This is a genomic window from Flavobacterium sp. RSP49, from assembly GCF_003968735.1.
In the GTDB taxonomy this organism is placed as follows: Bacteria; Bacteroidota; Bacteroidia; order Flavobacteriales; family Flavobacteriaceae; genus Flavobacterium.
In genome coordinates this window covers 1-57,671 of sequence record NZ_RYDN01000004.1, presented here as the reverse complement: position 1 = coordinate 57,671, position 57,671 = coordinate 1, and the positions used below count along the sequence as shown (strand labels likewise).

General features: G+C 36.2%; 42 protein-coding genes, 1 tRNA gene and 1 pseudogene (1 of these 44 running past the window's edge). 28 read left to right on the top strand and 16 right to left on the bottom strand.

Annotated elements, in window-relative coordinates:
* The 4 genes from EKM02_RS03480 to rseP all read right to left on the bottom strand — a co-directional run.
* Window positions 1–1,103: the beginning of a WD40/YVTN/BNR-like repeat-containing protein gene (locus EKM02_RS03480; protein WP_126452121.1), read on the bottom strand. Its footprint begins 2,119 nt before the window's first position; only the first 1,103 of its 3,222 coding nucleotides appear in the window; the start codon lies at window positions 1,101–1,103; its stop codon lies off the left edge, out of view.
* A 514-nt stretch (window positions 1,104–1,617) separates the two neighbouring features.
* Window positions 1,618–3,261, bottom strand: a complete 1,644-nt coding sequence (locus EKM02_RS03475; protein ID WP_126452119.1) for an amidase family protein — start codon at window positions 3,259–3,261, stop codon at window positions 1,618–1,620.
* 563 nt (window positions 3,262–3,824) lie between these two features.
* Window positions 3,825–3,898, bottom strand: a tRNA-Asn gene (locus EKM02_RS03470).
* Between the two features lie 138 nt (window positions 3,899–4,036).
* The gene (rseP, locus tag EKM02_RS03465) at window positions 4,037–5,380 is read right to left on the bottom strand and encodes an RIP metalloprotease RseP (protein ID WP_126452117.1); all 1,344 of its coding nucleotides are present in this window, start codon (window positions 5,378–5,380) and stop codon (window positions 4,037–4,039) included.
* 235 nt (window positions 5,381–5,615) lie between these two features.
* Between rseP and EKM02_RS03460 the strand changes: the two genes are divergently transcribed.
* The 3 genes from EKM02_RS03460 to EKM02_RS03450 all read left to right on the top strand — a co-directional run bounded on the left by EKM02_RS03460 (window position 5,616) and on the right by EKM02_RS03450 (window position 9,343).
* Entirely contained in the window at window positions 5,616–6,683 is a 1,068-nt protein-coding gene (locus EKM02_RS03460; protein ID WP_126452115.1) for an NADH:flavin oxidoreductase/NADH oxidase, read from the top strand.
* Window positions 6,684–6,919: 236 nt separating this feature from the next.
* A complete protein-coding gene (locus EKM02_RS03455; protein ID WP_126452113.1) occupies window positions 6,920–7,960 on the top strand; it encodes a Gfo/Idh/MocA family oxidoreductase in 1,041 nt (346 codons plus the stop codon).
* 171 nt (window positions 7,961–8,131) lie between these two features.
* Window positions 8,132–9,343, top strand: a complete 1,212-nt coding sequence (locus tag EKM02_RS03450; protein WP_126452111.1) for an MFS transporter — start codon at window positions 8,132–8,134, stop codon at window positions 9,341–9,343.
* A gap of 165 nt (window positions 9,344–9,508) precedes the next feature.
* On the opposite strand, the gene EKM02_RS03445 is transcribed toward EKM02_RS03450, so the two are convergent.
* Window positions 9,509–9,835, bottom strand: coding sequence for a hypothetical protein (locus EKM02_RS03445; RefSeq protein ID WP_126452110.1), 327 nt, complete (start codon window positions 9,833–9,835; stop codon window positions 9,509–9,511).
* 189 nt (window positions 9,836–10,024) lie between these two features.
* Here EKM02_RS03445 and EKM02_RS03440 point away from each other — a divergent pair, with 189 nt between their 5' ends.
* The gene (locus tag EKM02_RS03440; protein ID WP_126452108.1) at window positions 10,025–11,170 is read left to right on the top strand and encodes a cystathionine gamma-synthase; all 1,146 of its coding nucleotides are present in this window, start codon (window positions 10,025–10,027) and stop codon (window positions 11,168–11,170) included.
* Between the two features lie 76 nt (window positions 11,171–11,246).
* On the opposite strand, the gene EKM02_RS03435 is transcribed toward EKM02_RS03440, so the two are convergent.
* Window positions 11,247–12,053 (bottom strand): THC0290_0291 family protein, encoded by an 807-nt coding sequence (locus tag EKM02_RS03435; RefSeq protein WP_126452106.1) that lies wholly within the window; start codon window positions 12,051–12,053, stop codon window positions 11,247–11,249.
* 273 nt (window positions 12,054–12,326) lie between these two features.
* On the opposite strand from EKM02_RS03435, the gene gdhA reads away from it, so the two are divergent.
* From gdhA to EKM02_RS03405, 6 genes are all read left to right on the top strand, one after another.
* Window positions 12,327–13,670 (top strand): NADP-specific glutamate dehydrogenase, encoded by a 1,344-nt coding sequence (gdhA, locus tag EKM02_RS03430; RefSeq protein ID WP_126452104.1) that lies wholly within the window; start codon window positions 12,327–12,329, stop codon window positions 13,668–13,670.
* Between the two features lie 125 nt (window positions 13,671–13,795).
* Window positions 13,796–16,084, top strand: a complete 2,289-nt coding sequence (locus tag EKM02_RS03425; RefSeq protein WP_126452102.1) for a T9SS type A sorting domain-containing protein — start codon at window positions 13,796–13,798, stop codon at window positions 16,082–16,084.
* A 53-nt stretch (window positions 16,085–16,137) separates the two neighbouring features.
* Window positions 16,138–16,851, top strand: a complete 714-nt coding sequence (recO, locus tag EKM02_RS03420) for a DNA repair protein RecO (protein WP_126452100.1) — start codon at window positions 16,138–16,140, stop codon at window positions 16,849–16,851.
* 174 nt (window positions 16,852–17,025) lie between these two features.
* Entirely contained in the window at window positions 17,026–20,478 is a 3,453-nt protein-coding gene (gene ileS / locus EKM02_RS03415) for an isoleucine--tRNA ligase (RefSeq protein ID WP_126452098.1), read from the top strand.
* A 6-nt stretch (window positions 20,479–20,484) separates the two neighbouring features.
* Window positions 20,485–20,865: a TraR/DksA family transcriptional regulator gene (locus tag EKM02_RS03410; RefSeq protein WP_126452096.1), complete on the top strand. Its 381-nt coding sequence runs from the start codon at window positions 20,485–20,487 to the stop codon at window positions 20,863–20,865.
* A gap of 85 nt (window positions 20,866–20,950) precedes the next feature.
* Entirely contained in the window at window positions 20,951–21,550 is a 600-nt protein-coding gene (locus tag EKM02_RS03405) for a lipoprotein signal peptidase (protein ID WP_126452094.1), read from the top strand.
* Between the two features lie 66 nt (window positions 21,551–21,616).
* On the opposite strand, the gene EKM02_RS03400 is transcribed toward EKM02_RS03405, so the two are convergent.
* The 3 genes from EKM02_RS03400 to EKM02_RS03390 are packed head-to-tail and all read right to left on the bottom strand — an operon-like array spanning window position 21,617 to window position 23,426.
* Window positions 21,617–21,814 carry a hypothetical protein gene (locus EKM02_RS03400; protein WP_126452092.1) on the bottom strand — a complete coding sequence of 66 codons (198 nt, stop codon included), beginning with the start codon at window positions 21,812–21,814 and terminating at the stop codon, window positions 21,617–21,619.
* A gap of 36 nt (window positions 21,815–21,850) precedes the next feature.
* Entirely contained in the window at window positions 21,851–22,414 is a 564-nt protein-coding gene (locus tag EKM02_RS03395) for a 5-formyltetrahydrofolate cyclo-ligase (protein WP_126452090.1), read from the bottom strand.
* A gap of 49 nt (window positions 22,415–22,463) precedes the next feature.
* Complete coding sequence (locus EKM02_RS03390) at window positions 22,464–23,426, bottom strand: succinylglutamate desuccinylase/aspartoacylase family protein (RefSeq protein WP_233588534.1); 963 nt, start codon at window positions 23,424–23,426, stop codon at window positions 22,464–22,466.
* A gap of 127 nt (window positions 23,427–23,553) precedes the next feature.
* Here EKM02_RS03390 and uvrC point away from each other — a divergent pair, with 127 nt between their 5' ends.
* From uvrC to EKM02_RS03335, 11 genes are all read left to right on the top strand, one after another.
* Window positions 23,554–25,353: an excinuclease ABC subunit UvrC gene (uvrC, locus tag EKM02_RS03385; RefSeq protein WP_126452088.1), complete on the top strand. Its 1,800-nt coding sequence runs from the start codon at window positions 23,554–23,556 to the stop codon at window positions 25,351–25,353.
* A gap of 74 nt (window positions 25,354–25,427) precedes the next feature.
* Window positions 25,428–27,626 carry a patatin-like phospholipase family protein gene (locus tag EKM02_RS03380; RefSeq protein WP_126452086.1) on the top strand — a complete coding sequence of 733 codons (2,199 nt, stop codon included), beginning with the start codon at window positions 25,428–25,430 and terminating at the stop codon, window positions 27,624–27,626.
* Window positions 27,627–27,808: 182 nt separating this feature from the next.
* Window positions 27,809–28,966 (top strand): homogentisate 1,2-dioxygenase, encoded by a 1,158-nt coding sequence (locus tag EKM02_RS03375; RefSeq protein WP_126452084.1) that lies wholly within the window; start codon window positions 27,809–27,811, stop codon window positions 28,964–28,966.
* 248 nt (window positions 28,967–29,214) lie between these two features.
* Window positions 29,215–30,375 (top strand): 4-hydroxyphenylpyruvate dioxygenase, encoded by a 1,161-nt coding sequence (gene hppD / locus EKM02_RS03370; RefSeq protein WP_126452082.1) that lies wholly within the window; start codon window positions 29,215–29,217, stop codon window positions 30,373–30,375.
* A 292-nt stretch (window positions 30,376–30,667) separates the two neighbouring features.
* Window positions 30,668–31,438, top strand: a complete 771-nt coding sequence (locus tag EKM02_RS03365) for a DUF3108 domain-containing protein (RefSeq protein WP_126452080.1) — start codon at window positions 30,668–30,670, stop codon at window positions 31,436–31,438.
* The gene (locus tag EKM02_RS03360; RefSeq protein WP_126452078.1) at window positions 31,438–32,373 is read left to right on the top strand and encodes a tryptophan 2,3-dioxygenase family protein; all 936 of its coding nucleotides are present in this window, start codon (window positions 31,438–31,440) and stop codon (window positions 32,371–32,373) included. The genes EKM02_RS03365 and EKM02_RS03360 overlap by 1 nt, the downstream gene beginning before the upstream one ends.
* Window positions 32,374–32,394: 21 nt before the next feature.
* The gene (locus tag EKM02_RS03355) at window positions 32,395–33,615 is read left to right on the top strand and encodes a peptidoglycan DD-metalloendopeptidase family protein (RefSeq protein WP_126452076.1); all 1,221 of its coding nucleotides are present in this window, start codon (window positions 32,395–32,397) and stop codon (window positions 33,613–33,615) included.
* A gap of 178 nt (window positions 33,616–33,793) precedes the next feature.
* Complete coding sequence (pgi, locus tag EKM02_RS03350) at window positions 33,794–35,443, top strand: glucose-6-phosphate isomerase (protein ID WP_126452074.1); 1,650 nt, start codon at window positions 33,794–33,796, stop codon at window positions 35,441–35,443.
* Window positions 35,444–35,822: 379 nt separating this feature from the next.
* On the top strand, window positions 35,823–39,116 hold the full coding sequence (locus EKM02_RS03345) for a TonB-dependent receptor (protein WP_126452072.1): 3,294 nt from the start codon (window positions 35,823–35,825) through the stop codon (window positions 39,114–39,116).
* A gap of 96 nt (window positions 39,117–39,212) precedes the next feature.
* Window positions 39,213–39,647, top strand: a complete 435-nt coding sequence (locus EKM02_RS03340; RefSeq protein ID WP_126452071.1) for a hypothetical protein — start codon at window positions 39,213–39,215, stop codon at window positions 39,645–39,647.
* A gap of 84 nt (window positions 39,648–39,731) precedes the next feature.
* A complete protein-coding gene (locus tag EKM02_RS03335) occupies window positions 39,732–40,214 on the top strand; it encodes a septal ring lytic transglycosylase RlpA family protein (RefSeq protein WP_126452069.1) in 483 nt (160 codons plus the stop codon).
* 1 nt (window position 40,215) lies between these two features.
* Here EKM02_RS03335 and EKM02_RS03330 read toward each other — a convergent pair whose 3' ends face one another.
* A complete protein-coding gene (locus tag EKM02_RS03330; RefSeq protein ID WP_126452067.1) occupies window positions 40,216–40,683 on the bottom strand; it encodes a CYTH domain-containing protein in 468 nt (155 codons plus the stop codon).
* Between the two features lie 387 nt (window positions 40,684–41,070).
* Between EKM02_RS03330 and EKM02_RS03325 the strand changes: the two genes are divergently transcribed.
* From EKM02_RS03325 to EKM02_RS03315, 3 genes are all read left to right on the top strand, one after another.
* The gene (locus EKM02_RS03325) at window positions 41,071–43,155 is read left to right on the top strand and encodes a site-specific recombinase (RefSeq protein ID WP_234423147.1); all 2,085 of its coding nucleotides are present in this window, start codon (window positions 41,071–41,073) and stop codon (window positions 43,153–43,155) included.
* 60 nt (window positions 43,156–43,215) lie between these two features.
* Window positions 43,216–44,295 (top strand): DNA polymerase IV, encoded by a 1,080-nt coding sequence (gene dinB, locus EKM02_RS03320; RefSeq protein ID WP_126452065.1) that lies wholly within the window; start codon window positions 43,216–43,218, stop codon window positions 44,293–44,295.
* A gap of 94 nt (window positions 44,296–44,389) precedes the next feature.
* On the top strand, window positions 44,390–44,905 hold the full coding sequence (locus EKM02_RS03315) for a PAS domain-containing protein (RefSeq protein ID WP_126452064.1): 516 nt from the start codon (window positions 44,390–44,392) through the stop codon (window positions 44,903–44,905).
* Window positions 44,906–44,964: 59 nt separating this feature from the next.
* On the opposite strand, the gene EKM02_RS03310 is transcribed toward EKM02_RS03315, so the two are convergent.
* Together EKM02_RS03310 and lepA are read right to left on the bottom strand one after the other, a co-directional pair.
* Entirely contained in the window at window positions 44,965–45,735 is a 771-nt protein-coding gene (locus EKM02_RS03310) for a Bax inhibitor-1/YccA family protein (protein WP_126452062.1), read from the bottom strand.
* Between the two features lie 181 nt (window positions 45,736–45,916).
* Window positions 45,917–47,713, bottom strand: a complete 1,797-nt coding sequence (gene lepA, locus EKM02_RS03305; RefSeq protein ID WP_126452060.1) for a translation elongation factor 4 — start codon at window positions 47,711–47,713, stop codon at window positions 45,917–45,919.
* Between the two features lie 356 nt (window positions 47,714–48,069).
* Between lepA and EKM02_RS03300 the strand changes: the two genes are divergently transcribed.
* A complete protein-coding gene (locus tag EKM02_RS03300; RefSeq protein WP_126452058.1) occupies window positions 48,070–48,708 on the top strand; it encodes a pyridoxamine 5'-phosphate oxidase family protein in 639 nt (212 codons plus the stop codon).
* 31 nt (window positions 48,709–48,739) lie between these two features.
* On the opposite strand, the pseudogene EKM02_RS03295 reads toward EKM02_RS03300, so the two are convergent.
* A pseudogene (locus EKM02_RS03295) lies at window positions 48,740–48,997 on the bottom strand (DoxX family protein); the annotation flags it as partial.
* 676 nt (window positions 48,998–49,673) lie between these two features.
* On the opposite strand from EKM02_RS03295, the gene EKM02_RS03290 reads away from it, so the two are divergent.
* The 3 genes from EKM02_RS03290 to dusB all read left to right on the top strand — a co-directional run bounded on the left by EKM02_RS03290 (window position 49,674) and on the right by dusB (window position 54,836).
* Window positions 49,674–52,703 (top strand): Eco57I restriction-modification methylase domain-containing protein, encoded by a 3,030-nt coding sequence (locus EKM02_RS03290; RefSeq protein WP_126452054.1) that lies wholly within the window; start codon window positions 49,674–49,676, stop codon window positions 52,701–52,703.
* 708 nt (window positions 52,704–53,411) lie between these two features.
* The gene (locus EKM02_RS03285; RefSeq protein WP_126452052.1) at window positions 53,412–53,717 is read left to right on the top strand and encodes a GIY-YIG nuclease family protein; all 306 of its coding nucleotides are present in this window, start codon (window positions 53,412–53,414) and stop codon (window positions 53,715–53,717) included.
* A 126-nt stretch (window positions 53,718–53,843) separates the two neighbouring features.
* Window positions 53,844–54,836 carry a tRNA dihydrouridine synthase DusB gene (gene dusB / locus EKM02_RS03280; RefSeq protein ID WP_126452050.1) on the top strand — a complete coding sequence of 331 codons (993 nt, stop codon included), beginning with the start codon at window positions 53,844–53,846 and terminating at the stop codon, window positions 54,834–54,836.
* Between the two features lie 122 nt (window positions 54,837–54,958).
* Here the strand turns inward: dusB and EKM02_RS03275 are convergent, their stop codons facing one another.
* From EKM02_RS03275 to EKM02_RS03265, 3 genes are all read right to left on the bottom strand, one after another.
* Entirely contained in the window at window positions 54,959–56,158 is a 1,200-nt protein-coding gene (locus EKM02_RS03275) for an ABC transporter permease (RefSeq protein ID WP_126452048.1), read from the bottom strand.
* A 3-nt stretch (window positions 56,159–56,161) separates the two neighbouring features.
* On the bottom strand, window positions 56,162–56,554 hold the full coding sequence (gene rbfA, locus EKM02_RS03270) for a 30S ribosome-binding factor RbfA (protein ID WP_126452046.1): 393 nt from the start codon (window positions 56,552–56,554) through the stop codon (window positions 56,162–56,164).
* Between the two features lie 682 nt (window positions 56,555–57,236).
* Window positions 57,237–57,671, bottom strand: a 435-nt coding sequence (locus EKM02_RS03265; protein ID WP_199878457.1) for a transposase, incomplete at its 5' end; no start/stop codon positions are given.

The window sequence follows — 57,671 nt, the reverse complement described above, 5'->3', positions numbered from 1 at the left end:
ACATCATGTGTATCTCCGTGTCGGACATTTATTTTTTTAAAGCTTTTACCGCCATCACTGGTTTTCCAAGCGTCTACATTTAATACAATTAATCCATTTTCGTTTTTAGGATCGGTTTGTAAATTCATGTAATACCATGGTCTTTGCCAAAGATTTTTATCTTCATTAATCAATTCCCAGTGCTCGCCTGCATCGTTAGATCGATACAGTCCGCCTTTTGTGTTTTCGATTAAAGCATACAAGCGATTCGAATTTACAGGAGACACAGCGATTCCCATTTTTCCGAGAATTCCAACTGGCATTCCTGGTTTTTCGTTAAGCGATTTCCAAGTATCACCGCCATCAATAGATTTGTACATTCCAGATCCTTTTCCTCCTGATGACATAGAATGACCGTTACGATACCCTTCCCAAAGCGTTGCGTAAACAATTCTAGGATTGGTAGGATCGATACGAACACACATGGCGCCCGTTTTTTCATCTTTAGAAAGAACTAATTGCCATGTTTTTCCACCATCTTGTGAGCGGTAAACACCGCGTTCTGGATTAGATTTAAAAGGATTTCCCATTGCTGCAACAAAAACGATGTTAGCATCAGAAGGGTGTACTTCAATATTAGCGATTGCATCCGCTTTATCGAGGCCAGATTTTGACCAAGTTTTTCCGCCGTTTACAGATTTGTACATTCCGTCACCAAAAGAGATATTGGATCTCATATCCGCTTCGCCCATTCCTACATATACCACATTTGCATCAGATGGAGCAACTGTAATGGCGCCTACAGCAGATGATTTAAAAATACTATCAGAAATAGGAAACCATTCATTTCCTCCATCAATTGTTTTCCAAACGCCACCTCCTGTTGAACCAAAATAATACGTCAAAGGATGGTTGGCATGTCCTGCTACCGCAAGTGATCTTCCCGATCGGAAAGGTCCGATATTTCTCCATTTAAGCGCATTAAATATGCTATCTGAGACAAAATTTGAAGTTGTTTTGTTTTTTACATTCTTTTTTTGAGCATAACCTAAGCTAGTGGAAAGTGTTATAAAAAAGACAAGAACAATACTCAACTGAATTCTTTTAAAATAAGTTTGGTTCATAGGTTTTAATAGATTGGTTAGTGGTTATTAAATTTTAAACTTCAATAAGGATTTGCCATTTTTAGTTTTAAACACTGCATATTGGAAAAACACATCCCTAGTTATTTATCAAATATAAGAATTAATTTAGTAGTAATTGTAGTTGTTAAACGGCGTTGCATGGAAGCACAGATTTGTAACCAAGTTAAAATGGTTATCGACAAATTTTCCTATTTCTATCTTTGAACTAGGTGAGGTCTTAATTGCATTTTGAATTTAAAACAAAAGAAGACCTTACATTGCTGTAAAGTCTTTTTTAAAAAGGTTCTACCGATAGCTATTGAGGCTAGTTCGGGTGATTTATTCGATGATTAACTTTTTATAGGTTTTCAAGTAATCTCATTGAAATTTCAGGTTTCTGTATTAGGTTTTCAATATCAATTTTGCTTTGCATCTTCTTGCTTTAAATTAAAGTTGTAACTAACGTACAAGTGATTTAATAGATGCGGGTATTTTTAATTTTAATCTTTTAAAACTATTTATAGTCTTGCGGTAATTTTCGAATTTTTGTTGCTTTTTCAAAGGCAAATCCCATTTTTAAAAGGCTGTCTTCTTGATACGGTCTGGCTATAAATGTAAGACCCCATGGCTCTCCCGTTGTTTTGTAGCCCATAGGAATAGTAAGGCAAGGGTAGTTGGCCGCAGCGGCATGACCGGCGTTATTATTGTTTATGGATAAGATAGCGTCGAGTTGGTATTTTACCATCGGTTTTTCAAAAAAATTGACACCTTCTTTTTTGATTTTGGCCTTTATTTGCAGTAATTCTGCTTCAGTAGTGTTTTCGGCTAGCATTTGTTCAAAACGCCCTTGTCCGTAGGGAATTTTTAGTATCGAATCATTTTTATTGTACGCTATAATGTCAGCAATAGAGCGGATAGTAAGTTCATTTGATGCGTATTTATTCAAATAATTAGGGAGATCAACTTTCATGTCGGCACTAAGTATGGTGCCAAAACCGTCGAAGTTCATTGGTTCTGGATCATATTCAACGACTATACCACCTAACTTAATTATGGTATTGATACTCTGCTTATAAATTGAATCTCCTAAAAAGCTTTTAATGGCACCAAATCGCAATCCTTGCAGCGTTCCCGACTTTAGATCATCGAGGTACTTTATGTTTTTTGGATTGTTCTTGGTTGCAGGATCATTATTGTCTTCTCCACTCATAGCCGAAAGAAGGATTCCACTATCAGTAACATTTTTTGTCATTGGCCCAGGCGTGTCTAATGTACTTGAGATTGGAATAATACCCGTTCGGCTCAATAAACCAGTAGTTGGTTTTAGACCAATAATTGAATTTTGCCACGAAGGAGAAAGAATAGAACCTGAAGTTTCAGTTCCCACTGCTGCCGCTGCATAATTAGCGGCTACCGCAGCACCACTTCCTGAGCTCGAACCACCAGTGTCAAATATTTTCCGTCCATAGGGATTAAGCGTTTGCCCTCCCACTGCACTATAGCCATTAGGACCAGTCAGGAAAAGGAAATTAGCCCATTCGCTTAAGTTTGTTTTACCTAAAACAATAGCACCTTTATCTTTTATTTGGGTAATTATAAATGCATCTGCAGCGGTATTGTTTCGTAACAAATGTGTTCCTGCGGTGGTAGGCATGCCCTTTACGTTTGTATTGTCTTTTACAAGTATTGGTATACCGTAAATTGGATGGTCGTGATTGGATTTGTTTTTATCTCTCTTTCGTGCTTCATTAACTGCTTCAGGGTTAATAGCTACAATTGCATTTAGCATCTTATTTTTATCATTTTCATATTTGACAATTCTGTATAAATACCACTGCGTCAGTGTTTCATAGCTAAGGCTGCCAGATTGAATATGGGATTGAATGGTGGGAATGTTTTGTTCTAAGATTAAAGGTTTTAGTCTTTGATAATCGTCCTCGGAAAAAGCACCTATCTGTTGTGCTATGTTTTCCCAAATAGTGTTTTTATCCAGAATTTTTGACTGGATCAATTTGTATTGCATTTTTGTTGATGCGTTGGTAGCATTTTTCGCTAGTTCTTCGGTTTCGTCATAAGGGGCCCATGCCGGAATAACTGTTTTTTGAGTTGGCTTACAAGCCAGTATAAAAAAGAGAGAGAGGAAAAGAATTTTCTTCATTAAATCTAAATTTAGGGTTATGTATTGGTTTTTTTTAGGTCAGTTCTAGTTCGTTTTTACACTATTTACTTAATCGAAGCAACTATCAACAAAAGGTGTTGGATGTATATTCGAAAGAAAAGATATTAAAATCCGCAAGTTCAAACAGGATTAAGTGTCTTTGTCTATTCCCGAACCTACTTGTAAATAATAAGTCATGTGATCGAAATTCAAAGATATACAATTAATGTACTATTAGCGTAAAATTATAGCAAAGGCAGGATAGGATTCTTTAAAAAAAGGAGGTGGGTTTTTGGCAAGAGGCACTATTAGAATTGTAGTTTTTCTTGATTCATGTTTCCGTTTTTTAGAGTTAAACAATTGGCATGACAAGTCAGAATATAAAATGGGTACCTCGAGATTTTAGATGGGTACCGAATAGTGTGCCTTTTTTTATAAACGAACCTAGCAACTTGGCAAAATCTAGAATTTGCTCTTTTCTACTGAATCGCCATGAAGCCCCGATTTCACTACCGCTTTAAAACAAAAAAGACCTTACATTGCTGTAAAGTCTTTTTAAAAAGCTCCCTCTCTTGGGCTCGAACCAAGGACCCTCTGATTAACAGTCAGATGCTCTAACCAACTGAGCTAAGAAGGAAACTATATGTCTTTATTCTAATATTGAATGAACGTTTTTGTGTGCTTATTAATGAAGTTTATTTCACTTGTAAAGCGGTGCAAATATAGGGCTTAATTTGATTTCTGCAAGCAAAAATAAAACTTTTTTTAATTTTTTTTACTTCCCTACAATTGCCTTGTAAATGTCGTTTCCGTTAGCAAATAGTAACAGTGTTATAAGTAATACGAAACCAACCATTTGCGCATTCTCTAGGAATTTGTCACTTGGTTTTTTACCACTAATGATTTCATATAATAAAAACATGACGTGACCTCCATCAAGTGCCGGAATAGGCAATAAGTTCATTACACCTAGCATTATGGATAACAATGCCGTGATGTTCCAGAACACTTCCCAGCTCCAAGTATTAGGAAAAATGTCGAAGATGGCTTTGAAACCTCCCACTTGTTTGTACGCTTTAGTCTCCGGATTGAAAATCATTTTCAACTGTTTTCCGTATCCTACTAATTGATCTTTTCCTTTAGTAATCCCGACCGGAATAGATTCTAAGAAACCAAATTCTTGTTTGCTAATTTTGTAATAGCCCAGTTTTTCAAGTGAAGCCATTCCTAATGACCCAACAGTAATCCCTAATTCTCCCTTGCTAGAAACAACAACAGGTACTTTTATCTCTTTCTCATCTCTTAAAACAGTGGCTGCAATTGTTTTATTCTTGTTTTTTTCTAAAACAGATTTTACTTGGTCAAAATATTTTGTGGACTGTCCGTTTAATGAAGTAATAATATCTTTAGGTTGCAGGGCAGTGTTCAAAGATCCTTCGGAGATAGATGTTATTGCATACGGCATTCGGATCGATACCAATGGTACTTTTTCCTGTTTTGACAATTGGTCTACAAAGTCATTTGGCATTTTGATTGCTTGTTCCGCACCATTTCTTTCAATAAGAATCTGTTTTGCCATAATAACCTTCATGGTTAGATCATTGTCAAATCGGGTAATTTTTTCACCATCAACAGATAAAATATGATCACCGGTTTTGAAACCAACAATTTGCATCGCTTTATTTTCAATCAATAAACCATCTTTCAAATCCGCATTTGCTATGAAAATATCGCCATAAGCAAATGCCATTCCGATATATATAATGAAAGCCAAAATAAAATTTACGGTAACGCCTCCCAACATAATAATCAAACGTTGCCAAGCCGGTTTAGAGCGAAATTCCCAGGGTTGCGGAGGCAAGGCCATTTGTTCCTTGTCCATGCTTTCATCAATCATTCCGGAAATTTTCACATAACCGCCAAGAGGCAACCATCCGATACCGTATTCAGTTTCGCCAATTTTCTTTTTGATAAGGGAATATTTGACATCAAAAAATAGGTAGAATTTTTCGACTCTGGTTTTAAACAATTTAGCAGGAATGAAATGTCCTAATTCGTGAAGTATAATCAGTAATGATAAGCTCAATAAAAATTGAGAAAGCTTGATAACTATGTCCATTTATTTGTCATTGCGAGGAGTGAAGCAATCCTATCCTCTTATTAATTTAGATTTTAAAACTCACAAAAGTAGGGTTTTCTATTTGTATATTTTGCAATAATTGTTCCATACCGTTTTAAATGTTTGTTAATTAATGAAAATTCAGTCCCTCGTTTCGCTGCTGTCCCGTAACTTTACTTTTTTTAAAAGGAAATTCCCTTTGTCTTTATTTTAATTACATACTTAAATTACTACTATGTCATCTCAATTATTTTCTCCACTCCAAATAAAAAGCATCACGCTTAAAAATAGAATTGCAATTTCTCCTATGTGCCAATATTCTGCTCATGATGGCTTTGCTAATGATTGGCATCTTGTGCATCTGGGAAGTCGCGCCAGCGGAGGCGCAGGATTAATCATTCAGGAAGCGACTTCGGTTTCTCCAGAAGGCAGGATTTCTCCGGGCGATTTGGGACTTTGGAAAGACGAACAAATCGAAAAAATGCAGCAAATTAATCAATTTATCATCAGTCAGAATTCAATTCCCGGAATCCAATTGGCACATGCCGGAAGAAAAGCCAGCGCCGCATCACCATGGAACGGAAGTAGAAAAGTAGCTAAAATACAAGACGGTTGGGATCCAGTAGCGCCAAGTGCTGTAGCCTATCATGACAATGAAGCAATACCAATTGCATTAGACCAAACAGGAATTCAAAAAGTAGTTTCCGACTTTAAATCAGCCACAAAAAGAGCGCTTCAAGCAGGTTTTCAAGTGATGGAAATCCATGCCGCACACGGGTATTTGTTGCATCAGTTTCTTTCGCCTTTGTCTAATTTTAGAACCGATGAATACGGTGGAAGTTTCAAAAACCGAATCCGATTGACACTCGAAGTCGTTGTAGCAGTTCAAGCTGAGTGGCCGGAAAACTTGCCTTTATTCGTTAGAATCTCGGCAACAGACTGGGCAGAAGGCGGGTGGAATGCTGAGGAATCTGTACAACTTTCGAAAATACTAAAAGAAAAAGGAGTGGACTTGATTGATGTTTCTTCGGGAGGATTAGTTTCGCACCAACAAATTCCGTTGGAACCAAATTACCAAGTCCCTTTTGCAGAAAGCATAAAAAAAGAAACCGGAATCCGGACTGGCGCCGTAGGTTTAATCACTGTTGCCGCCCAAGCCGAGGAGATTGTTGCTTCAGGTAAAGCGGATTTAGTGTTATTTGCCAGAGAGTCCCTGAGAAATCCAAATTTAGGATTGATATTTGCCCATGACTTGAAGGCGGAGATCGAATGGCCAAAACAATACGAAAGAGCTAAAAAGTAAGATTTTGAAACAGGTAAGTCAAATACGTTTTACTTTTAAAAAGTATAAAGTGACACTGTATAAAGGCATTTTAATTCTTCTATGAACTTAAATTCATTAAATGCTTAAAAAAACAAGAATCTTTATTTTGAAAAGATAATGAGTTGAGAAGAATTTATAGTACTCCTCTAAATTTTAAAAACGTACAGTACTTACATGTTTAAAAATGATACGCCAATAATTTGAAAATTACTACCATGCAAAAAATAAAAACAGCTTTGCTTTCCTACGGAATGTCCGGAAAAGTATTTCATGCTCCTTTTTTAGAATTTCATCCCGGATTTGAGCTGCTTGGTTCTTGGGAACGAAGTAAAAAATTGATTCATCAAGATTATCCTTCGGTAAAAAGTTATGCCACGATGGAAGAGCTATTAGAGGATGATCTTGATCTGGTGGTAGTCAATACCCCTGTAGAGACACATTACGAATATGCGAAAAAAGTGCTGTTGGCCGGGAAACACGCCATTGTCGAGAAAGCCTTTACCACAACCGTTGCCCAAGCGCAGGAATTAGCGGCCATCGCCAAAGAAAAAGGACTGAAGCTTGCTGTTTTTCAAAACAGACGATGGGACAGCGATTTCAAGACCGTACAAAAAATCATTTCAGAGAAAGTTTTGGGAGATCTTATAGAAGCCGAAATCCATTTTGATCGGTACAATCCGCTTTTGAGTCCAAAACAACACAAAGAAACCGCCAATTCCGGTGCTGGAATTCTCAAGGATTTAGGGCCACATTTAATCGATCAGGCCTTGTGCTTGTTTGGATTGCCACAATCTGTTTTTGCTGACATCCGGATCACACGGGAACATTCTTTGGTTGATGATTATATCGATATTTTACTGTATTATTCTAACTTTCGTGTCCGATTAAAAGCGGGTTTTTTTGTCCGGGAAGCGATTCCCGCTTATATTATTCATGGAAAAAAAGGGTCATTCCTGAAACCGCGTGGCGATGTACAGGAAGACGAATTAAAATTAGGAATGAAACCCAATCTGGATGTTTGGGGAACGGAATCAGTTGAAAAAAGAGGGTTGTTACACACGGAAATAAAAGGCAAAACGGTTCAGGAAATCACACCTACGCTTCAAGGGAATTATTATGACTTTTTTGACGGCGTTTATCATTCGATTACAAATGAATCTATAGAACCGGTTACGGCACAAGAGGGTGTTCAGGTTATGCGAATTATTGAAGCGGCGATTGAGAGTAGCGCTCAAAAAAAAGCAATTGACCTATAAAATCTACCGCGAATTCGCTAATTTTTTTAAACTTTTGTGAAAATTAGTGAATTCGCGGGAATTACTTTTTATGAACAATAACGTTGTAGCTTGCATCAAATGTGTGGCTCTGACACAACCAATCGTTGCTTTTTGTAATTTTGGCACAATAAAATTCTAAAACAAATCACTTTGATAGATTTAAACTTTTTAGGAAGGTCAAAAACGAAAGCTAAATTCAAGAAAACATATAAAGATGCTAAGATTTCGTATCTGAAAAGAATTCGTTGGGCAGTTTCTATGTTCTATTTTGGTATGGGTTTGTGTTTTGCTACTTGGGCCAGCCGAATTCCGGATATTAAAACAGCATTGCACCTAAGCGAAGGGGATTTAGGGAGTATTTTATTTGCTTTGCCACTAGGACAACTGGTGGTGATGCCTTTTTCCGGTAAATTGGTCACTCGTTTTGGCAGTCATCGGATCTTGATTTTTTCCTTGCTTTTTTATGTTTTTAGCTTGACAAACTTGGGCTTGGCTGTTGCGGCTTGGCAATTGTCATTGGGATTATTCGTGTTTGGAATTTTTGGAAACTTGTCTAACATAGCCGTGAATACACAGGGTGTTTACACAGAAGTACTTTTCAAAAAAACAATTATGTCCTCTTTTCATGGGATGTGGAGTTTTGCCGGATTTACAGGTGCTTTAGTAGGATTGGGTATGCTGGCATTTGAGTTGACTCCGTATGTTCATTTTTTGATTGTTGCCGGAATAGTACTATTGATGATGGCATTTAATTATAATTTTTTGGTCAAAGCCAAAGAAACGATCCAAGTCGAGAAGAAAAAAATGTTTTCAAAACCAGATAGCGGTTTAATTTGGCTTGGTGTCATTGGCTTTTGTTGCATGGCCAGTGAAGGTGTTATGTTTGACTGGAGCGGCGTCTATTTCAAAGATGTTATTAAAGCACCCGGACCATTAGTGATTTTGGGATACACTTCTTTTATGATTATGATGGCAGGTGGGCGTTTTTTAGGGGATGGACTGATCCGTAAATTTGGAAGAAAAAGAGTCTTACAAATAAGTGGTATCATGATTTCGGCAGGACTTTTTACAGCAGTACTTTTTCCTTTTATTATTCCCGCAACCCTCGCTTTTATGTTTGTAGGACTAGGCGTTTCTACTATTGTGCCTACTGTATATAGTGTTGCCGGGAAAACACCAAACGTTTCTCCCAGCGTAGCCCTAACCACAGTTTCCAGCGTAAGCTTTCTTGGATTTTTGATGGGTCCGCCTATTATAGGGTACATCGCTGAGTTATCCAGTCTGCGATTTTCATTCGCATTTATAGGTATTTTTGGATTCTTGATAGCCCTGATGGTATCCCGAATTAAAGCTATAGACTAATTGAATTTTTGATTCTAAAAACAAGTTGTCCTCGTGTTTTTAGAATCAGATTCCCAAAAGACCTCTGTTGGAGTAAATTAAACCGAAAGACTGTTGGTCAGACATGCTTTTATAATTTAAAATATTTTCAGATTTGAATTTTATGCTTTCTTCAACCTGAGCTTCTCATCCAAAGGTATCATTCGGAAAATCGTTTTGGAGTTTTTCGTAGGAACCAATAAAAACAGTCGTTAGTCCCTTGTAATTTGATGCAGTGTATGGCTTTTTGCCAAAATAAATAATTTTATTCAGTACAGAAAATACTTTTTTATTAATGCTGTCTGCTACAATTGGGAGTTCTTTAGCTATTGGGATTTTTAAGCTTATTGTAGGACATGGCTTTTTGCAGGGTAATGTAGTTGTCGTTACAAAATTCTGGTATTCAAAAACTAATTCATTAGAGCAACGTGTGACAGAAAAAAGGATAAGTGAAAATAAGACAGTGTATTTCATCTTGTAATAGATAATTAAATACTGTGGTACCTACTTGAGGCTTGGTAAGAATGAATTAAACGGTAAATTTGTAAAACAATCGAGCATTTTAAAATTAGAAGATATGAAATCGCCATGACAGAAGCTGTCTCAAACACCAATGAAGATCTGGCGATACCATATTCCTACAAAAACAAATATTATCTACATATGAAATTTAATACTAAAGTGATTCACGGTGGACAACACCATGACCCAAGCACAGGCGCCGTTATGCCACCGGTATATCAAACATCTACATTTGCACAAACAAGTCCCGGACAACCTATAAATCCGGATTATGAATATAGCAGAGCTGCAAATCCTACCAGAACCGCACTGGAAAATGCATTAGCAAGTATTGAAAACGGAACCCGAGCATTGGCTTTTTCTTCAGGGTTAGCGGCTACAGATTGTGTTTTGCGTTCTTTCAAGGCAGGGGATGAAATTATAGCAATGGATGATTTATATGGAGGAACCTATCGCATGTTTACCCGTATTTACAAAGATTCCGGAATAAAATTTCATTTTGTGGATATGAATGACATAGAGAAATTCAAGTCATTGATAACTGAAAACACAAAATTAGTTTGGGTAGAAACGCCAACAAATCCTTTGATGAAATTAGCAGATATTCAGGAAATTGCTAAAATCACCAAAGAAAAGAAAATACTTTTCGCAGTTGATAATACTTTTGCAACGCCTTATTTACAAAAACCATTAGACTTAGGTGCTGATATTGTCATGCATTCGGCCACGAAATATCTTGGCGGTCATTCTGATGTAATTGCGGGAGCTTTAATTGTAAAAGAGGAGGCGCTTGGGGAACAATTGCATTTTCAACAATTTGCAACTGGAGCTACATTAGGGCCAATGGATAGTTTTTTAGTGCTTAGAGGAATAAAAACGTTGCATTTGCGTGTCGAAAGACATTGTCAGAATGGAGAGAAAGTAGCGGATTTTTTAGACAATCATATAAAAGTAAAGACGGTGTATTATCCAGGATTGCCAAGCCATCCGTTTCATGCAATTGCAAAAAAGCAAATGAGCGGTTATGGAGGAATGGTCTCGTTTACCTTTGTTTCTGGTAAAAAAGAAGATGCTATTGCTTTTCTAGAAAAAATTAACGTATTTACCCTTGCAGAATCCCTTGGAGGTGTAGAATCATTAGCAAATCATCCGGCTTTGATGACTCACGCATCAATTCCGGAAGACAAACGGGCAGCAGTTGGTATCACAGATGATTTAGTCCGGTTAAGCGTAGGAATCGAAGATATCGAAGATCTACTGGAAGATTTGAAACAAGCCTTAGCGTAAGGTTTTTTTAAAATAAAAACAAACCCCCAATTCTAATTTAGAGTTGGGGGTTTGTTGTGTAAAAGTATTGCCATTATTATTGCAAATAATAAATATAACCTACATTAAACCAGACAAGCCAGTCGTTTGCTTTGTTTTCTTTATAGATTTCCGGATTAGGATTTAAACCATCTACCCAGTTGGAAAAATAATACTGCATTCTTAAGTCGACCATTAAATCCGATAATGGCGATAATTTATAACGGGTTCCCACGCTGGATACTATGGACCAGACAGCCCCACTTTCTGAGGAAAACCCATAGGGACGTCCATCAGTTGGGGTCAAATATTTGGGAAATGTAGTTAATGGTGTTCCCAAAGTACCTAGTGAGGACGAAGCTTTTGCATTGTAATAACTAAATTGCCCGCCAAGGCTTATAAAAGGTCCTAAACTTCCTGTTCGGGCACTGAAATCACGAATACTCCAGGGAAAATATTCAAGTTGCATCCCAATGTTAGTAACGGCTGTGCTTCCCGTCATTGCACGCAATTGATCTGCATCCAGTGAGGTTTTCTCTGAAGCGACCCATTTGCCAAAGTGTTTTAAGGAGGTTTTATTGTATGATAGCTCACTTCTTAATTTAAAGTGGTCGTTAAAATACGTTTCAGGGGTGTAACAATTACAATCTGCTTTATAAGAAAAATTCAAATAATGGATAATTCCTATTCCTATACCTGTATTTCCTGAGTTTGTTGAAAGGTCATTTCGTTCCCCATAATCAGATTGAAAAGCAACAGGCCCAGCAATCACTCCTATTTCATGTGAAAAACCACCGAATTGTGCATTAGAATGAGGTAAGAACCCAAAAAACAAAAGGGTAAGCAGGGTTATTTGTTTGATCATTAGGGGGCTAAATTTTCTAATCCTTACAAATATATAAAAACATCATTCACTAATAAAAATAAAATTATAAATAAGTTTACAAATCCTTATTTTACTTACGAAAGTCATAGTGATTTTAGATTAAATGGTAGATCTTATACATAATTGATTGCAAATGGGTAATAAAAAAATAATTCTATTGATAAAGTAGAAAAATTAAGTCTGAATATTTTTATAAAATGTATCTTTGTATAGTTTAACGAAATCGTTTTCTTAATCAATTATTTATAATCTATGTTACTAAAAGTAAATGAATTTATGGCTCAAGTTGAAGCCAAAAATCCAAATGAACCGGAATTTATTCAAGCTGTTAGGGAATTTGCTGAAACTGTAATCCCATTTATTGCAGAACAGAAAAAATACGACGGAAAAAATTTGCTTCTCAGAATAGCTGAACCAGAACGGTCGATTATATTTCGTGTTCCGTGGGTTAACGATATTGGTGAAATACAGGTTAACAGGGGCTTTAGAATTCAAATGAATTCAGCAATCGGACCATACAAAGGTGGAATACGTTTCCACCATACGGTAAATTTATCAGTGCTTAAATTTTTAGCATTTGAACAAGTATTCAAAAATAGTCTGACTACTTTGCCAATGGGCGGGGGAAAAGGAGGGTCGGATTTTGATCCACAAGGGAAATCAGATGGTGAAGTGATGCGTTTTTGCCAGTCTTTCATGACGGAATTGTGCAGACACATTGGGCCACAATTAGATGTTCCTGCAGGAGATATTGGTGTTGGAGCCAGAGAAATTGGGTATCTATTTGGTCAATACAAAAGAATAAAAAATGAATTTACTGGAGTGTTAACCGGTAAAGGCCTGGCGTATGGAGGTTCTTTGATCAGACCGGAGGCAACTGGATATGGCGTGGTTTATTTTGCGGAACAAATGCTTAAAACCATAGGTCAAAGTATCAATGGAAAAACGGTTTCCATTTCTGGATTCGGAAATGTAGCTTGGGGAGTTGCCTTAAAAGTAAATGACCTTGGCGGGAAATTAGTTACTATTTCAGGTCCGGATGGGTATATTTATGATGAGGAAGGTATTTCAGGAGAAAAAATTGACTTTATGCTAGAGATGAGAGCAAGAGGCGATAACCGATGCGAAGCGTATTTAGAAAAATATCCAAATGCCGCTTTCCACAGAGGTAAGAGTGTGTGGGAAGTAAAAACAGATATTGCCATTCCTTGCGCAACTCAAAATGAGCTGAACGAGGAGGATGCAAAAAACTTAATTGCAAATGGAGTTCTTTGTGTAACCGAAGCAGCAAACATGCCATGTACGTTAGAAGCAATTAAAGAATTCTTAAACGCAAAAGTCCTTTTTGCACCAGGTAAAGCAGCAAATGCAGGTGGTGTAGCAGCCTCTGGGTTAGAGATGACACAAAACTCGATTCGTTTAAACTGGACCAGTGAAGAGGTAGATACCAGACTAAAAGAGATTATGGTAGGAATCCACAATCAATGCAAAAGATATGGTACGGACGAAGAAGGATATGTGAACTATGTAAAAGGAGCAAACATCGCCGGATTTGTAAAAGTAGCAGATGCTATGCTGGCACAAGGAGTAGTATAAATCAGCTTTAATTATTGTATAAAATGCCTTTTGTCTTTATTCTGGACAGAAGGCATTTTTTGTGTGTAACAAAATGCTAAGACTTTCGTTTGTTCTATATTTGTAATCCAATAGTCATACAGATAATGAACAAGAGTATTTTATTTTTTTTACTGCTACTTTTTGTGCAAATGGGTTTTGCTCAAAACGATTTGTCGTGGCAGGGATATTTCTCCTATAATGAAATAAAAGATATGTCCGTATCTGCAACAGCCGTTTTTGCTGCTTCTGAAAATGCGTTGTTTTCTAAAAACACAACCAGTAATATAATCAAAACCACCAATACAGTAGACGGACTCTCTGGACAAACCATTTCATCGGTATTTCATAGTACGGCCTCGAATAAAACAATTGTAGGATATGAAAACGGACTGCTAATCGTGATTAATGAAGCCGATGGAAGCATGCTCAATATAGTCGATATTATCAACAAACAACTTCCTTCGAATATAAAGAAAATCAACCATTTTATGGAATTTGAAGGAATAGCTTATCTCTCGTGTGATTTTGGTATTGTCCAATTTAATTTGGCTACCATGCAATTTGGAGACACTTATTTTATTGGGAATGCCGGTGCCGAAATCAGTGTGAGCCAAACCGCATTGTACAATGGTTTTATTTATGCTGCCACAAATAATGGAATAAGAAGGGCTGCTGTTTCTAATAAGAATCTAGTCGATTTTAGCCAATGGACCACAATAGCCTCTGGAATCTGGTCTGGCATCACAACCGTAGGTTCAAATCTGTATGCTGTGGACGCTTCAGGATACATTCATAAATTTAATTCGGATGCAGATTCGTTTGCGGGATCTGTCCGGCTGTCTCAACCTGCATTGGATATGAGAACATCGGATGGTTATTTAGTAGTTACAACTTTAAGCAGTATATATATTTATAATAACCAAATGGCATTGGTACGTCAAATAAACACCAATCAACTGCCGGAACCCAATATTAGTTTTACGTGTGCTACTGTAATAGGAGACACTGTTTTTATTGGAACAAAAGAAAACGGATTGACTACCACTAGGCTTTCTTTGGGTGTAACTTTTGAAAACATAACACCCATTGGTCCGTCAAGAAACAATATCTTTTCGCTTCAGGTGGCGCCCAGCTCGCTTTGGGTGGTTTACGGAGATTATACGTCCGATTATAATCCTTATCCGTTAGATGGTTATGGGATTAGTAAATTTAGCGCCACAGGATGGTTGAATATTCCGTATGAAGCAGTTTTAGGAGCGCAATCAATGACCAGAATTATAGTTAATCCAAGCAATGAAAACGAAGTGTATGCCAGTTCTTTTTTCTCCGGACTGTTGAAAATAGAAAATGACATACCAAAAATTTTGTACAATCAAACCAATAGCGGCTTAGAGTCATTAACCTTTGCGGGGCCTAATTATAAAGACATCAGGATTAATGGAACCGCATTTGACAAAACAGGAAATCTTTGGGTTACCAATAGCCGAATAAAAAACGGATTGAAAGTCTTGAGGCCATCGGGTCAATGGCAAAGCTATGCGATGGATGCTATTTTGGACTCACCAAATGATAATAATTTTGGGACAATTGCAATAGATAGAAATGGAACCAAATGGCTTTCTACGAGCGGTGATGGTGTGATTGGTTTTAACGAAAGTAACACTAAATTTAAAAAAATAACAACAGGCGCCGATTTGGGGAATTTACCAGTTTCGGATGTTCGAACTATCGCAATAGATACCAGAAACCAGCTCTGGATCGGTACTACAAAAGGGTTGCGAATTTTGTCAAATGTAAGTAGTTTTCAATCGGATGACCAGATGACGACCAATCCCATAATTATTACAGACGATAATCTGGCCCAAGAATTGTTATACGAACAGTTTATTACGGATATTGCTGTAGATGGTGCCAATAACAAATGGATTGGAACGGCTGATTCCGGTTTGTTTTTAGTCTCGCCAAACGGTCAGGAAACCAAATATCATTTTACAATAAGCAACTCGCCGTTGCCCAGCAATGTGATCAATGACATTGAGATCAATAGTGCTACGGGCGAAGTTTTTATTGCTACTGCAAAAGGGCTGATTTCTTTCAAAGGAATTGCAACTGCTGCTAATGATGATTTAAGTAACGCGTATGTGTATCCAAATCCGGTTCGACCAGAATACCAAGGAACCGTTAAAATTGCCGGATTACTGGATAAAGCCAACATTAAAATCACTGATATTGGAGGAAATCTGGTTTATGAAACCACTTCCGAAGGCGGAACAATAGAATGGGATACCACCGCCTTTGGGAAATATAAAGTGGCTTCCGGGGTGTATATGATTTTTATTTCGGCACAAGACGGAGTGGAGACCAAGGTCAAAAAAGTAATGATAATTAGATAATCTAAAGGAATGAATTTTCAATCTTTAAATTTTTCAATCTTTAAATTAAAATTGTGCTCGTAAAAACCAAAGCCATCGTCCTTTCATCTTTAAAATTTCAAGAAAAAAGCTTGATTGTTAAATGTTTTACGCTGTCACATGGCTTGAAATCGTACTTTGTTCGAGATGCTTTTTCGAGTCGAAAATCAAATCAAAAAATCGCTTATTTCCAACCCTTAACCATTCTCGAAATTGAAGCAGTTCATAAAAACAAAGGTGCTTTAGAAAATTTCAAGGAAATAAAAATCGGGACTCCTTTTCATTCGATACATTCGGATATTTATAAGAGTACGATCGTGATGTTTATCTCCGAAATGCTGCACCATTCGATCCATGAAGAAGAAGAAAATGAGCCTCTTTTTAATTTCCTTGAAGCTGCTTTGCATTGGCTGGACAATCATGATGAAACTGCCAATTTTCACCTAATCCTATTATTAGAAACCACCAAATATTTAGGCTTTTATCCTGACATTTCCGATATGGATATGCCTTTTTTCGAAATGAACGAAGGAATTTTTACACCTTTTCATGCCATCAGTTCGCTCACAGAACACGAAAGCAATTTGTTTAAAAAACTGATTGATTTAAAATTTGATAACAGTCAAAAGATATTTCATGTCATCGAACGGCAAATCGTTTTAAGAATACTGATCGATTACTACAGTTTTCACTTGGACGGCTTTAGAAAACCAAAATCACTAGATGTTTTAAAAGAGGTTTTCTCCTAAAATCTTGGGCGTGCCCCTACGTAAAAACTCCGGGTCGGGCTGTCCGCTGTATCTTTTATTCCGTAAACTCCATAAAAGGATGCCGCTTCCATCTCTCACGCAAAAACTCGTAACTCATAACTCATAATTCATAACTATTCCTTACTTTCGCACCTCGATTTAGAAAAGGATAAAATGAGCACAAAATTTACTGAATACAAAGGACTTGACTTACCAACTGTAGCGTCAGAGGTACTTGATTTTTGGAAGAAGGAAAACATATTCGAGAAAAGTGTAACCACTCGTGAAGGAAACACCCCATTCGTGTTTTTTGAAGGGCCGCCTTCGGCAAATGGATTACCGGGAATTCACCACGTAATGGCACGCGCCATTAAAGATATTTTTTGCAGATATAAAACTCAAAAAGGGTTTCAAGTAAAGCGTAAAGCCGGCTGGGATACGCATGGCTTGCCGGTGGAATTAGGAACCGAAAAAGAATTGGGAATCACCAAAGAAGATATTGGAAAAACCATTTCCATCGAAGAATACAACGAAGCGTGCAAAAAAACCGTAATGCGTTATACGGATGTATGGAATGATTTGACCGAAAAAATGGGCTATTGGGTTGATATGGAAGATCCGTATGTGACCTATAAATCCAAATACATGGAAACGGTTTGGTGGATTTTGAAACAAATCTACAACAAGGATTTGATGTACAAAGGTTACACTATTCAGCCTTATTCCCCAAAAGCAGGGACAGGATTGTCATCTCATGAAGTCAACCAGCCAGGAAGTTATCGTGATGTAACGGATACGACTGTTGTGGCACAATTCCTCACCCCAGCCCTCTCCAAAGGAGAGGGAGAAGAGAATGATATTTACAAAGCATTCGGACTCAACTCCCTCCCCTTCAGGGAGGGTTGGGGTGGGGATTTTTATTTCCTCGCTTGGACGACAACGCCTTGGACATTGCCAAGTAATACCGCTTTGACTGTAGGTCTAAAAATTGAATATGCTTTAGTAAAAACATTCAATCAATATACATTTCGTCCGGCAACATTGATTTTGGCTAAAAAATTAGTTGCAAAACAATTCGGGAAAGGGTTCTTTGAAAGTACAGAACCTGCTGATTTTGAAAATTTCAAAGAAGGCGACAAGAAAATTCCGTATCAGGTTTTAGCAGAATGCAAAGGAGCTGATTTAGTTGACATTCGGTACGAACAATTAATGCCATTGGTGCTTCCATATCAAAATGCTGAAAATGCTTTTAGAGTAATTTCAGGAGATTTTGTAACTACCGAAGATGGAACAGGAATTGTACATACCTCACCTACTTTTGGTGCTGATGATGCAAGAGTAGCAAAAGAAGCTACGCCAGAAATCCCGCCGATGTTGGTGCTGGATGAAAATGGAACTCCGGTTCCCTTAGTAGATTTACAAGGAAAATTCACCTCACATGTGGGCGAATATGCCGGTAAATATGTGAAAAATGAGTATTATAACGATGGCGAGGCACCGGAACGTTCCGTAGATGTTGAAATTGCCATTCGATTAAAAGAAGAAAACAAAGCCTTCAAAGTAGAGAAATATGTGCACAGTTATCCGCATTGCTGGAGAACCGATAAGCCGATTTTATATTATCCATTGGATTCCTGGTTCATAAAAATCACGGAGGTTAGAGACAGAATGTTCGAACTGAACGAAACGATTAACTGGAAGCCAAAATCGACTGGAGAAGGACGTTTTGGAAACTGGATAAAAAATGCCAATGACTGGAATTTATCGCGATCCAGATTCTGGGGAATTCCATTGCCAATTTGGAGAACTGAAGATAAACAAGAGGAAATCTTAATTGGTTCTGTTGAAGAATTATACAACGAAATTGAAAAATCTATCGCTGCAGGTTTCCAAAAAGAAAATCCTTTTAAAGGTTTTGAAATTGGAAATATGGCTGAATCCAATTACGATTTAGTTGATTTGCATAAAAATGTAGTCGACGAAATCACCTTGGTTTCTGCTTCCGGAAAACCGATGACGCGTGAAGCGGATTTGATTGATGTTTGGTTCGATTCTGGTTCCATGCCTTATGCGCAATGGCATTATCCTTTTGAAAATAAAGATAAAATAGACGCAAACAAGGATTTCCCTGCTGATTTCATTGCTGAAGGAGTGGATCAAACGCGTGGTTGGTTTTATACTTTACATGCCATTGGGACATTAGTTTTTGATAAAGTAGCGTACAAAAATGTAGTTTCTAACGGATTGGTTTTAGACAAAAACGGACAAAAAATGTCTAAACGTTTAGGCAATGCCGCTGATCCATTTGAAACATTAAAAGAATACGGTCCAGATGCAACGCGTTGGTATATGATTTCGAATGCGAATCCTTGGGATAATTTGAAATTCGACTTAGAAGGAATTGCGGAAGTTCGTAGAAAGTTCTTTGGAACCTTGTACAATACGTATTCGTTCTTTAGTTTGTATGCCAATATTGATGGTTTCAAATATGAAGAAGCAGAGATTCCATTAAACGAAAGACCTGAAATTGATCAATGGATTATCTCTGAATTGAATACTTTGATAAAAGATGTAGATAGCTATTATGCAGATTATGAGCCAACGAAAGCGGCTCGCGCAATCTCTGAATTTGTTCAGGAAAATTTGAGTAACTGGTACGTTCGTTTGTGCAGAAGACGTTTCTGGAAAGGAGAATACGCACAAGACAAAATCGCGGCATATCAAACTTTATATACGTGTTTGTTAACCATAAGTAAACTTGGTGCACCAATCGCTCCGTTCTTCATGGACAAACTTTACAGAGACTTAACTGTAGCAACACAGTCGGAAAAATATGACAGCGTACATTTGGCCGAGTTTCCAATTTCGGTTGAAAACTATGTTAATAAAATGTTAGAGAGCAAAATGCAGAAAGCACAAACCATTTCATCATTGGTTTTATCACTCCGAAAAAAGGAAATGATCAAGGTGCGTCAGCCGTTGCAAAAGGTAATGATTCCGGTGCTTGACGACAACCAAAGAGTCGAAATTGAGGCTGTTTCTGACCTGATAAAAGCAGAGGTAAACGTGAAGGAAATCGTACTTTTGGATGATGCTTCCGGTGTTTTGATAAAACAAATTAAGCCTAATTTTAAGGCGCTTGGACCCCGTTTCGGAAAGGATATGGGGATGATTTCTAAGGAAATACAGGGGTTTTCTGCAGCACAAATTAGTCAATTGGACAAGGAAGGAAGTCTAAGTATTGTTATTGCAGGAAATACCGTAATTTTAACACAAGAAGATGTCGAAATTACCTCACAGGATATTGAAGGCTGGATAGTAGCAAACGCTAACGGAATAACGGTTGCGCTGGACATTACAATTTCACCAGCATTAAAACAAGAGGGAATTGCCAGAGAATTAGTAAACAGAATTCAGAATATTCGTAAAGATTCCGGATTTGAAGTTACGGATAAAATTAAAGTGCAACTGAAGAGAAACGGACTTTTAGAACAGGCAATTTTAGAAAATGAAGCCTATATAAAATCAGAAACACTAACCAGTGAATTGGTGTTTGCAGATGAAATAACAAACGGTACGGAAATAGCGTTTGATGAAATAAAAACAATGATATTAATTTCAAAATAATATAAGATGACAGATGAAATTGCAAGATATTCTGATACTGATTTAGCAGAATTCAAAGAGATAATCCTCGGGAAAATTAAAAAAGCACAAGCTGATTTAGATCTGATAAAAAGTGCATACATGAATGATTTAAATAACGGAACCGACGATACTTCGCCAACTTTTAAAGCCTTTGAAGAAGGAAGCGAAACGATGTCTAAAGAAGCAAACTCTCAACTGGCAATTCGTCAGGAAAAGTTTATTCGGGATTTGAAAAATGCCCTTTTCCGTGTCGAAAATAAAACGTACGGAGTGTGTAAAGTCTCTGGCAAATTAATCGGGAAAGAAAGATTGAAAATTGTCCCTCACGCTACAATGAGTATTGAAGCAAAGAACTTGCAACGATAAACTACTAGTTAAACAATATTTAACGCTCCGTTGGGAGCGTTTTTTTTGATTAAATTGCTATTTTTGCGCCATTAAAATTTATAAAATGTCATTACGAAAAGCGTATCTCCTTATTTTTATTTTACTGCTTGTTGATCAAGTCACTAAAATCTACATCAAAACTAATTTTATCTTAGGGGAAGAAGTCGAAGTATTCAAATGGTTCAAAATCCTTTTCATTGAAAATGAGGGAATGGCATGGGGAACAGTAATTCCGGGGGTTTACGGAAAATTATTTTTAACCCTTTTTAGATTGGTTGCTGTAGGCGGAATTGGGTACTGGCTATGGGATTCTATAGAAAGGAAAAATAGTTCTAACTATCTAATTGTTGCCATCTCATTGATTTTGGCAGGTGCTTTTGGGAACATCATCGATTCTGTTTTTTACGGAATTATTTTTGATGACAGTCAGCAAGAAGTGGCTACTTTATTCTCAGATCAACCTTATGGAACGTGGTTTCACGGAAGAGTGGTAGATATGTTTTACTTTCCTTTTTGGCATGGAAATTTACCTAGTTGGTTGCCAATTTGGGGCGGAAAAGAATTTACGTTTTTCAACGCTATTTTTAATGTTGCCGATATGGCGATTTCAACAGGAGTTGGAATCTTGATTTTCTTCAACAATAAAGCTTTTCATCACGAATAGGTTCGACGTTTTTTATAACATACAAAAAGACCTGTTCCTGATTTGAGCAAGTCTTTTTTGTTTGTATTAATTTTTATTGTGTCCGGGGGCATATTGTTTAGCGCTTTTCCCTCCATATATTTTTTTTGCTTGACCTGGAGGTAGTTTTTTAGCTTTATAGGATGATCTGCTGGTTCCAGTGTGAATACTGCAGCTTGAAAAGGAAACTGCAAAAAGAATGACCATAACGCTTACGGCAAATCTTGAATTTTTGAATGTTTTCATAAGTTAAGTGGATTGTATCAGTTGCAAAAGTACGGATTAAAATTTATAAACTTGATTCGGATTCACACAGTAATCCAGTTGTACATCGCCTTCAAAAACGTCAGTAATCAATTCTTCGGAGTCAAAAAAGGAAAGTCCAATTTTGATTGTATCCGGTTTGCACTCTGATAAAAATGTATCGTAAAACCCTTTGCCATAGCCCACACGATGTCCTTTTTTGTCGAAAGCCAAAAGCGGAACAAAAATCACATCGATTTTAGTAGAAGGAACTTCAATACCATCTACCGGTTCGGGAATGTTATATTCATTTTTTTTGATTCGGGTATTATCAGTCAAAAGAAAATGCGTCATCTTTCTGGTGGCAAAATCAGCTTTGGAAACAATAATCTCTTTATCTTTTCCAGATAATATGTGAAGAATAAATTCTGTATTAACCTCTTTTTGTTCTGTTATGGGAAGGAAAATATGAAAATAGGTTTTCTCCCAAATTGGAATCGCTAGTATTTTATTGGCGATAGCCAAACTCTTTTCCTCGATTTTATTTTCGGAAAGGAAGTTCCGTAAGGCTTTGTATTTTTTCCGTAAGGCTGTTTTATTCATGTTTTATTATTTTGAACCGGATGCAAAAGTATGGATTGTATACTCGTATTTAAAGAGAAAGATGGTAGATGGCATCACCCTGGTATACGATGGGCGCATCATTTACATTAAAAATATAACCTGAATTGGGTGCTTTTACTTTGTGTTCAACCTTTCCGTAAGGATCAGAAATCGAGCCCAAGAGTTGTCCTTTTGTTACGTAATTACCAATTTTAGTATGACCGTGAAACATCCCGGAGTATTTGGCTCTGACCCAAACGGATTTTTCTATATAAATGGTCTCTTTTTCAGGGGTTATGGTTTTTTTCTTTGCATTTAACATCCCCAGATGATGCAATATTCGTTTAGAACCTTCAACTCCTTCCTGTGTGACCGCTTCATCTATGTCAATGGATTTTCCGCCTTCAAACAGCAGCATTTTTACCCCCAATTTGTTACATGAATTTCTAAAAGTTCCGGGAATGTTTTTTGAAAACATCGTAAAAGAGGTGTTAAAAATGTCCGATAAGGCTTTCAGTTCTGGATTATTAGGAACAATACGAATTTGTGGGGCATTGAAGCGACTGGCGCCACCGGAATGAAAATCAATTACATAATCTACATGTGGAATAATTTCTTTAAGTAAATTATACGCAAACCGGCTTGCAAGTGAGCCCGTTTTACTGCCAGGGAATACCCGGTTTAAGTCCCGTTTGTCTGGAAATTCTCGGGATTGATTCACGAATCCAAAGACATTAATCACGGGAATACAGATAATGGTTCCTGTTTTTGGTTTATTGATTTTTTGTACAATCAGCTGGCGTACAATTTCGATCCCGTTAATTTCATCTCCATGAAGCCCCGCGGTGAATAACACGGTAGGCCCGTTGATTTTTGACCGTTCCACAATTATTGGAATTTTCAGTTTGGTCATGGTATGGAGTTTTGCAATTTCCATATTGATGGTTTTGCTGTCTCCCGGTAAGATGGGCTCTTTTAAGATCGTTATGTTTTTAGGTTCTCGTATATTCATAGAAAGTTTAAAGGCTAAATTTAGAAAATTATTCGGGAAGAAATAAGAAGTGCGTCATTTTTCGCTTTTGAAAAATGTTATTTGTATTTTTGGAGTGCAAAATTAAATTAAAAAGAATCAATCTAAAATGCTACTTCCTTCACTTGAACTCCAAATCCAAACCTTACCTGATAATCCAGGCGTATACCAATATTACGACAAGGAAGGGAAAATTTTGTATGTAGGCAAAGCCAAAAATTTAAAAAAAAGAGTTTCTTCGTATTTCAATAAAATTCATGACACGGCCAAAACCAATGTGCTCGTTAAGAAGATCGTGACCATAAGACACATTGTGGTTCCTACGGAAACCGATGCCCTTTTACTTGAAAATAACCTAATAAAAACCTTGCAGCCGCGCTACAATGTGTTATTGCGGGATGATAAAAGTTATCCGTGGTTGTGCATCAAGAAAGAACCTTTTTCGCGCATATTTGCGACTCGCAGAATGGTCAAAGACGGGTCGGAGTATTTTGGGCCGTATACTAGTTTCAAAACCGTCAGCACTATTTTAGAACTGATCAAAGAGTTGTATCCGCTTAGAACTTGCAATTATGATTTGAGTAAAAGCAATATTGAAAGTGGAAAATTCAAGGTGTGTCTTGAGTATCATATTGGTAATTGTATGGGGCCTTGCGAAGGATTAGAAACTTTAGAAAATTACCAAAAGCAAGTGGATGCGATTCTAGAAATTCTAAAAGGAAATTTCAAAGAAAGCATGAAGGATTTCAAGCGTGTGATGACCAATCTGGCCGCCGACATGCATTTTGAAGAAGCGCAAAAAATCAAAGAAAAAATAAATATTTTAGAGAATTACCAATCGCGGTCTACGATTGTAAATCCAAAAATCACTAATATCGATGTGTTTTCAATAGTTTCGGATGAAAGTGCGGCTTATGTGAATTTCCTTCAAATTTCGCACGGTTCGATTATTCGTTCGCACACGATGGAAATCAAAAAGAAACTTGACGAAACCGATGAAGAATTACTGGAATTAGCAATTATTGAACTGCGGGAACGTTTTCAATTGCTGTCGCGTGAGATAATCGTACCGTTTCCTGTTGATTTGGGGGAGAATATAAAAGTAACCGTTCCGCAATTAGGAGATAAAAAGCAAATTTTGGATTTATCCATTCGCAACGCTAAGTTTTACCGAATTGAACAACTCAAACAACTGCAAATTGTAGATCCAGACCGTCATACAAAAAGGATTATGGCACAAATGCAAAAAGATTTGCGATTGCCTGTAGAGCCAAGACATATTGAATGTTTTGACAACTCGAATATTCAAGGAACAAATCCTGTAGCGGCTTGTGTGGTTTTTAAAGATGGAAAACCCAGCAAAAAAGACTACCGCCATTTTAATATTAAAACAGTCGAAGGACCGGATGATTTTGCTTCAATGACCGAAGTGGTTTATAGAAGGTACAAACGATTGCTGGACGAAAAGGAACCGTTACCGAATTTAATAATTATTGACGGTGGAAAAGGGCAATTGTCATCAGCGCTGAAGAGTCTTGACGAATTGGGTCTTCGGGGAAAAATAGCCATAATTGGCATTGCCAAAAGGCTCGAAGAACTTTTTTATCCGGGTGATTCTATTCCGTTATATTTAGATAAAAAATCAGAAACCCTTAAAATAATCCAGCAATTACGCAACGAAGCGCACCGTTTTGGGATAACGCATCACCGGGATAAAAGGAGTAAAGCAGCACTGAATTCTTCGATAGAATCCATTCCCGGTATTGGCGAAAAAACGATGCTGACCTTGATCCAGCACTTCAAAAGTGTTAAAAGATTGAAATTAGCAACAGAAAAAGAAATTTCGGACGTTATAGGTGTGTCTAAAGCCAAAAAAATTACCGAATTTTACAAGGCAATAGATCAATGATTAATCTAGAATATCTAAATCTGGACAAATAATACCCAATGGCGTCCAGTTTTAGTACTACCAAATTGCTGCTTATGAAGAAAATCGCACTAATATTTCTTGTTTTTACTAGTTTGATGGTGTTTTCGCAGGAGCAAAAAAGACCCAAAGTAGGCTTGGTTTTAAGCGGTGGTGGTGCAAAAGGATTTGCTCATATAGGAGTCCTTAAGGTGTTAGAAGAAGCAGGTATCAAGATTGATTACATAGGCGGAACCAGTATGGGTGCGGTTATTGGAGGGTTGTATGCTTCAGGTTACAACGCGAACCAGATCGATTCTATTTTTCAAGCGACCGATTTCAATGAATTAATAAATGATTTTATCCCCAGGTCTTCTAAGAATTTTTACGAAAAAAGAAACGACGAATTGTATGCTTTGGTTTTACCGTTTGACAAATTCAAAATAGGAATTCCAGAAGCTTTGTCTAAAGGAATCTACAATTATAATTTATTGAGCAGAATTACCAGAAACGTTAGACACATCAAAGATTTTAACCAGCTTCCAATTCCTTTTTTATGTATTGGAACTAATATTGAAACGGGAGAGCAAGTGGTATTGAACAAAGGGAATCTGGCACAGGCCATGATTGCCAGTTCCGCATTTCCCTCCTTATTTTCTCCGGTTGAAATTGATGGAAAAATTCTGGTCGATGGCGGCGTTGTTAATAATTATCCTATTGAAGAGGTGCGAAAATTAGGTGCGGACATCATTATAGGAGTTGATGTTCAAAATGATTTATTAGACCGAACACAACTCAAGGATGCTACTAAAATTTTGGTTCAAATCACCAACCTTCAATCTATAGAGCGAATGAAAAGAAATGTAACGGATACCGATATTTATATTAGACCAGACGTTACACAATATGGTGTGATCTCATTTGACAAGGGAAGGGAAATAATAAGAAAAGGGGAGGAAGCAACATTAGGCATTTATGAACAACTCAAACAACTTGTTGATGTGTCCAATCCCTATACAAAACCCAAGTTAAAACTACTGTCAGACAGCCTGCAAATAAGATCAATAAACAGCAATGAATTAAAGAATTACACGAAAGAGTATGTCATAGGGAAGCTAAGATTTAAGCCCGGAGTAAAAACGTGCTATGATGATTTATTAAGAGGCATTAATAATATCAATGCAACCAAAAATTTCAGCTCTATCTCATATTCATTGGAACCTAATAAAGGAGGTGTAGACCTGAACATAAATTTAGAAGAGAATTCAACAAAAACCTATTTAAAATTTGGCCTGCATTATGATAATTTATTCAAAAGTGGCGTTTTGGTAAATTTGACCCGTAAAAAAACACTTTTTAAAAATGATATAGCCTCTCTGGATATTGTTTTAGGAGATAATATTAGATATAATTTAGATTATTACATTGAAAATGGATTTAATTTGAGTTTTGGTTTTAAATCTAATTACAACCAATTTAATAGGAATGTAGCCAAAGAAATAAGCAGTACAACGTTTAATAATCCTGATATAAATTCGATTAATATAAATTTTACGGACTTGACAAATCAAGCATATTTCCAGTCTTTATTTGTTCAAAAATTTCTTATAGGAGGCGGAGTCGAACTCAAATATTTAAAAATAAAATCAGAAACACTCGCCAATGTAAATCCAATAATTGACAACAGTAATTACTTCAGTCTTTTTGGCTACATGAAATTTGATTCTTTTGATAATAAATATTTCCCTAAAAAAGGATGGTATTTTACTGGTGATATTCAAACCTATTTGCTGTCGTCTAATTACACGGGTGATTTTCAACCGTTTTCTATTGCTAAAGCCGATTTTGGTGTAGCTGCAACTTTATTTAAGAACGCTACAGTAAAATTCCAAACCGATGCCGGGTTTTCTTTTGGTCAGGAAAGCGTTGCTTTCTTTAATTTTATTTTAGGGGGATATGGGTATAATCCGCTTAATAATTTCAAATATTTATATGGATACGATTATTTAAGTGTGGCCGCTAATAGTTATATAAAATCAACAGGAACGATAGATTACGAGTTTTATAAAAAAAATCATATCAATTTTTCGGCAAATTTTGCTAATATTGGAGATCAGATTTTTGAGACCGTGGATTGGGTTTCAATTCCAAAATATTCTGGCTATGCCGTAGGATATGGTTTAGAAACAGTCATTGGACCTATAGAAATAAAATATTCTTGGTCCCCGGAACAACCAAAAGGATTTACATGGTTCAGCATTGGGTTTTTGTTTTAATTGTAATTTATTTCGATAATAATTCCGATATTTGTTATAATGAAAACAAAATGGCTAGATTTATTAGAGCATCTTCAATTCCTTATCAAGAGAAATCCTGAGTAAGCACCTTTTTTGATTTATCATAGCACATTATAAAGTAATCTCAACTTTAATCTGTTACACTTTTAAACAAAAAAATCATGCCTTTATACCACAAATTAGGAAGTTTTCCTCAAAAAAGACACACACAATTCGAAAAACCAAATGGTGGTTTGTATTACGAACAACTCTTTGGAACAGAGGGTTTTCATGGCCATTCTTCCTTATTATATCACGTTCACAGGCCTACGCAAGTCAAGGAAATTCTTCGTTCGTATTCGGTTGAGCCAAAAATTGCCATTGGAAAAAACATCAAATCATTACTGCTAAAAGGTTTTGAGTTAAGGCCGGAGGACGATTTTCTGGACAGCCGCAAAGCCATGTTGATCAATAAAGATTGTATTATAGGACTAGCCGCGCCAAGACAATCCTTACGAAGTTATTTCTATAAAAACGCCGATGCTGATGAAATGATTTTCATACACAAAGGAAAAGGAAAATTGCGCACCATGATGGGAAATATTCCTTTCGAATATGGCGATTACTTGATTATTCCTCGCGGAATGATTTACCAAATTGATTTTGAAACTTCGGAAAACAGACTGTTTTACGTCGAATCATTTGCTCCTTTTTACACGCCGAAACGCTATAAAAATGAATCAGGTCAACATTTAGAACATTCGCCATTTTGCGAGCGCGACTTTATTTTACCAACAGAATTAGAAACGCATGATGAAAAAGGTGATTTTCTAATAAAAATCAAGAAAGAAGGAATGATGCATGAATTCGTTTATGCCACGCATCCCTTTGATGTAATAGGTTGGGACGGTTATAATTTTCCATACGGATTTAGTATTCATAATTTCGAACCTATAACAGGTCGGGTACACCAGCCACCACCAGTTCATCAAACTTTCGAAACTTCAACTTTTGTCGTTTGTTCGTTCTGTCCACGATTGTACGATTACCATCCAAAATCCATTCCTGCGCCTTACAATCACAGTAATATAGATAGTGATGAGGTTTTGTATTATGTAGATGGGGATTTTATGAGTCGCAACAATATAGAGCAAGGTCACATTACATTGCATCCAAAAGGTATTCCTCACGGACCGGCGCCAGGTGCTATGGAACGCAGCATTGGTCATACAGAAACCCACGAATTAGCGGTTATGGTTGATACTTTTCGCCCCTTAATGGTCACCGAAGAAGCGATGGGGTTGGACGACGGCCAATATTATAAATCTTGGGTAGAATAAGTCATTGCGAGCAACGAAGCAATCACACGTATATATAATAATAAGGAAGCTATTTCCTGCTGTACACTTTATCTTTTCCTGGCTAAAGAAGCCAGAAAAAGGTAGTTGCGAGAGCAATTCGACCATCAGGACTAGGGCTTTAGAGTAAACAGCAACATAATTTTAAATTAATACATCCCTGTACATCTGTTTTATCCGCGCCAACCGCGTTCCAAAACTAGAGATGCCGAATCAAAAAATAAATCACAATGAGCAAAGAAGTAAAATCAGTAGAATACGGACTCGAAAAAATATTTGAAGGAGCACAAGATTTCCTTCCGTTATTAGGAACCGATTATGTAGAATTCTACGTAGGAAATGCAAAACAATCCGCACATTATTATAAAACGGCTTTTGGGTATCAGTCTTTGGCGTATGCCGGACTAGAAACCGGAGTGCGAGACAGAACGTCGTATGTGTTAAAACAAGATAAAATCCGTATTGTATTAACTACGCCATTAACACAAGATTCTCTCATACATGACCATTTAAGGAAACATGGAGACGGTGTTAAAGTAGCCGCGCTTTGGGTAGAAGATGCCAAAAGTGCGTACGAAGAAACCATGAAACGTGGGGCGCGTTCTTTTATGGAGCCAACCGTTGAAAAAGATGAATTTGGAGAAGTAATACGTTCTGGAATTTATACCTACGGCGAAACGGTTCATATTTTTGTGGAGCGTAAAAATTATACGGGCGTTTTCCTTCCGGGTTATAAGGAATGGAAATCCGAGTATAATCCGAAACCAACAGGTTTGAAATACATCGACCACATGGTGGGAAATGTGGGCTGGAACGAAATGAATACTTGGGTAAAGTTCTATGAAGATGTAATGGGATTTGTAAATTTCCTTTCTTTTGATGACAAACAAATCAATACGGAATATTCAGCGTTGATGAGCAAAGTAATGTCAAACGGAAATGGAAGAATCAAATTTCCAATCAACGAACCTGCCAAAGGAAAAAAGAAATCACAAATTGAGGAATACCTAGACTTTTATGGTGGGCCTGGAATTCAACATATCGCTATAGCAACGGACGATATTATCAAAACAGTATCGCAACTCAAAGCAAGAGGAATTGAATTTTTGTCTGCTCCTCCACATACCTATTATGAAGCCATTCCGGAGCGATTGGGCGATCACATGAAAATGATGAAAGAAGATTTGAACGAAATCGAGAAACTGGCCATCATGGTAGATGCCGATGAAGAAGGGTATTTGTTGCAAATTTTCACAAAACCAGTACAGGACCGGCCAACCTTGTTTTTTGAAATTATACAAAGAATGGGTGCCAAAGGTTTTGGAGCGGGGAACTTTAAGGCACTATTTGAATCAATTGAGCGAGAACAGGAATTACGAGGAACGTTGTAAAAAAGCATTATTTTTACATATTGTGAAAAAATAACCAATAAACAACATGTTTTTTTGTAAATGTTGTGTTAAACTTTTTTTTTAACAAATATAAGTGGGTTTGTTAACTACCTTTGCACTCGCAAAAAGGGAAGGGGTGGTTTCCTTCCTGATTTCATATAAATTTCATAGTTTATAGTTTTTTGGTTAGTTAATAGCATAAAAACTCAGTCATTATTTGACTGAGTTTTTTTGTTTTGATATATTTGGAACAAAATTTGCTAATAGAGTTAATAAACGGGTAAATTAAGTGATGAAAAAACTATTCTTATTCTTTGTGTTGATTATAACAGTAAGCTTTGATTCTCCTCAGGAAGATGCTTACGGAGTGGGTGAGTGGTTCAAATTCAGGATACACTATGGAATAGTCAATGCCGGTTATGCTACGCTGGAAGTAAAAGAGGCCAGTTTAAACAACAAAAAAACGTTTCATGTTGTTGGTAAAGGATACACCACAGGGATGTCTCGTTTTTTCTTTAAAGTAAATGATTTATACGAAAGCTACATTGATAAGGAAACAGGAAATCCGTACCAGTTTGTTCGAAAAATTGATGAAGGGGGCTATACTAAAAATCAAGAAGGATTTTTTGACCAATCTACAAATAGAGTTGTTGTAAAAGATTATAAGCATAAAACCGAAAAAACACTTTACATTCCAAAAAACACTCAGGATATTTTATCTGCCTTTTATTATTTAAGAAACTATCCTACTATCGATAAATTGAAAATTGGTGATTCAGTGGCAATCGATATGTTTTTTGATAACGAAACTACTAAATTCAAGCTAAAGTTTATTGGACGAGAAAATATTACCACTAAATTTGGCGTTGTTTCGGCTATGATTTTTAGACCTTTGGTACAATCAGGACGCGTTTTCAAAGAGCAAGAAAGTCTTACTGTCTGGATTTCGGACGATGACAATAAAGTGCCGCTGAGGATAAAAGCCAGTCTGGCAGTAGGGTCAATCAAAGCAGATATTGAAGGATACAGAGGATTGAAAAATCCTTTTAAAACAAAAAAATAATGAGCATTAAAGACAATTCAGAGGCTATTTTAAAAGAAATTGAGCTTAAATATGAAGCGATAAATCAAAAAACAGAAACACAGCTCGAAGGATTATTGTGGTCCAAGCCAATCACCTATTGGGATTATATTCAGACAGATGCCCTGTTGAATCTTCAAATTCAGAGAACGACGCTTCCGGACGAAATGGTTTTTATCATGTACCACCAGGTTAATGAATTGATATTTAAAATGATTCTCTGGGAGATGCAGCAAATTTCCTATTGTAAAAACATTAGTACAGTATTTTTCACAGAGCGATTAATGCGAATCAGCCGTTACTTTGACATGTTAACCACATCTTTTGATATTATGGGAAATGGAATGGAAGTGGAGCAATACATGAAATTTAGAAACACACTAACTCCGGCCAGCGGCTTTCAAAGTGCGCAATACCGCTTGATAGAATTTTCATCAACTGACCTAATAAATCTGATAGATCATCGTTATAGAGATACCATCGACAGGAATACGACGTATGAGTTTGCACTAGAGCATTTGTATTGGCAAGCAGCCGGAAAAGAGCATCAAAGCGGTAAAAAATCATTTTTACTGGAGGAGTTTGAAAAAAAATACAAGAAGGAATTCTTAGCTCATATGGAGGAATACAACACCATTAATATTTGGCAAAAATTCAAACAATTACCGGAAACAGATCAGAAAAATCCAGAACTAGTTCAAGCGATGCGTCATTATGACCATACGGTAAATATTACTTGGGTAATGCAACACCTTAATACAGCAAAAAAATATATAGATCAGAGCGGTAAAGGCGATGGTGAAGCTACTGGCGGGAGTGACTGGAAAAAATACATGCATCCAAAATATCAAAGAAGAATTTTCTTCCCGGAATTATGGAGTAGCCACGAATTAGAAAATTGGGGAGTAGAAATGTAGATTGAATAAAAAAAACAAGATTTGAAACAAATATTTATAATTATAATAGTACTTTTTTCTTTAGTATCATGTAATAAAAAAAAGGAAATCGTGCCGGAAAAAGTAGTGAAAATTGTTCCTAAAAAGAGTGCGTTTGGGTTTATTCTTGCGGATTTTAATATCGTTAATGATACTATCGAAAGGGGAGATACTTTTGGAACCATTATCCAAAATCAGAATATTGGGAAACGAAAAGTATATGATATTATTGCTAAAGTGAGAGATTCGTTTGATGTAAGAAGTATAAGAATCAACAGGCCTTTTACGTTGTTGAGATCCAAAGATAAAAAACATAATTTACAGGCTTTTATTTATCAACCCGATGCGCTGAGTTATTACGTTATTGATATGCGGGACACAGCGGTAGTTGTTTATAAAAAAACTAAGCCCATTACAATTAGGCGACGCACCATTGGTGGCGTTTTGAAAGAATCCTTGTCTGCAACATTGGGTAATGCCAAGATTGAAGGGGCTCTAGCAAATAAAATAGCTAAAATTTATGCGTATTCTATTGATTTTATGAAACTCAAAAAAGGAGATCGTTTTGCGATAACGTTTACAGAGCGCTTTATAAATGATTCCGTTTATGACGGAGTCGAAGAACTGGAAGCCTCTTTTTTTGAATACGGAGGAAAAATTATTTATGCCTTTCCCTTTGCGCAGAACCCCAATTCAGATAAAATTCAATATTATAATGAAGAAGGGAAAACACTAAAAAATTTCTTTCTTAAGTCTCCAATAAAATTCAGTAGAATTTCGTCAAGATTTTCAAACAGTAGATTTCATCCGGTTCAGCACAGATGGAAAGCGCATAAAGGAACGGATTATGCCGCACCACGCGGAACTCCTATTACCGTTACCGCTGGCGGTGTTGTGGAGCAAAGTGGTTTTACTGCCGGAAATGGAAATTATGTAAAAGTAAAACACAATGGAACCTATTCTACACAATACCTGCACATGTCAAAAATTTTGGTAAGACGCGGTCAACGGGTCAGTCAGGGACAAGTCATTGGTTTAGTTGGGAGTACAGGGCTGGCAACAGGGCCGCATGTATGTTATCGATTTTGGAAAAACGGGAGACAAGTGGATGCATTAAGACTTAAATTACCGAGTGGAGAACCTATGAATGGCGCTAATAAAAGTCGGTTTTTGACACAAATAACGCCCTTGAAATTTGAACTGGACAGTGTGGCTAACCTGTAAATAACAGTTGTAAAATCATCACAGTTTTTTCAAAAAAGACGAGTTGCTTAGTGTTAGTCCCAAAAAACACTGGGATCTTGTTATATTACTATAGTTTAATATAATGCAAAACCATTTTTCATTAATACTAATTTGAGTATTTTTGCTCAAATTTTAACAATACTAGAAATTCTTACACATGGCTTTAAATACTATAAACCCTACTGAAACGAGTGTTTGGAAGAAACTTGAAAAACATTATGCCAAAATGCAAAAAGCATCTTTGCAAGAATTATTTCAATTGGATACTGAGAGAACAGAAAAATTTAATTTAAAATGGAATGATTTTTTAATTGATTATTCTAAAAACAATATCAATCAAGAAACGATTCAGCTTTTGCTTGAACTGGCTGATGAAGTTGGACTTAAAACAGCTATTGCTGATTATTTTGAGGGTGCACCAATCAATCAAACGGAGAACAGAGCCGTACTGCATACCGCCTTGCGGGTCAAAGAAACAGCAGTTATAAAAGTGGATGGAGTCAATGTAGTCCCAGAGGTATACCAGGTAAAACACAAAATAAAAAAATTCACGAACGAAGTCACTTCAGGAGAAAGAACAGGTTTTACAGGGAAGCCGTTCACTGATGTGGTCAATATAGGTATAGGAGGCTCGGATTTAGGGCCTGTTATGGTTGTTGAGGCATTGCAATTTTATAAAAATCATTTAAATGTTCATTTTGTTTCTAATGTGGATGGGGATCATGTAAATGAAACCATAAAAAAACTAAATCCGGAAACAACCCTTTTTGTGATTGTTTCCAAAACATTTACAACTCAGGAAACACTGACCAACTCTGAGACCATTAGAAAATGGTTCTTACAAACCGCTACTCAAGAGGATGTAGCCAAGCATTTTGTGGCAGTTTCCTCCAATATTCAAAAAGTAACAGCGTTTGGAATCAATCCAGACAACGTATTCCCTATGTGGGATTGGGTTGGCGGAAGATTTTCTTTATGGAGTGCCGTTGGACTTACGATAAGTTTAGCCGTAGGATATGATAATTTTGACGGATTGTTAAAAGGAGCCAATGAAATGGATGACCATTTCAAAACTGCCGATTTTGATCAAAACTTGCCGGTTACGTTAGCGTTATTGAGTATTTGGTACAACAATTTTTTTGGTGCCGAAAGTGAAGCTTTGATTCCGTACACGCAATACTTACAAAAATTAGCCCCCTACTTGCAACAAGGAACAATGGAAAGCAATGGTAAAAGTGTGGGTCGGGACGGGAAACCGGTCAATTACCAAACTGGGACGATCATTTGGGGAGAGCCGGGGACTAATGCACAACATGCTTTTTTTCAGTTAATTCACCAAGGGACAAAACTGATACCTGCAGATTTTATTGGATTTGTAACTCCGCTATACGGCGACTATGATCATCATGATAAACTAATGTCTAACTTTTTTGCACAAACAGAAGCATTAATGCATGGAAAATCCAAGGAACAAGTACAAGCTGAATTTGATACACAAGGAATTTCAGCTGATAAAGCAAAATTCCTTTTGCCATTTAAAGTTTTTACAGGCAACAAGCCAACGAATACTATTTTAATCCAAAAGCTGACCCCCGAATCCTTGGGCTCTTTGATTGCTTTGTACGAGCATAAGATTTTTGTACAAGGAGTGATCTGGAATATTTTTAGTTTTGACCAGTGGGGAGTTGAATTAGGAAAACAATTGGCTAATTCTATCTTGACAGAAATTAATACAAAAACGGTTGAAACGCATGACAGCTCTACCACTTTTTTATTGAATCATTTTTTGAAAAATAAACAGGAGTAAATAGGTCACTGATTTTTATGATTTTATCAATTTTCATTTAAGGCAGATTACTGCTCTGTTTTTGATGGAGGTATAAAACACTAAAAGCCCTGAATTTAGCTAATTCAGGGCTTTTAGTGTTTAAGTAACGCTGTTAGAGCACTTTTTTTAAATTTGTGTTATTTTTTTAGTATTTGCAATTGGTAATTAGGTGTGAATAGTTTAAAACAAAATGATTTTAATTGTACAATCTCGTTTTTTTTAATTAAAAAAAACGAGATTGTTGTTTTAAGATAAAAATTCTGTATCAGAGAAATGCTATTCTTAACGTTATGTTAACTTATTAAAAGAAAAATGTTATATTTTTGCCAAATATTAATAAACTAAACAAAAAACAAAAATGAAAAAAATTATTTTTATTTTAATTATTTTTTTATCAGTTGTTGGTCATTCGCAGGTTACTAGTTCTGCTATGTCTGGTATTGTTAAATCAGATACTGGAGAGACTTTGCCTGGAGCGTCAGTAGAAATTGTTCACAAGCCTACAGGAACGAAATATTTTTCAACTACTGGTTCTGATGGTGGATATGCTGTCCAAGGAATAAGACCAGGTGGACCTTACACTGTAAAAGTCACGTATATTGGTTACAAAACAACTGAAATCACAGAAATTACTGCTCCTTTAGGGAATAATTTAACTGTAAATGTAGTTGTTCAGGAAGAGTCTAATGTTTTGAGTGAAGTTATAGTCTCAACAAAATCAAAAGGGAATTTCAATAAAGGAAGAACTGGAGCATCTCAACAATTTTCTAACAGAGAAATCACTGCCGTACCAGTAACAGGTGCGCGTTCCATAAATGCAATTACTAAGTACAATGCTAATGCAGGTAGTAACGGTACTTTTGGTGGTCAGGATTCAAGATTGAACAATTTTACTATTGACGGATCTGTTTTTAATAATGGTTTTGGTTTAGGTAGTGACTCACAAGCCGGAGGAAGAACCGGTTCTACAGCTATTTCATTAGATGCTATTGAGCAATTACAAGTAAATATCGCTCCTTATGACGTACGTCAATCCGGATTTTTAGGTTCTGGAATCAATGCGGTTACCAAAAGTGGAACGAATGAGGTGGAAGGGTCAATATACAACTCATTCCGGAGCAACAAAAAAGACTTCATAGGAAGTAAAGCAGGAGAAAGAACAGTAGTACCTGGAAAATTTGAAGAAAAAATTTGGGGTGCCAGAATTGGAGCACCAATCATTAAAGATAAATTATTTTTCTTTGGGAATGTTGAAACTATAGAGAACATTAGTCCGGCTACTACTTGGACATCTACAGGTTCGCCACAAGCAAGTGCGCAGGTTTCTAGACCTACTTTCGAACAAATGCAGACACTTTCAAATTTCTTGCAAGATAAATTTAATTACACTACTGGTCCTTGGGAGAATTATGATTCAGAAAGGATTTCAAAAAAATTCCTAGCCAGACTTGACTGGAATATTAATGATAATCATCAATTAACTGCTCGTTATGTATTTCATGATTCAAGTTCTGATGAATTAACATCGAACTCAAATTCATTAGGTTTTGGAAACAGAAGAACAAGTCCTCTTGCTATGTCTTTCAAAAACAGTGGATACGTTATTCAAGATAATACTAGATCAGTAGTTTTAGAATTGAATAGTAAACTAAGCAATTCTTGGTACAATAATTTTATAGCTGGTTACGATAAGCAAATTGAAGACAGAGCATTACAAGGTGGTGGGTTATTTCCAACAATTGATATTTTGGATGGGTCTACTACAGCTATCTCGGCAGGTTTAGATCCGTTCACTCAAGGAAATAAACTTTCGTATTCTACTTTACATTTTACAAATAATTTGACTAAAACCATAGGAAAACATTCTTTATTGTTTGGTGCTAACTTTGAGTATTTCAAATCAAGCAACTTGTTTTTCTCTGGTTCAAATGGTGTTTACACTTTTAATTCACTTTCTGACTTTTATGCAGCAGCTAATCAATCTGCAAACACTGGTGGCATTCCATCAACAACGGCACTTCCTGCACGTCTTCAATTCAGATATTCTGCATTGCCGGGTGCTCAAGAGCCATTACAAATTTTCAAGTCAAACAAATTAGATTTGTACACGCAAGATGAAATGAAATTGAGCGATAGATTTAAATTAACAGTAGGTATTCGTGCTTCAGCAGTTTGGTTTGCTGATACAGCTCTTGAGAATCCTGCAGTTACTGCATTAACTTTTGGGCAAGGCCAAAAATTTAATACAGGAGAAATGCCTGATACACAGTATTTGTTTGAGCCAAGAGTTGGTTTCAACTTAGACTTAAATGGCGATGCAAGTACTTTACTTCGTGGAGGTAGTGGTGTTTTTACAGGAAGAGCACCTTCAGTTTATTTATCTAATGCAATTGGTAATAATGGAGTGCTTACAGGTTTTGTTGATGTAAGTGGTTCGGCACTAGCTACAGGTGGGTATGGTTTTACTCCAAATCCTAATGAGTATTTCATTCCGGATACCCCAACGCTTCCTACTACTTTTGAATTGGCTTTTAGCGATAAAAAATTCAAATTTCCTCAAGTTTGGAAAACAAATATAGCGGTTGATCAAAGGCTTCCTTTTGGTTTTGTAGGTACAGTAGAAGGGATTTTTCAAAGAAATATTAATGCGATACATTATTATAATGCTAATTTTGATGCGCCAGTTGGAACTTTCAGCGGTCCGGATAACAGACCAAGATATGCTCGTACCGATGGAGGTGTTCGTGTTAATGATAATGTTTCCAGTGCCGTTGTTTTAACAAACACGGACAAAGGATATTTTTATTCTTCAACCTTTAAATTAGAGTATCCATACAAAAAAGGGCTATGGGGATCGTTTGCATACACGTATTCAAGTGCTAATGATTTGTTATCTCCGGGTTCTATTGCTTCTGGTTCGTGGACGGGCGCTAGATCTGTAAATGGAAATAACGACTTACCTTTAGCATTATCTAACAATAATACACCACATAGATTAGTTGGTATTTTAGGATACAAAATTGAATACGGTAAAAATGTAGGGGCGGCAACTTCAATCAATTTAGGATACATTGGAGAACAATCCGGACCGTTTTCCTATTCTTACGGGGGTGATATGAATGGTGACAAAGTAAATAACAATGACTTGATTTATGTCCCTAAAAATGCAAATGAAATTCGTTTTCAATCACTTTCAGTAACAAATGGGACTGTGACAACAGTCTACACTGAAGCGCAACAACAACAAGCTTACGAATCCTATATCAATCAAGATGATTACCTTTCTACTAGAAGAGGGCAGTATGCAGAGAGAAATGGAGGAGTTTTACCTATGCTACATAGATTAGATTTATCAGCAACTCAAGATTTTTATATTACAATTGCGGGTAAAAAGAATAATTTTCAATTCAGAGCTGATATCCTGAACTTTACTAATTTCATTAATAAAGATTGGGGAGTTACACAACGAGTTACAAATACAAATGTTTTGAACTACAGAACAACGACTACGAATGTTCCTTTTTATCAATTAGCGACTCAAGTAGAAGCTAACGGAACTCGAGTTTTAATAAAAGACACTTTTCAAAAAAATGCTTCAACTTTTGATGTTTGGCAAGCACAATTTACACTAAGATATATTTTTGGTAAATAGGAGTAATTTAAGTATTTGAATATTTAAAACCACGTTGAGAAACGTGGTTTTTTTATGCCTTTTTTGCCTATATTTGTTAAAACAAAAATATTATTTATGTACGATTTTATTCAAAAATTTCATTCTGGCTGGGCTTATCTGGCACTTTTAGTTTTAGTGGTGGCTGTGGTTAATTCTCTGATAGGAATGTTTTCTAAAAAAGAATTTACTTCCAAAGACAGAAAGATAGCGCTGTTTGGCTTAATAGCAATACACACTCAATTAGTAGTAGGTGTTATTTTGTATTTTGTGTCTCCCAATGGTTTGAATATGATAAAAGCCGTTGGAATGGGTGGGCTGACAACGGAAAGCCGATTGTTGGCTTTAGAACATCCTTTAATCAATATAATAGCAATTGTCTTGATTACTATTGGGTGGTCAAAACACAAAAAAGCAACTACAAGCGAATCTAAATTTAAAACATTTTCTATTTTTTATGGTTTAGGATTACTGCTTATTTTAAGCCGAATCCCATGGAAAATATGGTTTTAAAAAAAACCGTGAAAGCTCTAGAAATAGAGCTTTTTTTATCTAGGTATGGTTTTTGTAAAATAGATTTAACTAAAAAAGACATAAATGAAAAAATTAATAATATTATTTTTTTTGTTGGCAATAATCACTTTAGCCAGCAGCCAAAGTTCCATCTCTGAAAGACAAAAAGCCACCATACAAAAAGACAGCATAAAAAAAAGCCGAACAGCAATCGATCTGGAAGAAAAAAAGCTAGACTCATTGATCCCTTCTTTAGGAAAATTTAAAATTTACAAAAAAGCCGCACACGCATCCTATTACGCAGATAAATTCAATGGCAGAAGAACGACCAGCGGTACAAAATTTGACAATAATAAATATACCGCCGCCCACAAAAAACTGCCCTTTGGTACCAAAGTCAAAGTGACCAATGAAAAAAACGGGAAGTTCGTAATTGTAGAAATTACAGATAGAGGCCCATTTGTCAAGTCTAGAGAGATTGATCTTTCTAAACGAGCATTTATGGATATTGCAGCTAATAAAAACAGCGGAGGGCTGCAAGTAACGATAGCCGTAATGAGTAATTAGATTACCAGTTTCTAAAAGGCGAAGTGCTCAAATAAGAATTGTAATAGCGGGAGTCTCCGGTGACTTCCTTGTCCAGCCAAGCTGGTTTTTTAAAAAATTCTTCTTCAGAGTTTAATTCAATTTCTGCCACAACCAGTCCTTGATTTTCACCATGAAATTCATCTACTTCAAAAATATGAGAGCCCACTTTTATTTCAAAACGAGTTTTATCAATAGCTCCCTTTTCACACAAAAGCAGTAATTTTTCAGCGTCACTAATGGAAATTTCTTTTTCCCACTCAAAACGGGACAGTCCGGAGGTATTAGAAATTCCCTTTATCGTCAGAAACCCCTTTTTTCCTTTTATTCGTACCCGTACCGTTCGCGCTGGCGCGGAACTCAAATAGCCCTGCGCAATATGATTTTGAGTAAAAGCAGATTCTTTATAGGAATCATCTTTGACTAAAAATTTCCTTTCTATTTCTATCATTTCAAGCGGAATTTTTTATTTTTTTTATTTATTTTTTCAGTTTACTTGGCTTGTATCCAGATATTTATTTCAATTGTTACTCATAAATCTTTTTTCAATTTGTAAAAAATAGTTTTTTTCAATCGACGATTTTTCATTGCTATTTGGGCTGATACCAGCAACCAAAGGTATTAAATATTTTGCTTTTGTTCCGTTTTTATCTCTTTGATAAAAGCGGGGGTTACGCTAGTTTGCTGTTTTTTATGTTCCAATTCGGTGTGTCGATTACCGGTAATAGGAAGGGAATTTTGTGAATAGGGCTTTTTATGTGTCCCCGAGCAATAATTTCAGGGATTTGTTAATGAAAAATGATCAGTCTGTTCGTATTTTTACAAAAATTAAACAAAGTTGATAAAACCATTCTTTAAAAGAAAATACAAGCCAACTGCAGTGGGAGTGCTAACTGAATTTTTTGGGGAAGCAGAGTCTTGGCGCGATACAGAGGACAACCTGGAGCCTTTAGTGGAGTTAATTCGGTTGATTCGGCCTTTGCAAACAAAAAAATTGGCAACCGTAGATTTGCAGGATATTATTGCTTTTTTGAAAGAAAATTATTCTTGTCGAAAACAACTTTCCCTGTATCTCAAAGAAATTCTCAAGGACATTAAGTTTAATAAAATCCTCACAGACGCAGCTATTTTGCAAGATGTAGATTTTCTTTTTGAAGTCAAAAAAAGAATCTTTGCTAAGATATTGCCTTATCAACCTCAAAAAGACACTTTAGAATACATTTTCAATCAGGTTTTTTACCTAGCCAATGATGGGATTTGGGTAAATAAAATTCCAGTGGAGCAATTAGAGGAATTATACAGCCTTTTAAAATTCAAATCTATTTATGAAAGTGTAGCACCTCACTCCGTTTTGTCAGAAATACTTGTTGCTATGCATCTTATTACTCAACGCATCAGCGGTCGTGCCATGGAAACGGATGTGATTAAAATGGTACCTGAATTTGATGATTTTGAAAGTCCTTTTTCAGCTTTTGAAAAGGAATTGTTTCAATTAGAAGATCAAGTCCGGAGTTCTGAAAATCATTTCATCACTATAGATGATTTATCTTATTCCCAATTGATGGTTTTGCATAAGCAATGCGAAGAATTTGTGGACAGAGCCTTTCATAATAGTTCTAAATATGGCATTTCACTTCGGGTAAACCAGAATTTACTAAAAATCAGACAGCAATTAGAGCGGCTTAAATTTTTAATTCCGTTGCTGATCGTTGAAAAAGAGAGTGATAAAAAAAACAATGGAATTATTTTAGCCTTACGTTTGATAAAATTCAATTGCTACAAGAACAACGTTAGGAAATTCATAGCCGAAAGTACGCAATTAATCTCCTATGAAATTACCCAGCACACGGCTAAAACAGGGGAACATTATATCACAGAAAGTCGCAAAGAATATTTTAAAATGTTCCGTACCGCCCTAGGTGGAGGGTTTATTGTAGGGATATTATGTGTCATTAAGGTTTTGCTTGCTAGTGCTGACACTAGTTTTTTTGGGCATGCTTTTCTGTATAGTATGAATTATGCTTTTGGATTTATTGCTATTTATCTTCTGGGGTATACTTTAGCTACAAAACAGCCAGCGATGACCGCTGCGGCCTTGATAAAAGCTCTAGAAAAAGGAGTTGCAAAACAAGGGAAGGAGGCGGAAAAATATGAAGCTTTTGCCATTCTTTTTGCACGTGTTTTCAGGTCCCAGTTTATTGCATTTTTGGGGAATGTAATTATGGCTTTTCCAGTTTCATTGCTTGGAATTTGGGCTATTGATTACTTATTCCATTATAATATTGCTGCAACTAAATGGGAAACGTTACTTGTAGACATTAGTCCCATTCATTCATTAGCTATTTTTCATGCGGCAATAGCAGGATTTTTTCTGTTTTTATCTGGAATTATTTCGGGAAGTATTGCCAATAGGGATAAGCATAATCAGGTTTTTTTCCGAATAACGGAACACCCTATGTTGAAAAGAAGCTTAGGAAAAGTACGGACTTTAAAATTAGCCAAGCTTTACGAAAAAAGAGGAGCTGGAATTATTTCTAATTTTTGGTTTGGCGTTTTTATGGGAAGTACGGCTTCCGTTGGCTTGTTTTTAGGGTTGAATCTGGATATTAGACACATCACTTTTGTAAGTGGTAATCTTGCCTTAGGAGTGTATGGAGCAAATTATCAAGTAAGCAATACTATGTTGTTTTGGGGCATTTTTGGGATTGGAGTTATTGGGTTAGTGAATTTTACGGTCAGTTTTAGCCTTTCGTTGGGATTGGCGCTCCGCTCCAGGGCTATTTCTTTGTTTGAATTGCGATTTATTGCTGCTTCTATCTGGAATCATTTTAAATCCAGACCCATTAGTTTCTTTTTTCCAACGGAAAACAAAAAAAAATCAAAAGTAGTCGTCAATTATTTGAGTTCAGACGGTAAGAATTAATTAGAATGCTAGGTTTACTTGGAAGAAATCGAAGGGGAGTATTCAATTAGAAAATTATGCATGGATTCATTCCCAGAAAGAAAAATTATTCACGTTGACATGGATGCTTTCTACGCCTCTGTGGAGCAATTGGACAATCCATTCTTGCGGGGAAAACCCATTGCAGTGGGAGGTTCAGAGAATCGAGGAGTTGTCGCTGCAGCAAGTTATGAGGCTAGAAAATTTGGAGTAAGGAGTGCCATAAGTGGCGTTATGGCTAAAAAAAACTGCCCGGAACTTATTTTTGTTACACCGAGATTTGATCGGTACAAAGAAATATCAAGAAAAATTCATAAGATTTTTTATGAATATACGGATCTAGTCGAGCCACTCTCACTCGATGAGGCGTATTTAGATGTCACTACAAATAAAAAAGGAAATCCAAGCGCCACTTTATTGGCACAAGAAATAAGACAACGCATTTTTAATGAAGTAGGTTTGACCGCTTCAGCAGGGATTTCAGTTAATAAATTCGTTGCTAAAATCGCAAGTGATTATAATAAACCCAACGGGCAGAAAACAGTCAATTCAAATGAAGTGATTGCATTTTTGGAAGAATTAGCCATTCGCAAATTTCATGGGGTTGGAAAAGTAACCACTGAGAAAATGTACCAATTAGGGATTTTTACGGGAGTAGAATTAAAAAGTAAATCATTGGAGTTTCTGGAGAGACATTTTGGAAAATCAGGACATTTTTACTACAACGTAGTCAGGGGAATTCATAATAGTGAGGTTAAATCCAATCGAATCACAAAATCAGTAGCGGCAGAACATACTTTTGACGTCAACCTTTCTTCAGAAATTTTCATGATGGAGCAACTGGATCATATTGCTAGTACTTTAGAAAGAAGATTAAAAAAACAAACTATAGCTGGAAAAACAATCACTTTGAAAATTAAATACAGTGATTTTACCCAACAAACCCGCAGTAAAACCTTGCCTTATTTTATATCTGGCAAAGGACTGATTCTAGAGGTTGTGAAAGAACTTTTGTATCAGGAGCGCATGAAAAATTCCGTTCGTTTGCTGGGGATTTCTCTAAGCAATTTGAATACAGAGGAGAAAAAATTTGTTGTGGTACAGCTGAAATTTGATTTTTAATGGGGAATGAAGGTGTTCAACAATGGTTAAAATCTGAAATTTGTTATTTTATCTTTATAAATAAAATTACATTTGGTTTATTAAATTATGTAACATGATCAATTTTAAAGAATATGAAGACGCTATTGCGATGTATCACAGTGCTTTAAGCATTAAAACAGTTCCTGTTTGTTCTTGGGATTTTCATAATGAATTTTTGAGTTCAGTAAAGAATATTTTTTTGGATTTAAATAAACTCAACTCAATTGCTTTGCAAAATAAATGGTCAGAGAATGATTGGGATCTCAATAGCAGCCTGAAAGAAGAAGTAGTAATTGTTACGGATGCAAAATTGAATATTATATTTGCATCACACAATATGAAAAAAATGAATGGCTATGCAGAATCCGAAGTTTTGGGAAAAAGCCCTAAGATTTTTCAAGGGAAAGCAACGAGCAAGAGCACGTCTAGTGAAATTCGTACGGCAATAGTAGAGCAGAAACCTTTTGAAAAAACAGTGTTGAATTATAAAAAAAATGGGGCTATTTATATTTGTTTCATAAAAGGGTTTCCTATTTTCAACAATAAAGGGCTTTTAAGTCATTACATTGCTTTTGAGAAAGCAGCATAAAAAAGAGTGACTCTTTTATACTCCAATAAGACCACTCTTTTCTATACAGGTTTTGTCAATTAGTTTTTACTGTTTAATTTTGAGAGCAATCTTAAAAATTCAATATACAGCCAAACAAGGGTGATCATTAACCCCATGGCACCATACCATTCCATGTATTTTGGCATTTTTTGTTCTGCTCCTTTTTCGATGCGGTCAAAATCCAAAAACAGATTTAAAGCAGCAATCACAATTACAAAAACACTGATTCCAATGCTCATCCAAGAGTTGCCATAATGCACGGGCGCAAAGCTGGTAAACATGGAGAACACCCAAGATATAAGATAATATGTAGCAATTGCCAATGTTGCTGCCACAACTACCGATTTGAATTGTTCTGTTACCTTCACAATTTTATATTTATACAATCCCAGACAAATCATGAAGGTTACAAATGTGGCTCCTACTGCCTGAATGACAATTCCAGGATACATTGCTTCAAATATTGCTGAAATCCCACCAATAAATAATCCCTCAAAAAGTGCGTAACCAGGGGCTAAATAGGGGGAATATTGAGGTTTAAACGCTGAAATTACGACTAGAATAAGCCCAACTACTGCACCGCCAATTGCTGGAACCATTGGGTTCATCCCATTAAAGGTCAACCACCATATTACCATAGCCGAAGCTGTAAGTAGTAAAAATAAAATCAAACTTTTATTTATGGTTCCTGACAAGCTCATCTCGTCATTATAATCAAGAATTGTGGTTTGATGTACTTGATCATTTTTTGAAACTGCAGTAGAAAAAGTTTTAGTATTTAAAAATGGATTTTTAGAATTAAAATTCATAATTGTTATATTTTTTTGTTATTCAAATATACGCTTTTGTTCCTATGTCACTTTTGTAGCTGAACGCCAAAGCAAACAACCAATTTGGTATTTAAATGTGGCATGAAATGCCTAGTTCACTCCTCTAAAAAAACCGGTACCATAGTCAGGGTAATTAATGACGAGAAAAAACATCCTGTCATTAATCATTCAACTTCAAAACAGCCATGAATGCTTCTTGCGGAATTTCAACATTTCCAACCAATCTCATTCGTTTTTTACCTTTTTTCTGTTTTTCCAATAATTTACGTTTACGGGAAATATCCCCACCATAACACTTAGCGGTAACGTCTTTACGCAATGCTTTTATTGTTTCGCGAGAAATCACTTTTACCCCAATAGCCGCTTGAACAGGAATATCAAATTGTTGGCGCGGAATCAATTCTTTCAGTTTTTCACACATTTTTTTTCCTATTTGATACGCGTTGTCGGCATGCATCAAGGAGGATAATGCATCCACAATCGTTGCGTTCAATAAGATGTCTACTTTCACTAAATTAGAAGTTCGCAACCCAATTGGAGTATAATCAAACGACGCATATCCTTTAGAAACGGTTTTCAAACGGTCGTAAAAATCAAATACAATTTCTGCCAATGGCATGTCAAAAGTCAACTCTACACGTTCCGTAGTCAAATAGGTCTGATTCGTAATCAACCCACGTTTTTCAATACACAAACTCATTACATTTCCAACATAATCGGATTTGGTGATGATGGTTGCCTTAATAAAAGGTTCTTCCACGTGGTCTAAACGGGAGGGCTCGGGCAGGTCCGAAGGATTGTTTACGATAAGTGGAGTTGTTGGATCCTTTTTGGTGTAAGCCAAATACGAAACGTTGGGAACCGTGGTAATCACTGTCATGTTGAATTCACGCTCCAAACGCTCTTGGATAATTTCCATGTGCAACATTCCCAAGAATCCGCAACGGAAACCAAATCCCAAAGCGGCTGAACTTTCCGGTAAAAATACTAATGAAGCATCATTCAACTGCAATTTTTCCATAGAGTTTCGCAACTCCTCATAATCCTCCGTATCCACGGGATAAATTCCCGCAAAAACCATTGGTTTCACCTCTTCAAATCCTTTAATTATATTCGTTGTTGGTGTTTTCGCATCTGTCAATGTATCACCTACCTTTACTTCTTTCGCTTCTTTAATTCCAGAAATTAAATACCCAACATCACCGGCTGAAATCACTTGTTTCGGAACTTGGTTTAATTTTAAAGTCCCAATCTCGTCTGCAAAATATTCGTTTCCGGTAGCCATGAATTTAATCTTCTGGCCTTTTTTAATCTGACCATTTTTTACCCGAAAAATAACTTCGATTCCTCGAAATGGATTGTAATGCGAGTCAAAAATCAAGGCTTGTAATGGCTCATCAACACTTCCTTTTGGAGGAGGAATTCGATCGATGATCGCTGCCAAGATATTTTCGACACCAAAACCAGTTTTACCCGATGCATGAATAATATCCTCTAATTTACATCCAAGTAAATCAATAATATCGTCACTTACTTCCTCTGGATTCGCGCTTGGTAAATCTACTTTGTTCAAAACCGGAATAATTTCCAAGTCATTTTCTAAAGCCAAATATAAATTCGAAATCGTTTGTGCCTGAATGCTTTGCGCTGCATCTACAATCAAAAGTGCGCCTTCACAAGCGGCAATCGACCGAGAAACTTCGTACGAAAAATCCACGTGTCCAGGAGTGTCAATCAAGTTCAAGATGTATTCTTGTCCTTTATACGTATATTCCATCTGAATCGCGTGACTCTTAATCGTAATCCCACGTTCACGTTCTAGATCCATGTTGTCCAGCAATTGCGCTTTTTCCTCACGAGCGGTAACGGTTTGTGTAGCGCCAAGTAATCGGTCAGCAAGCGTGCTTTTCCCGTGGTCAATATGTGCAATAATGCAAAAATTCCGTATGTGTTTCATTTTCTGTTGATATCAAATTTATTTGGATTTACCCTGATTTTTTTTCAGGGCGTGACCACAAGGGTCGGGCTTTCCGCTACAATCTTTTCCTTTTTTAAAGAAAAAAGGAAAAGGATTTTCACTGCAATCCCTCACGCAATCGCCAAACAGCGACTATTAATCTGCAAATATAAGCTAAAAGTTTTTTTATCGAAGATTGAACAACACCTAATGTTAAGGCAACTGAAATTTAATTTTATATCGGTACTCCGGTGGTTACTTTCTTGTTGTATTTTTGCTTGCAAAATGATTTTATTTTAGGTTGTATTTGCAATAGCATTCTAGAAATAAATTTGAACTTTTTACACCTTGTATTTATGAATAATCCACTTCAAGATTACATTACCATCAATGATACTCCTTACGCATTAACCGATTTAGAAACATTGGCTTGGAAAAAATTAGTCAATGGATCGGTTAAGAAAAAAAACGGTTTTCGAACTATGTGTGTGGGAACTATTGATGAAAATAATACTGCAGCTTTGCGAATTGTTGTAAATAGAAAAGTAGACGAAGCTCAAAAAACGATCTTCTTTCATACCGATAATCGTTCTAGAAAATTCACTCACTTACAACAAGACAATCGAATTTCATTGTTATTTTACGATGCGCGTCAACGCGTTCAAATCGCTGTGAAAGCGCATGCAACCCTAAATACAAACGATGCTTTAGCAAATGATAGATGGAAGGCAACTAGCGCTCAAGCTCGATTGGGTTATATGACTAATGAACCGCCAAACACAAAATCAGACATACCAACCTTAGGTTATAACGAACGATTTTCTCTAATAAAACCCACAAATACTGAAAGTGATCTATTTCAAGAAAATTTTTCGGTAGTTGCTTGTACCGTTTATGAACTTGAATTTTTATACCTCGACTTTCACGGCAACCAAAAAGCCAATTTTTATTATAAAAACGGAGTTTTAGAAAATGGTTTTTGGGCAGTCCCGTAAAAAAGTAAAAATAAAAGTACTGCGGATATTACTATGATAGTTTTCTTGATGTTGCGTTATTTTTAGTTCGTAAATAATCAATATCAAAACGTCCAGATCCTAAAATTAGACAGAACATCGCTATCTGAAGAAATCCCATTGTTGCTATACAATTCCATACTCCGTTATTAATTTGTCGGATAAAAGTGGCTACCAACATCGCACACATAATAAGGAAAGAGGCAATACGAGTTTGATATTCGGACAATAACAGTAAACCGCTAATTGCTTCTGCAAATAGATCCATCCAAGCTAGAAAAACAGAGCAATAGCAAAAATTCCGCTGTAACTCGCAGCATCATTTAGAAACTAAAAAGTAACTTCAATAATTCTAGATTATTGTCGGCTGCCGATCACGGCATTCCAAATTTAGCCGCTCCTTAAGCGAAAGATGTTTTAATAGCGTCTGTAAATTTAACGCTTGTTGTAGAGCAACTTTTTTACAGTGTGCTTAATTTCTTGTACGATTTTCAGGAGCATATTTGGTAAACGAAATCAAACAAAAGACTTTTTTAATTTTTTAACGCTATTTATGCATGAAACGGAATTCACCAAAAGAGATCAGCCAACTCAATGATTTAAACCGATTGAACGAAATAAGTAGCAAGAAAGATATGTTGTCGCAATTATTAAAAAGAGTTTTTGCCACTGATTAAAAGGATTAAAAGATTTTTAAAATTAGATGGTGAATTAATCTGTGCTAATCTGTGAAATCTGTGGTAAAGAAATTTAGTGTTTTGCTAAAATACAACATTAAATTTTAGCCATTATTTACGTAGGGCAACAGTGTGAATTTTTATTTTTTTTGTTGGCTAAACAGATTTTAAAGGGCGTTTTTTTTAGTAATTTTCTTAGAAAAAATCTAGATTTCTACGCTTTTTTTAGGTTAAATAATCGTAAGTTTGAAACTCCAATCGATTCAAATTATGTCTTTATTTCAAAATACAGTCGTTAAAAAATATACTAACGCAATCAACAAACTTGTTCTTGATGAAAAATGGCAGTTGTTTACCACCATATTTCATAATGCAGCAAAGCAACAAAACATTCGCAACAGCAAGGAAGAACAATACCAAGCTATTTTCCTGAACGACTTGTTTGTGCAAGTGCTGGGTTACACGCAACATCCTAATACCAATTACAATTTAATTACCGAACAAAAAAACGAAACCAACAGCAAGAAAGCCGATGGCGCCATAATCCTGAACGAAAATGTGCATGCCGTAATTGAACTGAAAGGAACTGAAACTACCGATTTATCCAAAATAGAAACGCAGGCATTTGGTTATAAAAACAATCAGAAACAGTGTAGTTACGTAATCATTTCTAACTTCGAGAAACTTCGTTTTTATGTTGACAATGCGACCGAGTTTGTAGAATTTAATTTGTTTACGCTTTCTCGTGACGAATTCAATTTGCTATTCCTGTGCCTTTCGCTAGAAAGTATGCAGACTGATTTACCTAAGAAAATAAAATATGAAAGTGTTTCCAGTGAAGACAAGATTACTAAAGAATTGTACAAGGATTATTCCGCGTTTCGTACAGCATTGTTTAGTGATATTGTTCAACTCAATCCGCAATACAACCAACTGGAACTGTTTAAGAAAACCCAGAAACTTCTTGATCGGTTTTTGTTTATTTTCTTTGCCGAAGACCGACAATTGCTACCCACCAATTTAATTTTTAGTATTAATCTCGAATGGCAAAAACTCCGTGAAGCGCGCATTCCGGTTTCGTTATACGACAGATACAAAATGTATTTTAATGATTTAAATACGGGCGCCAGAGTAAGTTTGCCCGCTTTTGGAAAACACACTAACGAAATTGTTACCGCACAATATGATATTTATGCCTACAATGGCGGTTTGTTTCAGCCAGATGATTTGCTCGATAACATTGCCGTAAACGATGATTTGCTTTTTAAACATACCAGAAAACTAAGCGAGTACGATTTTGAAAGTGAAGTTGACGTAAACATTCTTGGTCATATTTTTGAAAATTCGCTAAATGAAATAGACGAAATAACCAATGCCATTGCAGGACAAGTAACGGATAAAACCAAAACCAAACGCAAAAAAGACGGAGTTTTTTACACCCCAAAATACATTACAAAATACATCGTTGACAATACCATTGGCAAACTCTGTGAAGAAAAGAAAGTTGAAATTGCGCTGGATGAAACCAAATATTCAACCGACAAAAAAATAACGGTTGTAACTAAAAAGAGACTAAAAGAAACCTTAGACAATTACCGGAACTGGTTGTTGCAACTCACCATTGTTGACCCAGCATGCGGCAGTGGTGCGTTTTTGAGCCAAGCCCTAGAATTTTTAATTGCCGAGCATAAATATGTAGATGAACTGCAAGCCAAATTGTTTGGTGATGCGTTAGTATTGAGCGATGTGGAAGGTAGTATTCTTGAAAACAACCTTTTTGGCGTAGACCTCAACGAAGAAAGTGTAGAAATCGCCAAACTCTCGTTGTGGTTGCGCACCGCACAACGCAACCGAAAATTAAACAGCCTGAACAACAATATAAAATGTGGTAATTCTTTGATAGACGATGTTGACATTGCTGGCGACAAAGCGTTTAACTGGCAAAACGAATTCCCTAAAGTTTTTGCTAATGAGGGTTTTGATGTGGTGATTGGGAATCCGCCTTATGGAGCGAAACTAGATATAATAACTCAGAATTATTTAAACAAAAAATACATAAAAGGGGGTTCTGAAACGGTTATTTCATTTACAAAATTATGTCATGACACTTTATTGAAAAATAAAGGGGAATTTGGTTTTATTATTCCAAAATCATTCACTTTTTCATCTAATTATGAAACAATACGTGAATATGTTTTTGATGATATTTCTGAAATTATTGATTGTAAAAAAGTATGGAAAGAAGTTTTATTAGAACAAATTATTTTCTTTTTTACGAAGAACTGTAAAACGAAAACATATAAAACAGGCAAATTAAAAAATCAAGATATATTAATTATTGGAGATATTTCTAAAAAATATTTTAGCGAATTTGGATTTTATCTAAATGACATTTCAAATGAGGAATTAAATATTGGTCTGAAAGTAAAGAGATCAAATTTTTACATTAAAGACATTGCAAAAAATTCGCGTGGTGGAATTTTTCAAAATAGAATATCCGAAATTGGAAATATTGATATTCTTGGTGGTGCAGAAATTCAGAGAAATGGAATATTTGGGATCAAAGGTAAAATTGATATTTCACAAATTGAAAATGATGTAAAGTCTTTTATAAATAAAAATTCAATTTTAGTCCAAAATTTAGTAGCTCATATTGAAAATCCAACAGACCATATTAAAATTACGGCTTGTTTTCCAGATCGAAATGATTTTGCAATTGTAGATACTATAAACCAAATAACTTTCAATGATAAATATGATGCCAAGATATTTTGGAGTTTGTTTAATTCAAAATTAATCAATTGGTATTGTTATCGATTTATTTTTGCCAGAGCAATAAGAACAATGCATTTTGATAATTCAATAACAAATAGAATTCCTTTACCAAAAGAATTTAACCAACAACCTTTCATAGAAAAAGCAGATTCAATGTTATCGTTGAATGCAGCATTACAAGAAGTAAGTTCAAAATTCAGCAAATATTTTTCGGGTCAGTTTAAAATAGAAAAGCGCAGTAGTAAACTAGAAAAATGGTATGGTTTATCGTTTGAGGATTTTATAAAGGAAATAAACAAAGCCATAAAAACCCAAAAAGGCACACCACTTACTAAAAAAGAGGAGTTTGACTGGATTGATTTATTTGAAGAAAACAAAGTAAAAGCCAATAAACTACAAAGCGAAATAGCTGCTACTGACAAAACTATTGATGCTATGGTGTATGAATTGTATGGGTTGAGTGAGGAAGAAATTGGGATTGTGGAGGGTAATGTCATTGCGAGCAAAGCGAAGCAAACCCACTAAAAAGAGCACACCAGTTGAACAACAAAGTGTGATTGCCACATTCCTCGCAAAGACCCCAACCAGTCATTGCGAGCAAAGCGAAGCAAACCCAAGTCATTGCGAGGAGTTGCGAGGAACGTGGCAAAGCAAACCCACTAAAAAGAGCACACCAGTTGAGCAACAAAGTGTGATTGCCACGTTCCTCGCAGAGACCCCAATACAAGTCATTGCGAGCAAAGACCCCAGCCAGTCATTGCGAGCAAAGCGCAGCAAACCCACTAAAAAGAGCACAGCAGTGGAGCAACAAAGTGAGTTTGCCACATTCCTCGCAGAGACCCCAACCAGTCATTGCGAGCAAAGCGAAGCAAACCCACTAAAAAGCGCACACAAGTTGAGCCACAAAGTGAGATTGCTTCGTTCCTCGCAAAGACCCCAACCAGTCATTGCGAGCAAAGAGAAGTAAACCCACTAAAAAGAGCACAGCAGTTGAGCAACAAAATAGGACTGTCACGTTCCCCGCAAAGACCCCAACCAGTCATTGCGAGGAACGAAGCAAACCCACTAAAAAAAGCACACCAGTGGAGCAACAAAATGGGATTGCTTCGTTCCTCGCAAAGACCCCAGCCAGTCATTGCGAGCAAAGCAAAGCAAACCCACTAAAAAAAGCACAGCAGTGGAGCAGCAAAATAAGATTGCCACATTCCTCGCAGAAACCCTAATATTTAAACTATGAAACCAGGATTTATCTATATCATCACAAACAAATACCAAACGGTAGTATACACAGGTGTTACTTCAAATCTGCCTCAAAGAATTTTGGAACACAAGGGAAAAAGATACCCTAACTCATTTTCCGCGCGATATAATGTGGATGTATTAGTTTATTACGAACAATTTCAGTGGATTGAAGATGCGATAACAAGAGAAAAACAAATAAAAGCTGGTTCAAGAGATGCAAAAAATGCTTTAATTTGTTCTATAAATCCAACTTGGAAGGATTTATTTGAGGAAATAAAAGATATAATGACAGAATAGCATCTTTAAAAACACGGATTAGGAAAGTCCCGAATTCGTAAACTAACCGCTTTAATAAGAAGTCTTTCTGCCTTACTCTTTCTTCTATTCAGCTAAATGTCGTAATTTTGCAAAAAAATAAGGACGATGATCAAGATTGGCAACATAATATTACCCGAATTCCCTTTACTTCTCGCACCAATGGAAGATGTGAGTGATCCGCCTTTTCGCAGATTGTGTAAAGCGCACGGTGCCGATATGATGTATTCAGAATTCATTTCGTCTGAAGGATTGATTCGGGACGCCATCAAAAGCCGCATGAAATTAGACATCTTCGATTACGAACGTCCAGTTGGAATCCAGATTTTTGGTGGAGACGAAGAAGCGATGGCCATGTCCTCTAAAATTGTTTCTACCGTAAACCCGGATATTATTGATATCAATTTTGGATGTCCCGTAAAAAAAGTAGTATGCAAAGGTGCCGGCGCCGGAGTGCTTAAAGATATTGATTTAATGATTCGGTTAACAAAAGCAGTTATTGCAGGTACCCATTTGCCGGTAACCGTAAAAACCCGTTTGGGTTGGGACGATAACTCGATTAATATTGATGAAGTAGCAGAGCGTTTGCAAGATATTGGTGTTGCCGCTTTGAGCATTCACGCCAGAACTCGTGCCCAAATGTATAAAGGCCATTCCGACTGGTCGCATATTGCCCGAGTTAAAAATAATCCAAGAATCACGATGCCTATTTTTGGTAATGGCGACATTGATTCTCCAGAAAAAGCATTGCAATATAAAAATGAATACGGTATCGATGGCATTATGATTGGTCGTGCTGCCATTGGTTATCCTTGGATTTTTGACGAAATCAAACATTATTTCAAAACGGGAGAACATTTGCCAAAACCTACCGTTATCGATAGAGTAGAAGCCGTTCGCAATCACCTCACTTGGGCCATGGAATGGAAAGGCGAAAGATTAGGAATTGTGGAAACAAGACCACATTACACCAATTATTTCAAAGGAATTCATTCTTTTAAACCCCACAAACAAAAATTAGTAACGCTGGATCGTCCTGAAGAATTATTCGCTGCTTTGAATGAAATCGAAGAAGCGTATGCGGGATATGAGTTGGTTTAAGCAGTATATATTAATCAACTTCTACCGCCAATTCGCTAATTTATAATAGCTTATTAATTAAACATCTTTGCTAAATCTAAAGAGTAATTTTTTTAAAAATTAGCGAATTAGCGGTAAAAAACTTACTCCAATAACTTCTTACTCACGCGACTACTTGCAATCAAGGATGCAATAAAGCCAAGCGTAATAATCGTCCCCATAACAATAAGTACATTTTCGAGAGAGAAAATCACAGGATAAGCCAGTGTAGGAGTAATCATCACAAGCTGAAAATTTTCTTGAAGTAGTACAATTATAATCCCTAAGGTTAGCCCAATAATTCCGCCAAAAACACTCAATAAAGTCCCTTGAAGCAAGAATATTTTTCGCAAATTTTTGATTTCAGTTCCCAGATTGAATAAGGTTTTTAGATTTCCTTTTTTGTCTAAAATCATCATGATCAATGCGCCAATTAAGTTGAACAGTGCCACAACAATCACCAGAGTAAAGATTAAGTACACGGCAATATTTTCGGTATTCAACATTTTATAGAGCGAGTCGTTAAGTTGAGCCCTATTTTTTACGGTGATTTTATTCTTAAAAATAGTTTGAAGTTGATTTATAATAGCAGTTTCATCAGCACCCGTTTTTGCTTTGATTTCAATCCCGGAAACCTGATTGGTTTTGTATTCCAATAGTTCCTGCGCCAGACCTAAATCAGCAAAAACATATTTCGAATCTAAATCTTCGCTAATGGCGTAAATACCAACAGGAATTATGTCCGTTTTGTTAAAGGCCTGTTCTTGATTTTCAATCGTGCCTTTTCCGGCTTTAGGCACCATTACTTCCAAATGATTATTAAAATCCAATAATCCCATCGAGAATTTCTGAGCAATTCCATACCCAACAACTACTTGATAGGTGTCAGGTTTAAACCATTGCCCATTGAAAAGTTTGGATTCAATAGCATTTACTTTGCTAAAATTAGCATCAACCCCTTTTAAGTACGTAACTTGTTGTTTTCCGTCAAAAGTAAATAAAACACGCTCTTCGATGATTTTGGTATACCAAGCAAGACCGTCTATTTTTTTGATTTGGCTTTCCTGATTGGGAGAAATCAAAAAGGATTTTCCTAAAGTGCTGCTTATTTTTAAATCCGGATCGATGTCATTGGTAAACGAAAGACTAAATACTTTTAGCCCGCTAAAAACGGATAAAACAACAAACAAAGCCATTGCACCAACAATAATTCCCATGCTGGCAATGCGATTGATGATGTTTATAGCATTGTTTTTACTATTGCTGAGGATGTATCGTTTGGCTATGTAGAGGGAGAAATTCAAACTTTATTGGAATCTGCGTTTGTCTAAAAGATCCCTGTTTTCTATAGGATTATCTCTGTTGGCTAACGCATTGTCAATTTTTTCAATGTAATCTAAAGAGTCGTCAATAAAGAAAACCAAATTAGGAACTTTTCTTAATTGCAAACGAACACGTTGTGATAAATCATGTTTTATAGTTTTAGCATTGGACTTCACCGCCTCTAAAATTTCTTTGGCTTTGTCCTGAGGAAAAACGCTTAAATGCACTGTCGCCACTGATAAATCTGTAGTTACAGTAACTTTGGATACCGAGATAATTAAATTAGCTACTCCATTTTTTCTCACTTCACCTTGCAGAATATCAACCAAATCTTTTTGGATAACCCCACCTATTTTTTTCTGTCTATTTGTTTCCATAGTGCAAAAATACTACTTTTAAGTTTTATCCCGAAGTTTCAGGACAAATTTTAAAAGTTACCTGACAATTGGGGTATTTTTAGATGCCTTTTCTGAAGAATAAAAAAGACTTTCCCTTTTATCAGGTCTTCAAATCGATAAACTCGCTAGCATTGAAGTAAAAACAACAGACAAATTTTGAATAAATAAGCTTGGGATCCTTTGAAACGAATGAAATTTTCAACTAAAATCGAGATGTTTTTTTTATGTTTTTTATTTTTAGCCTAAAGGGGAATTTATTTATTGAAAATCAATATGTTAACCCGTTGGGTGCAATTAATTTTTGATGATAATTTTTGTCAGTTCGAGTGATTTTCGACAGAATATTATATCGAGAACTAGAAAATTAGTATTAAAAACGGTTCTCGATACATTTTTTGTTCCGTTTTACTACACAAAAAATACTCGAACTGACGTTTTGAATAATTGCACCCAACAGCTAGGGATTCGTTGCGTGCGTAGCACGAACAATGAAACCCGGGTTGAACGGAACCGATTGTACGTCCGTTAACCTATGCATTTATCGTAAAAATTTTTGAGAGAATATCAAGAGTCCAGAGGAGCTCTTTTTTTTTAGGTGGTTTAACTATCTGTTTTAAGGTGTTTTAGGTCACTTTTGAACATAAAAGCCCTTACCCATAATTTAGTTTTTACAGGAACTTGAACTTTGGCTACCGCCAAGATACCAAGCAGGTGGACCACGCTGGTCAAAGACTGCTATTCGGTGTAAATTTCCTGTTTTACAACACGGACATTTAGGCATAAAGACTTTTTTTTCTGCTTTTTCCAAGACTTTCACTTTGAGCTTTTCTTGTAAAAGCTTGAGCTTTTGTCGCTTCCAAGTGCTGCTCAAAAAACCGTAATGCCGGATCTTGACAAAACGTTTGGGCAAAATATGCAATGAAAATCGGCGAATAAACTCTTTGTGCGTGAGTGTCATTTGCTTTTTCACACCCGCTACTCGGTAATCCTTATAATCAAAAGTCACGTTTTCATTGTCTATGCTCTTGATTCGATGGTTGCTAATGGCGATTTTATGGGTGTATCTCCCCAAATATTCCACCACTGACTTTGGACT

Bases quoted from the DNA above. Each gene is read 5' to 3' on its own strand.
- EKM02_RS03475 (WP_126452119.1), bottom strand. From the start codon at position 3,261: ATGAAGAAAATTCTTTTCCTCTCTCTCTTTTTTATACTGGCTTGTAAG.
- rseP (WP_126452117.1), bottom strand. From the start codon at position 5,380: ATGGACATAGTTATCAAGCTTTCTCAATTTTTATTGAGCTTATCATTA.
- EKM02_RS03460 (WP_126452115.1), top strand. From the start codon at position 5,616: ATGTCATCTCAATTATTTTCTCCACTCCAAATAAAAAGCATCACGCTT.
- EKM02_RS03455 (WP_126452113.1), top strand. From the start codon at position 6,920: ATGCAAAAAATAAAAACAGCTTTGCTTTCCTACGGAATGTCCGGAAAA.
- EKM02_RS03445 (WP_126452110.1), bottom strand. From the start codon at position 9,835: ATGAAATACACTGTCTTATTTTCACTTATCCTTTTTTCTGTCACACGT.
- EKM02_RS03440 (WP_126452108.1), top strand. From the start codon at position 10,025: ATGAAATTTAATACTAAAGTGATTCACGGTGGACAACACCATGACCCA.
- EKM02_RS03435 (WP_126452106.1), bottom strand. From the start codon at position 12,053: ATGATCAAACAAATAACCCTGCTTACCCTTTTGTTTTTTGGGTTCTTA.
- gdhA (WP_126452104.1), top strand. From the start codon at position 12,327: ATGTTACTAAAAGTAAATGAATTTATGGCTCAAGTTGAAGCCAAAAAT.
- EKM02_RS03425 (WP_126452102.1), top strand. From the start codon at position 13,796: ATGAACAAGAGTATTTTATTTTTTTTACTGCTACTTTTTGTGCAAATG.
- ileS (WP_126452098.1), top strand. From the start codon at position 17,026: ATGAGCACAAAATTTACTGAATACAAAGGACTTGACTTACCAACTGTA.
- EKM02_RS03410 (WP_126452096.1), top strand. From the start codon at position 20,485: ATGACAGATGAAATTGCAAGATATTCTGATACTGATTTAGCAGAATTC.
- EKM02_RS03405 (WP_126452094.1), top strand. From the start codon at position 20,951: ATGTCATTACGAAAAGCGTATCTCCTTATTTTTATTTTACTGCTTGTT.
- EKM02_RS03400 (WP_126452092.1), bottom strand. From the start codon at position 21,814: ATGAAAACATTCAAAAATTCAAGATTTGCCGTAAGCGTTATGGTCATT.
- EKM02_RS03395 (WP_126452090.1), bottom strand. From the start codon at position 22,414: ATGAATAAAACAGCCTTACGGAAAAAATACAAAGCCTTACGGAACTTC.
- EKM02_RS03390 (WP_233588534.1), bottom strand. From the start codon at position 23,426: ATGAATATACGAGAACCTAAAAACATAACGATCTTAAAAGAGCCCATC.
- uvrC (WP_126452088.1), top strand. From the start codon at position 23,554: ATGCTACTTCCTTCACTTGAACTCCAAATCCAAACCTTACCTGATAAT.
- EKM02_RS03380 (WP_126452086.1), top strand. From the start codon at position 25,428: ATGAAGAAAATCGCACTAATATTTCTTGTTTTTACTAGTTTGATGGTG.
- EKM02_RS03375 (WP_126452084.1), top strand. From the start codon at position 27,809: ATGCCTTTATACCACAAATTAGGAAGTTTTCCTCAAAAAAGACACACA.
- hppD (WP_126452082.1), top strand. From the start codon at position 29,215: ATGAGCAAAGAAGTAAAATCAGTAGAATACGGACTCGAAAAAATATTT.
- EKM02_RS03365 (WP_126452080.1), top strand. From the start codon at position 30,668: ATGAAAAAACTATTCTTATTCTTTGTGTTGATTATAACAGTAAGCTTT.
- EKM02_RS03360 (WP_126452078.1), top strand. From the start codon at position 31,438: ATGAGCATTAAAGACAATTCAGAGGCTATTTTAAAAGAAATTGAGCTT.
- pgi (WP_126452074.1), top strand. From the start codon at position 33,794: ATGGCTTTAAATACTATAAACCCTACTGAAACGAGTGTTTGGAAGAAA.
- EKM02_RS03345 (WP_126452072.1), top strand. From the start codon at position 35,823: ATGAAAAAAATTATTTTTATTTTAATTATTTTTTTATCAGTTGTTGGT.
- EKM02_RS03340 (WP_126452071.1), top strand. From the start codon at position 39,213: ATGTACGATTTTATTCAAAAATTTCATTCTGGCTGGGCTTATCTGGCA.
- EKM02_RS03335 (WP_126452069.1), top strand. From the start codon at position 39,732: ATGAAAAAATTAATAATATTATTTTTTTTGTTGGCAATAATCACTTTA.
- EKM02_RS03330 (WP_126452067.1), bottom strand. From the start codon at position 40,683: ATGATAGAAATAGAAAGGAAATTTTTAGTCAAAGATGATTCCTATAAA.
- dinB (WP_126452065.1), top strand. From the start codon at position 43,216: ATGGATTCATTCCCAGAAAGAAAAATTATTCACGTTGACATGGATGCT.
- EKM02_RS03315 (WP_126452064.1), top strand. From the start codon at position 44,390: ATGATCAATTTTAAAGAATATGAAGACGCTATTGCGATGTATCACAGT.
- EKM02_RS03310 (WP_126452062.1), bottom strand. From the start codon at position 45,735: ATGAATTTTAATTCTAAAAATCCATTTTTAAATACTAAAACTTTTTCT.
- lepA (WP_126452060.1), bottom strand. From the start codon at position 47,713: ATGAAACACATACGGAATTTTTGCATTATTGCACATATTGACCACGGG.
- EKM02_RS03300 (WP_126452058.1), top strand. From the start codon at position 48,070: ATGAATAATCCACTTCAAGATTACATTACCATCAATGATACTCCTTAC.
- EKM02_RS03290 (WP_126452054.1), top strand. From the start codon at position 49,674: ATGTCTTTATTTCAAAATACAGTCGTTAAAAAATATACTAACGCAATC.
- EKM02_RS03285 (WP_126452052.1), top strand. From the start codon at position 53,412: ATGAAACCAGGATTTATCTATATCATCACAAACAAATACCAAACGGTA.
- dusB (WP_126452050.1), top strand. From the start codon at position 53,844: ATGATCAAGATTGGCAACATAATATTACCCGAATTCCCTTTACTTCTC.
- rbfA (WP_126452046.1), bottom strand. From the start codon at position 56,554: ATGGAAACAAATAGACAGAAAAAAATAGGTGGGGTTATCCAAAAAGAT.